The organism is Stenotrophomonas sp. 364 (genome assembly GCF_009832905.1).
GTDB classification, from domain to species: Bacteria; Pseudomonadota; Gammaproteobacteria; order Xanthomonadales; family Xanthomonadaceae; genus Stenotrophomonas; species Stenotrophomonas maltophilia_AP.
Window position 1 is genome coordinate 2995195 of record NZ_CP047135.1, and the last position, 57184, is coordinate 3052378.

General features: G+C 68.1%; 49 protein-coding genes and 1 riboswitch (2 of these 50 running past the window's edge). Of the genes, 21 read left to right on the forward strand and 28 right to left on the reverse strand.

Features of this window, described 5'->3' with window-relative positions; genetic code table 11:
• Positions 1-400 carry the beginning of an isovaleryl-CoA dehydrogenase gene (locus tag GQ674_RS13690; RefSeq protein ID WP_159497516.1) on the reverse strand. It extends 1232 nt beyond the left edge of the window, so 400 of the gene's 1632 nt are visible here — the first part of the coding sequence; its start codon is at positions 398-400; the stop codon falls past the left edge of the window.
• Between the two features lie 110 nt (positions 401-510).
• On the opposite strand from GQ674_RS13690, the gene GQ674_RS13695 reads away from it, so the two are divergent.
• From GQ674_RS13695 to pdeM, 4 genes are read left to right on the forward strand one after another with little or no spacing between them, the layout of a single operon-like run.
• Positions 511-1518, forward strand: a complete 1008-nt coding sequence (locus tag GQ674_RS13695; protein WP_159497517.1) for a ligase-associated DNA damage response exonuclease — start codon at positions 511-513, stop codon at positions 1516-1518.
• On the forward strand, positions 1515-3119 hold the full coding sequence (locus tag GQ674_RS13700; RefSeq protein ID WP_159497518.1) for an ATP-dependent DNA ligase: 1605 nt from the start codon (positions 1515-1517) through the stop codon (positions 3117-3119). The genes GQ674_RS13695 and GQ674_RS13700 overlap by 4 nt, the downstream gene beginning before the upstream one ends.
• Before the next feature lie 14 nt (positions 3120-3133).
• Positions 3134-5581, forward strand: a complete 2448-nt coding sequence (locus GQ674_RS13705) for a ligase-associated DNA damage response DEXH box helicase (RefSeq protein ID WP_159497519.1) — start codon at positions 3134-3136, stop codon at positions 5579-5581.
• On the forward strand, positions 5571-6215 hold the full coding sequence (pdeM, locus tag GQ674_RS13710; RefSeq protein WP_159497520.1) for a ligase-associated DNA damage response endonuclease PdeM: 645 nt from the start codon (positions 5571-5573) through the stop codon (positions 6213-6215). The genes GQ674_RS13705 and pdeM overlap by 11 nt, the downstream gene beginning before the upstream one ends.
• Before the next feature lie 24 nt (positions 6216-6239).
• Here the strand turns inward: pdeM and GQ674_RS13715 are convergent, their stop codons facing one another.
• The 8 genes from GQ674_RS13715 to GQ674_RS13750 form a co-directional block, all read right to left on the reverse strand.
• Entirely contained in the window at positions 6240-6506 is a 267-nt protein-coding gene (locus GQ674_RS13715) for a hypothetical protein (protein ID WP_159497521.1), read from the reverse strand.
• 110 nt (positions 6507-6616) lie between these two features.
• A complete protein-coding gene (locus tag GQ674_RS13720) occupies positions 6617-7900 on the reverse strand; it encodes an NAD(P)/FAD-dependent oxidoreductase (RefSeq protein WP_159497522.1) in 1284 nt (427 codons plus the stop codon).
• A 138-nt stretch (positions 7901-8038) separates the two neighbouring features.
• Positions 8039-8245, reverse strand: a complete 207-nt coding sequence (locus GQ674_RS13725; protein WP_128097271.1) for a cold-shock protein — start codon at positions 8243-8245, stop codon at positions 8039-8041.
• Between the two features lie 88 nt (positions 8246-8333).
• Complete coding sequence (locus GQ674_RS13730) at positions 8334-9080, reverse strand: S-methyl-5'-thioinosine phosphorylase (protein ID WP_128097272.1); 747 nt, start codon at positions 9078-9080, stop codon at positions 8334-8336.
• The gene (locus tag GQ674_RS13735; protein ID WP_159497523.1) at positions 9080-9634 is read right to left on the reverse strand and encodes a hypoxanthine-guanine phosphoribosyltransferase; all 555 of its coding nucleotides are present in this window, start codon (positions 9632-9634) and stop codon (positions 9080-9082) included. The genes GQ674_RS13730 and GQ674_RS13735 overlap by 1 nt, the downstream gene beginning before the upstream one ends.
• Entirely contained in the window at positions 9634-10641 is a 1008-nt protein-coding gene (gene nagZ, locus GQ674_RS13740; RefSeq protein WP_159497524.1) for a beta-N-acetylhexosaminidase, read from the reverse strand. Before nagZ ends, GQ674_RS13735 begins: the two co-directional genes overlap by 1 nt.
• A gap of 96 nt (positions 10642-10737) precedes the next feature.
• On the reverse strand, positions 10738-11427 hold the full coding sequence (locus GQ674_RS13745) for a DsbA family oxidoreductase (RefSeq protein ID WP_159497525.1): 690 nt from the start codon (positions 11425-11427) through the stop codon (positions 10738-10740).
• A gap of 101 nt (positions 11428-11528) precedes the next feature.
• On the reverse strand, positions 11529-12035 hold the full coding sequence (locus GQ674_RS13750) for a CYTH domain-containing protein (RefSeq protein ID WP_159497526.1): 507 nt from the start codon (positions 12033-12035) through the stop codon (positions 11529-11531).
• A gap of 60 nt (positions 12036-12095) precedes the next feature.
• Between GQ674_RS13750 and GQ674_RS13755 the strand changes: the two genes are divergently transcribed.
• Positions 12096-12734 carry a hypothetical protein gene (locus GQ674_RS13755; protein WP_159497527.1) on the forward strand — a complete coding sequence of 213 codons (639 nt, stop codon included), beginning with the start codon at positions 12096-12098 and terminating at the stop codon, positions 12732-12734.
• A 60-nt stretch (positions 12735-12794) separates the two neighbouring features.
• On the opposite strand, the gene rlmD is transcribed toward GQ674_RS13755, so the two are convergent.
• Positions 12795-14129: a 23S rRNA (uracil(1939)-C(5))-methyltransferase RlmD gene (rlmD, locus tag GQ674_RS13760; RefSeq protein ID WP_159497528.1), complete on the reverse strand. Its 1335-nt coding sequence runs from the start codon at positions 14127-14129 to the stop codon at positions 12795-12797.
• 137 nt (positions 14130-14266) lie between these two features.
• On the opposite strand from rlmD, the gene GQ674_RS13765 reads away from it, so the two are divergent.
• The gene (locus GQ674_RS13765) at positions 14267-14992 is read left to right on the forward strand and encodes a response regulator (protein ID WP_159497529.1); all 726 of its coding nucleotides are present in this window, start codon (positions 14267-14269) and stop codon (positions 14990-14992) included.
• Positions 14993-15123: 131 nt separating this feature from the next.
• Here the strand turns inward: GQ674_RS13765 and recO are convergent, their stop codons facing one another.
• From recO to rpoE, 9 genes are all read right to left on the reverse strand, one after another.
• Positions 15124-15846 carry a DNA repair protein RecO gene (gene recO, locus GQ674_RS13770; RefSeq protein ID WP_159497530.1) on the reverse strand — a complete coding sequence of 241 codons (723 nt, stop codon included), beginning with the start codon at positions 15844-15846 and terminating at the stop codon, positions 15124-15126.
• 23 nt (positions 15847-15869) lie between these two features.
• Positions 15870-16766: a GTPase Era gene (gene era / locus GQ674_RS13775; RefSeq protein ID WP_159497531.1), complete on the reverse strand. Its 897-nt coding sequence runs from the start codon at positions 16764-16766 to the stop codon at positions 15870-15872.
• Positions 16763-17443 carry a ribonuclease III gene (rnc, locus tag GQ674_RS13780; RefSeq protein WP_128098210.1) on the reverse strand — a complete coding sequence of 227 codons (681 nt, stop codon included), beginning with the start codon at positions 17441-17443 and terminating at the stop codon, positions 16763-16765. Before rnc ends, era begins: the two co-directional genes overlap by 4 nt.
• On the reverse strand, positions 17433-17816 hold the full coding sequence (locus GQ674_RS13785) for a DUF4845 domain-containing protein (protein ID WP_038686989.1): 384 nt from the start codon (positions 17814-17816) through the stop codon (positions 17433-17435). Before GQ674_RS13785 ends, rnc begins: the two co-directional genes overlap by 11 nt.
• A 32-nt stretch (positions 17817-17848) precedes the next feature.
• A complete protein-coding gene (gene lepB / locus GQ674_RS13790; protein ID WP_128098209.1) occupies positions 17849-18643 on the reverse strand; it encodes a signal peptidase I in 795 nt (264 codons plus the stop codon).
• Positions 18644-18757: 114 nt separating this feature from the next.
• Positions 18758-20548 (reverse strand): translation elongation factor 4, encoded by a 1791-nt coding sequence (gene lepA, locus GQ674_RS13795; RefSeq protein ID WP_181394095.1) that lies wholly within the window; start codon positions 20546-20548, stop codon positions 18758-18760.
• 168 nt (positions 20549-20716) lie between these two features.
• On the reverse strand, positions 20717-22243 hold the full coding sequence (locus GQ674_RS13800; RefSeq protein WP_159497532.1) for a DegQ family serine endoprotease: 1527 nt from the start codon (positions 22241-22243) through the stop codon (positions 20717-20719).
• A gap of 97 nt (positions 22244-22340) precedes the next feature.
• Entirely contained in the window at positions 22341-23234 is an 894-nt protein-coding gene (locus GQ674_RS13805) for a sigma-E factor negative regulatory protein (RefSeq protein WP_159497533.1), read from the reverse strand.
• Positions 23231-23851 carry an RNA polymerase sigma factor RpoE gene (gene rpoE, locus GQ674_RS13810; protein WP_159497534.1) on the reverse strand — a complete coding sequence of 207 codons (621 nt, stop codon included), beginning with the start codon at positions 23849-23851 and terminating at the stop codon, positions 23231-23233. Before rpoE ends, GQ674_RS13805 begins: the two co-directional genes overlap by 4 nt.
• A 238-nt stretch (positions 23852-24089) precedes the next feature.
• Between rpoE and GQ674_RS13815 the strand changes: the two genes are divergently transcribed.
• The 4 genes from GQ674_RS13815 (at position 24090) to GQ674_RS21640 (ending at position 28973) form a co-directional block, all read left to right on the forward strand.
• Positions 24090-26153, forward strand: a complete 2064-nt coding sequence (locus GQ674_RS13815; protein WP_159497535.1) for a 3-hydroxyacyl-CoA dehydrogenase NAD-binding domain-containing protein — start codon at positions 24090-24092, stop codon at positions 26151-26153.
• A 412-nt stretch (positions 26154-26565) separates the two neighbouring features.
• Positions 26566-27429 (forward strand): pirin family protein, encoded by an 864-nt coding sequence (locus tag GQ674_RS13820; RefSeq protein WP_159497536.1) that lies wholly within the window; start codon positions 26566-26568, stop codon positions 27427-27429.
• Positions 27430-27532: 103 nt separating this feature from the next.
• A complete protein-coding gene (gene aqpZ / locus GQ674_RS13825) occupies positions 27533-28255 on the forward strand; it encodes an aquaporin Z (RefSeq protein ID WP_159497537.1) in 723 nt (240 codons plus the stop codon).
• Between the two features lie 265 nt (positions 28256-28520).
• On the forward strand, positions 28521-28973 hold the full coding sequence (locus GQ674_RS21640) for a hypothetical protein (RefSeq protein ID WP_181393923.1): 453 nt from the start codon (positions 28521-28523) through the stop codon (positions 28971-28973).
• A 114-nt stretch (positions 28974-29087) separates the two neighbouring features.
• Here GQ674_RS21640 and GQ674_RS13835 read toward each other — a convergent pair whose 3' ends face one another.
• Positions 29088-29939: a pirin family protein gene (locus GQ674_RS13835; protein ID WP_159497538.1), complete on the reverse strand. Its 852-nt coding sequence runs from the start codon at positions 29937-29939 to the stop codon at positions 29088-29090.
• A gap of 262 nt (positions 29940-30201) precedes the next feature.
• Between GQ674_RS13835 and GQ674_RS13840 the strand changes: the two genes are divergently transcribed.
• Positions 30202-32283 carry a carbon starvation CstA family protein gene (locus tag GQ674_RS13840; protein WP_038686970.1) on the forward strand — a complete coding sequence of 694 codons (2082 nt, stop codon included), beginning with the start codon at positions 30202-30204 and terminating at the stop codon, positions 32281-32283.
• The gene (locus GQ674_RS13845) at positions 32283-32507 is read left to right on the forward strand and encodes a CstA-like transporter-associated (seleno)protein (RefSeq protein WP_038686969.1); all 225 of its coding nucleotides are present in this window, start codon (positions 32283-32285) and stop codon (positions 32505-32507) included. The genes GQ674_RS13840 and GQ674_RS13845 overlap by 1 nt, the downstream gene beginning before the upstream one ends.
• Positions 32508-32918: 411 nt before the next feature.
• Here the strand turns inward: GQ674_RS13845 and GQ674_RS13850 are convergent, their stop codons facing one another.
• The 4 genes from GQ674_RS13850 to GQ674_RS13865 all read right to left on the reverse strand — a co-directional run bounded on the left by GQ674_RS13850 (position 32919) and on the right by GQ674_RS13865 (position 37684).
• Positions 32919-34055, reverse strand: coding sequence for a DUF3103 family protein (locus GQ674_RS13850; protein WP_159497539.1), 1137 nt, complete (start codon positions 34053-34055; stop codon positions 32919-32921).
• 264 nt (positions 34056-34319) lie between these two features.
• Entirely contained in the window at positions 34320-35570 is a 1251-nt protein-coding gene (locus GQ674_RS13855) for a DUF819 family protein (protein ID WP_159497540.1), read from the reverse strand.
• A 115-nt stretch (positions 35571-35685) separates the two neighbouring features.
• On the reverse strand, positions 35686-36996 hold the full coding sequence (locus GQ674_RS13860) for a HAMP domain-containing sensor histidine kinase (RefSeq protein WP_159497541.1): 1311 nt from the start codon (positions 36994-36996) through the stop codon (positions 35686-35688).
• Positions 36983-37684, reverse strand: a complete 702-nt coding sequence (locus GQ674_RS13865) for a response regulator transcription factor (RefSeq protein ID WP_159497542.1) — start codon at positions 37682-37684, stop codon at positions 36983-36985. The genes GQ674_RS13860 and GQ674_RS13865 overlap by 14 nt, the downstream gene beginning before the upstream one ends.
• A 214-nt stretch (positions 37685-37898) precedes the next feature.
• On the opposite strand from GQ674_RS13865, the gene GQ674_RS13870 reads away from it, so the two are divergent.
• From GQ674_RS13870 to GQ674_RS13885, 4 genes are all read left to right on the forward strand, one after another.
• Entirely contained in the window at positions 37899-39524 is a 1626-nt protein-coding gene (locus GQ674_RS13870; protein ID WP_236546310.1) for a glycosyltransferase family 39 protein, read from the forward strand.
• 105 nt (positions 39525-39629) lie between these two features.
• Positions 39630-40409 (forward strand): phosphatase PAP2 family protein, encoded by a 780-nt coding sequence (locus GQ674_RS13875; RefSeq protein WP_236546084.1) that lies wholly within the window; start codon positions 39630-39632, stop codon positions 40407-40409.
• The gene (locus GQ674_RS13880; protein ID WP_159497545.1) at positions 40406-42058 is read left to right on the forward strand and encodes a phosphoethanolamine--lipid A transferase; all 1653 of its coding nucleotides are present in this window, start codon (positions 40406-40408) and stop codon (positions 42056-42058) included. Before GQ674_RS13875 ends, GQ674_RS13880 begins: the two co-directional genes overlap by 4 nt.
• Before the next feature lie 289 nt (positions 42059-42347).
• On the forward strand, positions 42348-44345 hold the full coding sequence (locus GQ674_RS13885) for a M2 family metallopeptidase (protein ID WP_159497546.1): 1998 nt from the start codon (positions 42348-42350) through the stop codon (positions 44343-44345).
• Between the two features lie 115 nt (positions 44346-44460).
• Here GQ674_RS13885 and GQ674_RS13890 read toward each other — a convergent pair whose 3' ends face one another.
• Both GQ674_RS13890 and GQ674_RS13895 read right to left on the reverse strand, forming a co-directional pair.
• Positions 44461-44853: a hypothetical protein gene (locus GQ674_RS13890; protein ID WP_159497547.1), complete on the reverse strand. Its 393-nt coding sequence runs from the start codon at positions 44851-44853 to the stop codon at positions 44461-44463.
• A gap of 106 nt (positions 44854-44959) precedes the next feature.
• Entirely contained in the window at positions 44960-46183 is a 1224-nt protein-coding gene (locus GQ674_RS13895; protein ID WP_159497548.1) for a multidrug effflux MFS transporter, read from the reverse strand.
• Positions 46184-46476: 293 nt separating this feature from the next.
• Positions 46477-46578: riboswitch (glycine riboswitch) on the forward strand.
• 88 nt (positions 46579-46666) lie between these two features.
• On the opposite strand from GQ674_RS13895, the gene gcvP reads away from it, so the two are divergent.
• Positions 46667-49561: an aminomethyl-transferring glycine dehydrogenase gene (gene gcvP, locus GQ674_RS13900; protein WP_201290162.1), complete on the forward strand. Its 2895-nt coding sequence runs from the start codon at positions 46667-46669 to the stop codon at positions 49559-49561.
• Between the two features lie 124 nt (positions 49562-49685).
• On the opposite strand, the gene GQ674_RS13905 is transcribed toward gcvP, so the two are convergent.
• Both GQ674_RS13905 and GQ674_RS13910 read right to left on the reverse strand, forming a co-directional pair.
• The gene (locus GQ674_RS13905) at positions 49686-51068 is read right to left on the reverse strand and encodes an amino acid permease (protein WP_159497550.1); all 1383 of its coding nucleotides are present in this window, start codon (positions 51066-51068) and stop codon (positions 49686-49688) included.
• 81 nt (positions 51069-51149) lie between these two features.
• A complete protein-coding gene (locus GQ674_RS13910; protein ID WP_038686947.1) occupies positions 51150-51857 on the reverse strand; it encodes an AraC family transcriptional regulator in 708 nt (235 codons plus the stop codon).
• Between the two features lie 176 nt (positions 51858-52033).
• Between GQ674_RS13910 and GQ674_RS13915 the strand changes: the two genes are divergently transcribed.
• The 4 genes from GQ674_RS13915 to GQ674_RS13930 all read left to right on the forward strand — a co-directional run.
• Positions 52034-54118 carry a catalase gene (locus GQ674_RS13915; protein ID WP_159497551.1) on the forward strand — a complete coding sequence of 695 codons (2085 nt, stop codon included), beginning with the start codon at positions 52034-52036 and terminating at the stop codon, positions 54116-54118.
• Between the two features lie 29 nt (positions 54119-54147).
• A complete protein-coding gene (locus GQ674_RS13920; RefSeq protein ID WP_159497552.1) occupies positions 54148-54600 on the forward strand; it encodes a HupB in 453 nt (150 codons plus the stop codon).
• 121 nt (positions 54601-54721) lie between these two features.
• Positions 54722-55555: a hypothetical protein gene (locus GQ674_RS13925; RefSeq protein WP_159497553.1), complete on the forward strand. Its 834-nt coding sequence runs from the start codon at positions 54722-54724 to the stop codon at positions 55553-55555.
• A 393-nt stretch (positions 55556-55948) separates the two neighbouring features.
• Positions 55949-57184, forward strand: the 5' end (the start) of a protein-coding gene (locus tag GQ674_RS13930; RefSeq protein WP_159497554.1) for an autotransporter domain-containing protein. It continues 3777 nt past the right edge of the window; the window shows 1236 of its 5013 coding nt (coding positions 1-1236); the start codon lies at positions 55949-55951; its stop codon lies beyond the right edge, outside the window.

Sequence of the window (57184 nt, forward strand, 5' to 3'; positions counted from 1 at the left end):
TGCCTGCATCGGCCTGGTGATGCAGGTAGCTCAGCGCCGCGCGCGCGACATGCGCACCGGCCGTGCCATCGTGCCAGGACAGCCCGGCCACGCCGTGCACCTTGGCCGCGTCCATCAACTGGTGGTAGGTCGGATGGAACTCGACCGTGTCGATGCGATGCCCCTGCGCATCATGCGTGCGCAGCCGCGGTTTATCGCGGTTGGCATCAAACCCCAACCCATACAGCGCATCGCCGGCCAGGCCACCATAGCGCGCCAGCGCGACAGCAAAGCCGTCGCCGCCTTCGCGCTGCACCGCCTCGGCCAGGGCCACATCATCGGCCCACAGGTTGCGGCCACCGAACGGCGGCGGCTGGTTGAATACCTCGTGGGTGTCGAATGCGGGCAGTGCAGAGGACATCGCGGCGGCCTCCTGGCCATGGGGTTCAGCCGATTCTGCCGCATCCGGTTGCAGCGCGCCGTTCAGGTGGATTCTCACCTCCTGCACGAGCGCGGCGGCACAGTGCAGCCATGAGCCTTGGCAGCCCGAACAACGATCTGGTGGTGCTTCGTCCGGAAGGGCTGTATTGCCCCGCCGGCGATTTCCATATCGACCCGTGGCGGCCGGTGCCGCGTGCGGTGATCACCCATGGCCACGGCGACCACGCGCGCAGTGGCATGGGCCAGTACTACTGCGCCACCGGCAGCGTGCCGATCCTGCGCTGGCGGCTCGGCGATGTGCCACTGCAGGCGTACGACTACGGCCGCCCGTTCCGGCTGGGGAATGTGGAGGTATCGCTGCATTCGGCCGGGCACGTGCTGGGCTCGGCGCAGGTGCGCATCGACGATGGCGAGCAGGTCTGGGTCGCCTCGGGCGACTACAAGCGCCAGCCGGACCCCACCTGCGCGCCGTTCGACGTAGTGCCCTGCGATGTATTCATCACCGAGGCCACCTTCGCCCTGCCCATCTACCGCTGGCAGGACACTGCCGAGGTGGCGGCCGAGATCGTGGCATGGCGGCACGAGTGCGCCGCACGCGGCGAAGCGGCCATCCTGCTCTGCTACGCGCTGGGCAAGGCGCAGCGGGTGCTGGCCGAACTGCTGCCGCTGGATGACCAGCCGGCCTGGCTGCATGGCGCCATTGCCAACGGCGTGGCGGTGTACCGGCAGGCGGGCATCGCCATGCTGGACACCCATACCGTGGCCGAACAGGGCCGCCAACCCGACGCCGCCGGGAAACTGATCCTGGCGCCGCCGTCGGCCGCCGGCACCCCGTGGCTGCGGCGCTTCGGCAAGCATCAGCTGGGCTTCGCATCGGGCTGGATGCGGTTGCGCGGCAACCGCCGCCGACGCAACTACGACCGCGGTTTCGTGGTCTCCGACCATGCCGACTGGCCGGCCCTGCTGCAGACCATCACCGAGACCGGCGCGCGGCGGGTGATCGCCACCCACGGCAACACCGATGCGCTGATTCCCTTCCTGCGCGAACGGGGCATCGCCGCCGAAGCGTTCCGCACCGATTTCGGGAGCGAGGAATGAAGGCCTTCGCCGCCCTCTACCAGCGCCTGGACCGCAGCACCGCCACGCTCGACAAGCGTGCCGCGCTGGTTGCCTATTTCCGCGATGCGCGCCCGCACGACGCCGCGTGGGCGCTGTACCTGCTCAGCGGCGGCAAGGTGGGCGGCGCGCGCCGCAAGATCGCCGCCAGCGGTGAACTGCGCGCGTGGATCAGCGATGCGTCCGGATTGCCGCCGTGGCTGGTGGAAGACAGCTACGAACAAGTGGGGGACCTCGCCGAAACCCTGACCCTGCTGCTGGATGATCCCCCCCAACGCAGCCCGGATCGGCCCTTGGCCGAATGGATCGAAACGCATCTGCTGGCGGTAGCCAACCAACCCGAACCGGTGCGCCACGCCGCGGTGCTGGACGGCTGGCGGCAGCTGCCGGCCGATGAACGCCTGGTGTTCAACAAACTGCTCACCGGCGCACTCCGTGTAGGCGTTTCGCAGCGACTGGTACAGCAGGCGTTGGCCGAACTGTCCGGCATCGACATCGCACGCATCGCGCAGCGCATGCTCGGCGAGTGGGTCCCCTCCCCCGGGCTGCTCGCCGCGCTGCTGTCGCCGCAGGAGCGCCCGGAAGACCGCCAGCAGCCGTATCCCTTCTTCCTGGCCTCGCCGCTGGAAGCCGAGGTCGAGAGCCTCGGGCCGATCACCGACTGGGTACTGGAATGGAAGTGGGATGGCATCCGCCTGCAGCTGCTGCGGCGCAAGGGCGAGGCCGCGCTGTGGTCACGCGGCGAAGAACGCCTGGACGGACGTTTCCCGGAAATCGAAGCGGCGGCCATGGCGCTACCCGATGGCTGCGTGATCGATGGCGAGCTGCTGGCCTGGCGCGACGGCGATGCGCAGCCGCTGCCGTTCACCGCGCTGCAGACGCGCATCCAGCGTCGCAAGCCCGGGCCGAAGACACTGCGCGACACGCCGGTGCGCGTGCTCGCCTATGACCTGCTCGAGATCGACGGCGAGGACCTGCGAACGCAGCCCCTGCACGCCCGACGCGCACGCCTGGCGGCCCTGCTGCAGGCACTGGACGATCCGCGCATCGTGCTCTCGCCCACGCTGGCGGCCAACGACTGGCCCGACGCCGCGGCGCAACGCGCGCAGGCACGCGAGCGCGGCGTGGAAGGGCTGATGCTCAAGCGCCACGATTCGCTGTACCAGAGCGGGCGCCGACGCGGCGACTGGTGGAAGTGGAAGATCGATCCGCTCACCATCGATGCGGTGATGATCTACGCGCAGGCCGGGCATGGCCGGCGCAGCACGCTCTACACCGACTACACCTTCGGGGTGTGGAACGGGGACACGCTGGTGCCCGTCGCCAAGGCGTACTCCGGGTTGGACGACACGGAAATCCTCGCGCTTGATCGCTGGATACGGGCCAACACCGTGGAGCGTTTCGGGCCGGTGCGCAGCGTGCGCGGTGAACAGGTGTTCGAACTGGGCTTTGAAGCGGTCAACCGCAGTACCCGGCACAAATCCGGTATCGCGGTGCGCTTTCCGCGCATCCTGCGCTGGCGTCGGGACAAGCCGGCCAGTGAGGCCGATACGCTGGCCCAGCTGCAGGCCCTGGCGCGGTGACGCGGCGCGAAGCGATGGCGCGGCTGGTTGACTGGTTTGCCAGCCGCGGCTGGGCACCGCTGCCCTTCCAGAAGAACGTGTGGCGCCAGTATCTGTCGGGCGCCTCCGGGCTGTTGCACACGCCCACCGGCAGCGGCAAGACCCTGGCCGTGTTCGGTGGCCCGTTGCTGCAGGCGTTGAGCGCCCCGCGCCCGGCGCCCGCCGGTGGACGCGCGCGCAAAGCGGTGCCGGCCCTGCAGGTGCTGTGGATCACCCCGTTGCGCGCGCTGGCCGCCGATACCGCCCGTGCCCTGCGCGAACCGCTGGGCGCGCTGGGGCTGGACTGGCAGGTGGGGCTGCGCACCGGCGATGCCAGCGCGCGGGACAAGCGGCTGGCGCGCGAGGGCCGCGTGGATGTGCTGGTCACCACGCCGGAATCGCTGGCGCTGCTGCTCAGCTACCCCGACGGCCTGGCGAAGATGCGCCAGCTGCGCTGCGTGGTGGTCGACGAATGGCACGAACTTCTGGGTAACAAGCGCGGCGTGCTGCTGCAGTTGAACCTGCGGCGGCTGCGCGATGCGCTGCCCGCGCTGCAGGTGTGGGGCCTGTCGGCGACGCTGGGCAATCTCGAGCAGGCGCGCGACGTGCTGCTGCCCGATGTTCCCGATGCCCCGCTGGTGGCAGGTGCACGGCCGCGCCCGGTGCATCTGGACACCCTGCTGCCCGCCCACGGCGAACGCTTCCCGTGGGCCGGCCACCTGGGCTTGTCGCAATTGCAGCGCGTGCTGGAAAAGCTGCTGACGGTGCGCACCAGCCTGCTGTTCACCAACACCCGCGCCCAGGCCGAGCTGTGGCACCAGGCGCTGGCGGCGGTATGGCCGGAAGATCCGTCCACGCTGGCGCTGCACCACGGTTCGTTGGACCCCGCCGTGCGCCGCCACGCCGAACAGGGCCTGCGCGAGGGCCAGCTGCGCTGCGTGGTGGCCACCTCCAGCCTGGATCTGGGCGTGGACTTCCCGGCGGTGGACCAGGTGCTGCAGATCGGCAGCCCGAAAGGCATTGCGCGGCTGCTGCAGCGCGCCGGGCGTGCGCGGCACCGGCCGGGCGAATCGGGCACGCTGGTGTGCGTGCCCTCGCATGCGCTGGAGCTGGTTGAATACGCCGCGGCACGGCATGCACTGGCGGCTGGCGTGATCGAAGCGCGCCGCCCGCCCACGCTGTCGCTGGACGTGCTGGCCCAGCATTGCGTGAGCTGCGCGCTGGGCGGTGGCTTCGAACCTGACGCCCTGTTCGCGCAGGTCCGCCGTACCCACGCATTCGCGGCACTGGACGCCACGCAGTGGCAGGGCGTGCTGGAGTTCATCGTGCAGGGCGGTCGTGCGCTGTCGCAGTATCCGGATTTCCACAAGGTGGTGCGCGACGAGGACGGCGTGTACCGCGTGCACGACCGGCGCGTAGCGCTGCGCCACCGCTTGTCGATCGGCACCATCACCAGCGATGGCAGCGTGAGCGTGCAGTTCCTGCGCGGCGGCCGGTTGGGCGCGGTGGAAGAGCAGTTTCTGGGGCGGCTGCGCCCGGGTGATCGCTTCCAGTTCGCCGGGCGCCTGCTGGAACTGGTGCGGCTGGAGAACCTTACCGCCTACGTGCGCCTGGCCAAGGGCGGCGATGGGCTGGTGCCGCGCTGGCAGGGCGGCCGGCTGCCGCTGTCTGAAGCGCTGGGGCAGGAAATGGAAGCGGTCTTCGCCGCACCGCCGGCATCACCGGAGATGCGCTGGCTGGCGCCCCTGCTCACCCTGCAGTCGCGCATCTCGATGCTGCCGGGCCCGACGTCGTTGCTGGTGGAAATGGTGCGCCGTCGCGAGGGACAGTTCGTGTTCGTGTATCCGTTCGCCGGGCGACAGGTCAACGAAGGCGTCGCCGCGCTGATGGCACTGCGCCTGGCCCGGCTGCAGCCCAACACGCTGGGCTACGCGGCCAACGACTACGGCTTCGTGCTGGCGCCGGCACGCCCGGTCGACCTGGACGTGGCCGGCCTGCGCGTTTTGCTGCAGCCTGCGGGACTGTTGGACGACCTGCGCGACAGCCTCAACCTGGCCGAGCTGGCCCGCCGTCAGTTCCGCGATATCGCGCGGGTTTCGGGCATGCTGGTGCCGGCGCTGCCCGGCCGCACTCCACGCAGCCTGCGCCAACTGCAGGCCTCCAGCGGCCTGCTCTACGACGTGCTGCGCCAGCACGATCCGGACCACATCCTGCTGGGCCTGGCCGATCGCGAAGTGCTGCACGGCCAACTCGACCTGGACAGCCTGGCGGCCACGCTGCAGCGCCTGCAGGCGCGTACGCTGTGCCTGCAGGCGCCGCGCACCCTGGGCCCGCTCTCATTTCCGCTGTGGGCCGAACGCCTGCGTGGCCAGCTCAGCAATGAAGACTGGAAAACCCGCGTCAAACGCGCTGCCGCGCAATTGGAGACCCGCCATGGCACCTGAGTTGCCCACCCCGCTCGCCGGCGAGCAGGTCCTGCTGCTGGGCGCCCGCGCGCTCTACTGGCCCGCGCGCAAGGCGCTGCTGATCGCCGACCTGCACCTGGGCAAGGCCGACGTGTTCCGGCGAGCGGGCATCGGCCTGCCCAGCGGCGGCACCGGCGACGACCTGGAACGCCTGTCGACGCTGCTGCAGCAGCACGCCGTGGATACGTTGTGGATTCTCGGCGACGTGCTGCATGGCGCAGCGCATCGGGCCGCGTGGTACCGGCAGTGGCAAGGTTGGCGCGAGCAGCACGCCACGTTGGAGATCGGCGCCTTGGCCGGCAATCACGACCGCGCGTTGCCCAAGGCTGATCTCGGCCTCACGCTGCTCGGTGAACAGCTGCAGGTCGGCCCGTTTCTACTGCGCCACGATCCGCACCCGCACCCGTCGCTGCATGTGCTGTGCGGGCATGTGCATCCGCTGGCCCGTCTGCCGGGCATGCAGCGGCGCTGGCCCGCGTTCTGGCTGCGTGAGAGGTTGACGGTGCTGCCGGCCTACTCGCGGTTTACCGCGGGCATCGCGCCGGTCCTTGCCAGCGGCGAACGGCTGGTGGCCTGTGTGGAAGACGAGGCCATTGCATTGCCGGCGCGCTGAGCCACCGGCATCAGGCAACCTGCGTTACGCGGCGGCCAGCACCTGCGGCATCAACTGGATCTCCGACCGCGGTGGATCCGGTCGAACTGGCCGCCGTTGAATGTCGGTCAGCATCGCGTGTGCGGCATCGCGGATGCGGCGGTGGTGCTCGGGTGCGGTGTGCGTGATCAGGCTGGTGACATGGAACTCGAAAATGTCGTGCATCACGTCGGGCTGATCCTCATGCAGCATCTGCAGCAGTCCGTGCAATTTGCAGATCTCAGCATCCAGGATTTCGGCCGGGAACAGCATGTCCATCTCCTTCAGGTAGCGATTGGCAGGTGCACGGGTGTGCGGGGCCAATCGGTTACTTGTGACAGGTCAGGGGTGAGTTCATCGTCCACTCCAGGTTAAGTGTGTCTTCACTCTCCTGGAAATGCCCGCCACGCATGGTTATCAGCAGATGATGCCTGGGCAGCATGTCCACTCATCGCCGCGATGAACCCGGGCGTGAGCGCCAGTTTGCCGATCCAGCCGCGCTGTGTGCCGCTGAGCACGCGCAGCATGTGGCCGTGTCCACCGGGCATGCGCCCCATCGGCTTGAACAGCACGTCGCGCGCACGCGCCAGGTTGTCGCGCTCGGATTGGAACAGCGGCGTCAACCAGCGGCTCCAGAAATGGTAGATGGCCACGTGCGCGCGACGCTGCGCCGCATACGCCTGCAATGCGGCGTCGCGGTCGGTGTGCGCACGCAGTGCATCGCGCAGCGCCAGTGCGTCCATCAGCGCCATGTTCACGCCCTGCCCCAGCTGCGGGCTCATCGCGTGTGCCGCATCGCCGGCAAGCACCAGGCGCTCGCGGCTCCAGCGCGTCATCACCGCATCGCGGTAACCCGCACGCGCCAGCTGCGCACTGTCGCGCACACCGTCCAGGCGCGCGTGCGCCTCGGGCCACAGCGCAGCGATCTCATCGAGCCAACGCTGCAGACCGTCGCGCTCCCATTGCGCGAACTGCTCGCGCGGCAGGCTCCAGAAGAAGCTCAACCGAGGCTCCGCATCGCCCGGGCGCGTGCCCACCGGCAGCAATCCGATCATCTTGCGCGCGGCCACGTAGCGCTGGCGCAGCTCATCGGGATAGGCCCAGTCGCCGCGCGGCAACAGGCACCACAGCGCGCCCCACGGATATTCACGATCCAGTTGCGTGGCCTGCACCTGGGTGCGCAAGGTCGAGGCGGCACCGTCGGCGGCGATCACCAGATCGTAGGGCCCATGCCACTGGCCGCGTGCATCACGCACGCGCCCCTGCACGGCGTCCACCTCCACGATGCAGGTATCGGCCTGCAGATTGGCGGGGTGCGCCCACGCCTGCGCAAGCAGGGTGAACAGTGCGCCGCGCTGCATGCCGATGCCGTGCAGGCGTGCATCCAGTCCCGCATAGCCCATCTCCATCACGGTGCGTCCGCAGGGCGTGTCGCCATACAACCGGCGTACCGCTGCGCCATGTGCGAGCACCTCCGGCAGCAGGTCCATCTGCCACAATACGTCCAGTCCACTGGGCTGCAGCAGAAAGCCGGCACCCACCGGGCCGGGCGCAGCGGCACGCTCAAAGACGTGCACGTCGTGATGATCGCGTGAAAGAAGAACGGCCAGTGCCTGGCCGGCGGTGCCGTAGCCGACGATGGCGATGGTGCGTCGTTGCGGGTGCATGCATGTCCTTATAGCGTGATGTGCATCACGCGGTGCGCGGAACGCCGACCTTCGATCCAGGCCACGCAGTATCGGCAAACCGGGTGACACCCAAAAAAAACCCCGCCGAAGCGGGGTTTTCAATGCGCAGCGTGAGCGTTACTCAGCCGGCACGATGTTCGAGGCTTGGGCGCCCTTCGGGCCCTGGGTCACGTCATACGTGACACGCTGGCCTTCCTGCAGACTGCGGAAGCCCTTGGAGTTGATCGCGGAGAAGTGCGCGAAGACGTCGGCGCTGCCGTCCTCCGGCGAGATAAAGCCAAATCCCTTGGCGTCGTTGAACCACTTGACGGTACCGTTCGGCATGGTGATGCGAGACCTTCTTCAATGAATGGGTGGTGTACGCTCAACCAGCGCACTGGCGGAGTATGCAAAGCTTGCTCCGCAATGACAATCACCCCCGCGCCAATTCACCGATCAGCTCGGGCAAACCGGCCGATGCAGCGTCCACGTTGGCCAGTACTTCGGCCATCGTGATTTCGTCGCCATCACCACAGCCGGCGGCCCAGTTGGCCACGATCGCCAGGCAGGCGTAGTCCAGCCCCAGCTCGCGTGCGAGGCTGGCCTCGGGCATGCCGGTCATGCCGACCAGGTCGCAGCCATCACGGCGCATCCGCGCAATTTCCGCGTTGGTTTCCAGCCGCGGGCCCTGCGTGGCACCGTAGCAGCCGCCGTCGTGCAGACGCACGCCGGTGACCTTGGCCGCGGCCAGCACCTTGCTGCGCAGCAGCGGGGTGTAGGGGTGGCCGAAGTCCACGTGCAGCACCTCGCTGCCGGGCTCTTCACTCAGGGTGGAAATACGGCCCCAGGTGTAGTCGATCAGCTGGTCCGGGCAGGCCAGCACGCGCGGGCCGCAGTGTTCGGTAATGCCGCCGACCGTATTGAGCGCCAGCACGCGCGTCGCGCCGATCTGCTGCAATGCGGCAAGGTTTGCGCGGTAGTTGATCTTGTGCGGCGGCAGCGAATGCCCTTCGCCGTGCCGTGCCAGGAAGGCCACGCGTTGGCCCAGCAGCGTGCCAACCCGGATCGGGCCGGACGGTGTGCCGTAGCGCGTGTCCACCTGGTGGCTGCTGACGTCGTCGAGCTGGGCCAGTTTGTAGACGCCGGTGCCGCCGATGACGGCCAGTGCGATGTGTTCCATCATTCCTTCATCGCGTAGATGGCCGGCACGCAGCGCAGCGTTTCATTGACGTCCATCCCGAAGCCGAACACATAGCGGTCGGGCAGCTCGATACCGGCGTAGTCGGCCTTGACGTCCGGCAGCGCGCGGTCGTGCTGCTTGACCGTCAGCGCGGCGATGCGCACGTCGGTGGCGCCCTGCTCCAGGCACCAGGTGCGCACGCCCTGGAGGGTGAAGCCTTCATCGAGGATGTCGTCGACCAGCAGCACGCGGCGGCCGAACAGCGCGGTGGCCGGCTTGTGCTTCCACACCAGCTCGCCGCCGGTGGTTTCACCGCGGTAGCGGGTGGCATGCAGGTAATCGAACTGCACGTCCTGGCCGCGTGCGCCCAGTTCCAGCGCGAGCTGGCCGGCGAACGGCAGCGCGCCGTGCATGATCGACAGGAACAACGGCACTTCGCCCTTGTAATCGCGCGCGATGGCGTCGGCGATGGCGGCGATGGCCGCGTCGATGGTGGGACGGTCGACCAGCAGGTCGGCCTGGGCCAGGGCCTGGGAAATGGTGAGGTTGGGCATCAGACGGTTCTTCCAAGGGTGTCAAGCAAACGGGATTGGGTAGTGCCATGGCGGGCATCGGCCAGCAGGCCGTCCCAGCCAAGCGCTGCTCGGCCGATCAGGCCGAGCAGCGCAGCGGTATTGAGGGTGCGCGGTTCCACCGCACGCAGCGATTCGTCGACCAGCTCGGGGTGGCAGACCAGCACCACGTCGCAGCCGGCATCCAGATGCGCATCCACGCGCGCCTTGACCCCGCCGGCCGAGAACGACGCGGCCATGCCGATGTCGTCGGAGAACACCACGCCGCCGAACCCCATCTGTTCGCGCAGGATCTGCTGGATCCAGCGCGGTGAGTAACCGGCCGGCTCGGGGGCCACCTGCGGATAGACCACGTGGGCCATCATCACCGCATCGGCACCGGCGTCGATGCCGGCGGCGAAGGGAATCAGGTCCAGCGCGCGCAGTTCGTCCAGCGAGCGCGGATCGGAGGCATCGTTGAAATGGGTGTCTTCAAGCACCGTGCCGTGGCCGGGGAAGTGCTTGAGCGTGGCGGCCATGCCGACGCTGTGCATGCCGCGCACGTAGGCGGCGGTGAACGCCGCCACCACCTGCGGGTCGGCGCTGAAGGCACGGTCGCCGATGGCCAGGTTGCCGCGGCCCAGATCCACCACCGGGGCAAAGCTCAGGTCCACGCCACTGGCGCGCACTTCGCTGGCCATCAGCCAGGCATGCTGTTCGGCCAGCGCCAGCGCTGCCTGCGGGTCCTGCCGGTACAGGGCATCGAAGCCCTGCAGCGGCGGCAGCGCGCTGTAGCCCTCGCGGAAGCGCTGGACGCGACCGCCCTCCTGGTCCACGCAGATCAGCTGCGGGCGCGGCGCGGCGGCGCGGATTGCCGCCGACAGCTCGGCCACCTGTTCGCGCGAGGCGAAGTTGCGCTTGAACAGGATGACCCCGGCCACGGCATCGTGCTGCAGCCAGTCGCGTTCCTGGGCGGTGAGTTCGGTCCCGGCAACGCCGATCACGAGCATGGTCGATCTCCAATACGGGGCGCCATGATGGCGCACCGCCGCATTGTCGCAGAAGCCGCGTGTACTGGGCCACGACCGGCGCCGTGGGCGGCCCTCTTATGGGCAGCCGTCCACGTCGCACTGGCCGCCCTGTGCCGCGGCGGGGGTGTCGGGCATGTCGGCGGCGATCTGGCGCAGGGCCTGGGCGAAGGCCTCCGGCGGTTGGGCGCCCTGGATGGCATAGCGGTCATTGACCACGAAGGTGGGCACCGACTGGATGCCCAGCGCCTGGGCCTGGGCCAGCTGGGCCTGGATCTCCTGCAGCCCCTCCTCGCCGGCCAGCAACGCGCTGACCCGCTCGGCAGGAATGCCACCGGCGGCTGCCGCGGCGATCAGGGTCCGGGTATCGGCCAGGTTGCGGCCCTCGACGAAATGGGCGCGGAACAGCGCCTCGCCCACGGCTTCCTGGACGCCTTCACGCCCGGCCAGCCACAGCAGCCGGTGCGCCGGCAGGGTGGTGACCCGTACCTGCCCCTGGTCGAAGTCCATCGGCAGGCCTTCGGCGCGCGCGGTGGTCTGGGTCTGCGACAGGATCTGCGCGGTGCGCTCGGCGCTGCCGAACTTGGCCACGTACGCCTCGCGCAGCGGCACCGGGGTGGTGCCGGCGTCGGGGTCGAGCTGGAAGGGATGCCAGTGCACTTCGATCTCGGGCGCGTCATCGCCCAGCAGGGCCACGCCCTGCTGGAAACGATGCTTGCCGATCCAGCACCAGGGGCAGACCACGTCGGACCATATATCGATTTTCATGCGCCATGCCTATGGGCCGCGGGCGGCCAAAACAAGGGGCCCTGGCGCATCTGCGTGGCAAGCCTGCGTACCCACCCACCGTATCCACCAGCGGTGGATACCTACGGGCCCCGTTCAGCGCCCGACCAGCGCGCATAGGGATGCGCGGCCAGGGCCAGGTTGTAGTACCGCACCTGATCGGTCACTTCGGAGCCGGCCCAGTCGGGCAGTTCGATGGCCTGGTCGGCGTGCTCCAGCTCCACCTCGGCCACCACCAGCCCGGCGTTGTCGCCCAGGAATTCGTCCACCTCCCAGACCAGCCCGGCATGGCGCACAAGGTGCCGGCGCTTGTCGATCAGGCCGCCCACGCACAGGGCCAGCAGCGCACGCGCGTCGTCGACCGGGATCGGGTAGTCGAACTCCTGCCGGGTGTGGCCGATCTCGCGTGATTTGAAGTTGAGGAAGGCCTGGTCGCCTTGGATGCGCACGCGCACCGAGGCTTTTTGCGCGCCGCTGTCGAGCGCGGCGGTGTCGTTGATGTAGCCCTGCGCCATCGGGATCACCGCATGTGCGGCACTGCGCCAGCCATCACCGGTAACGAGGTATTTGCGTTCGATTTCAATGCCCATGCACGCATTATGGCGCGCACGGCCTACACTGCGCGCCCTTTCCAAGGACCCGGTTCCCCCATGACCCGTCGCGCCCGTTTCCTGCTCCGATCCACCCTGCCCGCCCTGTTGCTGGCGCTGCCGGTCGCGCATGCCGCCGCATCCCCCGATCCCACCCTGGCGCAGGCCCAGGCTGCGATGGATCGCCTGTTCGACGAGGCCATCGCCGATCGCCCGGCCAGCGACAGCAGCCGCCTGGTGGCCGAAGCCTTCCGCCCGCGCCTGCAGGCCGTGTCCGGCTGCCTGCCGGTAACCGACGCGGGCCCATCCAGCATGGACTGCATCGTCACCGCGGAGGATGGCGGGGACGCGGTGCACCGCCTGTTGCGCTTCAGCCAGGTCGACGGCACGTGGGCGCTGCTGTACACGCAGCAGCAGCGTCAGCGACCGGCGCCGGTGCCGCCCACGGCGCGCGTGCAGGTACTGCTGCGCGAAGGGTTTGCTGCGCGTCTGGCGCGCGAGCAGGATGCCGGAACGCGCGCCGACCTGACCCTGGCCATGAACAGTGCCGAGGTGCTGGACGTGCGCGACTGCGCGGTCGGCGACGATGCGCCGGTGATCGAGTGCACGGTGCGCGCCGGTGCCGGCAGCGAGCGCGGCGAGCAGACCATGGCGTTTGCCTGGCGGGACGGGCAGTGGGTCAACGCCCCGCAGCCGTAAGCGGCCGCCCCGGTCGGGCGCCGATGCGAGGCATCGGCCGCCCGGGCGGTGGCGCCGGCCTCAGCGCTTCTCGAAGACCGCGATGCTTTCCACGTGCGCGGTGTGCGGGAACATGTCCATCGCACCGGCACTGACCAGGGTGAAGCCCTGTTCGTTGACCAGGTAGCCGGCATCGCGCGCCAGCGAACCGGGGTGGCAGCTCACATAGACGATGCGCTTGAACTGTTTCAGCGGCAGCTGCTGCAGCACTTCGATCGCGCCCGAGCGCGGCGGGTCCAGCAGCAGCTTGTCGAAGCCCTGGCGCATCCACGGGGCGTTGCGCTGGTCCTGGGTAAGGTCGGCGGCATGGAACTGCGCGTTGGCCAGCCCGTTGCGCTCGGCATTTTCCCGGGCCCGGGCGACCAGGCCTGCATCGCCTTCCACGCCCACCACGTCACGCACGGTACGCGCCAGCGGCAGGGTGAAGTTGCCCAGCCCGCAGAACAGGTCCAGCACGCGCTCGTCCGGACCGGCTTCCAGCAGCTCCAGCGCCAGCGCGATCATCTTCACGTTGAGCGAGGCATTGACCTGGATGAAATCCAGCGGGCGGAAGGCCAGCTCCACATCCCACGGCGCCAGCTTGAACGACAGCGGCACCTCGGCCGGCCACAACGGTTGCACCGACTCCACGCCGCCGGGCTGCAGCGAGATCGCAAAGCCATGCTCCTGCCCGAAGGCGGTCCAGGCGGCGCGGTCGGCCTCGGTCAGCGGCTGCATGTGGCGGATGGTGAGCATGATCGCCTCGTCGCCGGCGATGAACTCGATCTGCGGGATGTCGCGCTTGCCGTCGAGGGTTTCGATGAAGGTCGCCATCGCCCCGACCTTGCTGCCGATCTCCGGAATGACGGTCAGGCACTGGCTCAGGTCGGCCACGAAGCGCGGGTCCAGCTCACGGAAGCCGACCAGGGTCTTGTCCTTCTTTTCCACCCGGCGCACCGAGAAGCGGCCCTTGCGGCGGTAGCCCCAGCTGTCGCCCACCAGCGGCGGCAGCACCTTGCCGGGGGTGACGTGGCCGATCCGGGTCAGATTGTCCGTAAGGACCCGTTGCTTGGCCACGATCTGCTGCGACTCTTCCAGGTGCTGCAACACGCACCCGGCGCAGACGCCGAAATGCGGGCAGCGCGGGGTGACCCGCTGCGGCGACGGCTGCAGCACCTCCAGGGTGCGCGCCTCGTCGAAATGGCGGTTGCGCGCGGTCGGTTCGGCGCTCACCACTTCGCCGGGCAGTGCGCCGGTGATGAAGGTGACCTTGCCGCCCTCGCCTTCACGGCGGGCAACGCCACGGCCATCATGGCTGAGGTCGAGGATGTCGGTCTGGAAGGGGGTACGGTCGAGGCGGGAGCGGGATCGGGCCACGTGGCAACAGGCTGCGGGCAAAAAGGGTGCGTATTGTCGCAGATACGCGGGTCGGGCTGCCGATGAGCCCGTTGGAATCGCTTGCAGAGCGCGTTCTCATGTTTAATATGGGCATAGCTGACATGGAGGCAGCCCCAATGCAGATGACCCCTCGGGATCCAATGCCCCGATTCCTGCTCGTCGAGGACGACACCATCAGCCGCGGCTTTTTCAAGGCCGCGCTGGAGACCCTGCCGGCGCAGGTGGACACCGCCGATTCGCTGGCCACGGCGATGGACACCGGGCGCAGCGGCCAGCACGATCTGTGGCTGATCGACGTCAACCTGCCCGACGGCAATGGCACCCAGCTGCTGCATGCGCTGCGCCGTTCACGTCCGGACACGCCCGCGCTGGCGCATACCGCCGATGGCGATACCAGCATCCATGCGCGGCTGCGCGATGCCGGCTTCAGCGACACCCTGGTCAAACCGCTCACCGGCGAGCAGCTGCTCAAGGCCGTGCGGCGTGCGCTGGTCAACAGCCCGGGCACCGCCCCGCCGGCCGTTGGCGCAAGTGCGGACACCGAGCGCGAAGACTGGGACGAAATCACCGCGCTGGCCGCCCTGAACGGGCAGCGCCACCATCTCATCGCCCTGCGCGAACTGTTCCTGGCCGAGCTGCCTGGCGTACGCGACGCGGTCGCCAAGGCTCTGCTGCAGCAGGACGTGCGTGCCCTGCAGGGCCAGCTCCATCGCCTGCAGGCCAGTTGTGGCTTCGTCGGCGCGGCGCGGCTGGCACGCGCGGTGCGGCAGCTGCACCAGGCACCGGATTCCAGCGGCGCGCATACGCAGTTCCGGGCGGCAGTGGACGCGTTGCTGCATTGAAGGCGTAACCGCCCCGTGGCACCGTGCTCTGCCCGGCTGATGGGGCCGCATACCCCGTAGAGCCGGGCTCTGCCCGGCTGACGGGGAAATTGGCGTACTTGCGTACCAAAGCAGCCGGGTAGAACCCGGCTCTACCGGCGTCTGGCCAGGTCTTCGAGCATTTCCCACGACTTCAACCCGCGCCCGCCCAGGTGGTGCAGCAGCACGGCGCGCATGGCGCGGCGCAGGCTGGCCAGGTCGTCGGGGTCGGGTTGGCGGTCCTCGGCCAGTGCCAGCAGGCCGCTGCCGGTGGCGGTGCCACGGCGGGGGTCGGTGCCGCGCTCGCTGAGCAGCCGGCGCGGCCCTTCCTGCGGGTCCAGTTCGTAGCGGGCGGCCGGGTCGACCGGCTCGCCGTCGCTGCCATGGGCCAGGTCGAACCCGAACCCCAGCGCCTCCAGCAGGTCGCGCTCGAAGCGGCGCAGCGTCCAAGCCAACGGCTCGCCGTCGCGCAGGCGCTGGCGGACCAGGCCGTAGTGGTCATACAACTCGGGCAGCGGGTCCTGGCGCGGGGCCAGCCGCATCAGCAGCTCGTTGATGTAGAACCCGGCCAGCATTGCCTCGCCGCCCAGTCGCGGCGCGGCATCCAGGGCTTCGGCACCGCGCAGCTGGGCCAGTTCACCGCGCTGCATGGCACTGAAACGGATCCACTGCAGCGGCTGCAATGCCGCCCGCAGGGCCTGGCTGCGCGGGCTGCTCACGCCCCGCGCCAGCAGGCCGATACGGCCGTGCTGCTCGGTCAATACTTCCACCAGCAGGCTGGTTTCGCGCCACGACCGGGCATGCAGCACGAAGGCGGGTTCATCATCGATGCGCATGGCGCAGCCGTCAGCGACCCGGCTTACTCGTAGCCGAACGCCTTCAGCGCGGCTTCGTCATCGGACCAGCCTTCACGCACGCGCACCCAGGTCTCCAGGAAGACCTTGGCGCCGAACAGGCGCTCCATCTGCATGCGCGACTTGGCGCCGATGTCCTTCAGGCGGGTACCGCCCTTGCCGATCACGATGGCCTTCTGGCCTTCGCGCTCGACCCAGATCACCGCGCCGATGCGCAGCAGGTTGCCGTCTTCGACGAACCGCTCGATTTCCACCGTGGTGGCGTACGGCAGTTCTTCGCCCAGCTGGCGCATGAGCTGCTCACGGACCAGTTCGCCGGCCAGGAAGCGCTGGCTGCGGTCGGTGATTTCATCCTCGCCGAACATCGGCGGGGCTTCGGGCAGCAGCTTGAGCAGGTCGCGCACCAGCGCTTCCAGGCCGTTGCGCTTCTGCGCCGAAATCGGGTGAACGGCGGCGAACGCGCGGCCTTCGGTGACCTGCTGCAGGAACGGCAGCAGCGCCGCCTTGTCCTTGAGCCGGTCGACCTTGTTGACCACCAGCACCACCGGAATGCCCGAGTCGCTGAGCACGTTGAAGGCCAGGGTGTCCTCCTCGTCCCAGCGGCCGGCTTCGATCACCAGCATGCCGGCGTCCACGCCCTCCAGCGAGCCGCGCGCGGCGCGGTTCATGACGCGGTTCATGGCGCGCTTCTGCACCCGGTGCAGGCCGGGGGTGTCCACCAGCACCAGCTGCCCTTCCGGGTAACTGGCAATGCCCAGCAACCGGTGCCGCGTGGTCTGCGGGCGGTTGGACACGATGCTGACCTTGGCGCCCACCAGGGCGTTGGTCAGGGTGGATTTGCCGACGTTGGGGCGGCCGATGACGGCCACGCTGCCGCAATGATGGGGAATTGCTTCGCTCACTTGGAATCCAGTTGCTCGAGGGCGGCCGCGGCCGCCTGTTGTTCGGCCAGCCGTCGCGAGGCACCTTCGCCTTCGGTGCTGACAGCGGGATCGGCTACGCCACAGCGTACCCGGAAGGTCTTGGCATGGTCGTCACCCGACTCTGACAGCAGCTCGTACAGCGGCAGCGTCTTCTGTCGGGCCTGCAACCATTCCTGAAGGCGGGTCTTGGGGTCTTTCTCGGGCTTGCCGGTGGCCGGCAGCGCCTCCATCGAGGGGCCGAACCAGGGCAGAACCACGCCGCGGCAGGCCTCGAAGCCGGCATCCAGGTAGATGGCGGCTACCACCGCCTCCAGAGCGTCGGCCAGGATGGAGTCGCGGCGGTGGCCGCCGGTCTTCATCTCGCCCGGGCCCAGGATCAGCCGGTCGCCCAGTTCGAGGGTGCGGGCGATCACCGCCAGCGCACCTTCACGCACCAGTTCGGCACGGGCGCGGGTGAGCGCACCTTCGTCGGCCTTGGGCCAGCGCTGATACAGCGCCTGGGCCACCATCATGTTGACGATGCTGTCGCCGAGGAATTCCAGCCGCTCGTTGTTGGGCGTGCCGGCACTGCGATGCGTCAGGGCCTGCTGGAGCAGGCCCGGATCTGCGAAGGGATGACCAATGCGGTCACCACGTTGGAAAGTCTTAGTCGACACCGGCGAGGGTCAGTTCCTGATTCGAATCGAATTTGCCCACCACGTCGAGGTTGCCGATCAGTTCACGGCGCACTTCGTAGTTGACCTTCATGTTCCAGCCGCCGTCGATGCGATCGAACTTGACGTTGGCCGGCTTCACGTTTTCCGAGTAGTTGATGTACAGCCGCTTGAAGAACAGATCCTGCACGCGGGCAGGCTCCATGTTGCCCACGCCCGGCTCCTTGGCCAGGCTCTTCATCGCCGAGCGCACCGAGTAGTACTCCTGGTACATCGGGAACAGCTTCATGCCGACATACAGGCCGAACGCGACCACGATCAGTACCGCCAGGAACGAGGTCAGGGTCATGCCACGCTGCGTGTTCATCGTCTTCATTGCGTTCTCCCCAGATACGCGAGTGTGATGGATCAATTGATGCTCGAGCCGATCCGCGACGGCTCGAAGCCGTCCTTGCAGAACCAGCCCGAGCAGTTCAGCCAGATCAGGAACGCCTTGCCGCGCAGGTTCTCTTCCGGGAGCAGGCCCCAGAAGCGACCATCATCGCTGTTGTCGCGGTTGTCGCCCATCACCAGGTACTTGCCGGCCGGCACCGTCCACTGGCCTGCGCCACGCGGGTAGTCGGTTTCCAGCACGGTGTGGGTGCGGCCCGGCAGGTGCTCGACCAGCAGCGAGCTGCCCTCGCCCTGGCCGCGATGGCCGGCATACAGGCCCTTGTTGTCGTACTTGACCGGTTCGCCGTTGAGGATCAACCCGTTCCCCTCGAACACGATCTCGTCACCGGGGATGCCGATGACGCGCTTGATGAAATTCTCGCCCTTGGCCGGATCGTTGTCCGAGTGGCCCGGGAAGTGGAACACCACCACGTCGCCGCGCTTGGGTTCGCCCAGCGGGACGACCTTGGCATTGTTCAGCGGCAGGCGCAGGCCATAGGAGAACTTGTTGACCAGGATGAAGTCGCCGATCAGCAGGTTGGGCATCATCGAGCTGGACGGGATCTTGTACGGCTCGGCGATGAAGCTGCGCACCACCAGCACGATGGCCAGCACCGGGAAGAACGCCCGGGCGTAGTCCACCGCGACCGGCTCGGAGTCCAGCAGGCCGGCACGCGCGGCACGGCGCTTGGCGAAATACAGCTTGTCGGCCAGCAGGATCAAACCCGAGGCCAGCGTCAGTACGACCAGGAGGATCTCAAACAATTTCATGCGGTGTCCTTGGGCAACGGGTGCAGCGGTGCGGGTGCAGCGGCGACGGGGCCATCCCTGCGCGCCCGGCGGCACCTGGCGGGTGCCGCGCGGCTGCCGGGCGACCTGCCGGCCTTACTTGTCCATCTGCAGCACGGCCAGGAAGGCTTCCTGCGGGATTTCCACGCGGCCAACCTGCTTCATGCGCTTCTTGCCTTCCTTCTGCTTTTCCAACAGCTTCTTCTTGCGCGAAACGTCGCCACCATAGCACTTGGCCAGCACGTTCTTGCGCATCGCCTTGACCGTGGTGCGGGAGATGATCTGCGAGCCGACGGCTGCCTGGATGGCCACGTCGAACTGCTGGCGCGGGATCAGCTCCTTCATCTTTTCACAGAGCTCGCGGCCCCGGCGGTCGGCATGGCTGCGGTGCACGATCAGCGACAGGGCGTCGACCTTGTCGCCGTTGATCAGCACGTCCACGCGGACGAACGGGCCGGCGTCGAAACGCACGAAGTGGTAGTCCAGCGAGGCATAGCCACGGCTGACCGACTTGAGCTTGTCGAAGAAGTCCAGCACCACTTCGGCCATCGGCAGCTCGTAGCTGATCTGCACCTGGCTGCCCAGGTAGTTGATGCCGATCTGGCTGCCGCGCTTTTCTTCGCACAGCTTGATGATGTTGCCGATGTACTCCTCGGGGGTGAGCACGTTGGCGCGGATGATGGGCTCGCGGATCTCCTGCACATGGTTGACCGGCGGCAGCTTGGCCGGGTTGTCCATGTTGATGATCGTGCCGTCGGTCTTGAGCACCTCATAGACCACGGTCGGCGCGGTGCTGATCAGGTCCAGGTTGTATTCGCGCTCCAGCCGCTCCTGCACGATTTCCATGTGCAGCATGCCGAGGAAGCCGCAGCGGAAGCCGAAGCCCATGGCTTCGGAGCTTTCCGGCTCGAAGCGCAGCGCGGCGTCGTTCAGGCGCAGCTTGTCCAGCGCTTCGCGCAGGTCCGGGTAGTCTTCGGCGTCGACCGGGAACAGACCGGCGAACACGCGCGGCTGCATTTCCTGGAAGCCCGGCAGCGGCTTGGCGGCCGGGTCGGCAGCCAGCGTCAGGGTGTCGCCGACCGGCGCGCCGTGCACGTCCTTGATGCTGGCGGTCACCCAGCCCACTTCACCGGCCCGCAGCGCCGGCAGCACCTTGCGCTTGGGGGTGAACACGCCGACGTTGTCGACCTGGTGGGTACGGCCGGTGGACATCACCTGCAGCTTGTCGCCGGCCTTGATCTGGCCCTGCATCACCCGCACCAGCGAGACCACGCCCAGGTAGTTGTCGAACCACGAGTCGATGATCAGCGCCTGCAGCTTGTCGGTATCGCGCGGCACCGGCGGCGGGATGCGATGCACGATCGCCTCCAGCACGTCGACCACGTTCAGGCCGGTCTTGGCACTGACCGGCACCGCGTCGGTGGCGTCGATGCCGATGACGGCTTCGATCTCGGCCTTGGCGCGCTCGATGTCGGCGGTGGGCAGGTCGATCTTGTTGATCACCGGCACCACTTCCAGACCCTGCTCGACGGCCGTGTAGCAGTTGGCGACCGACTGCGCTTCCACGCCCTGGGCCGCATCGACCACCAGCAGCGCGCCTTCGCAGGCGGCCAGCGAGCGGCTGACTTCATAGGAGAAGTCGACGTGCCCGGGGGTGTCGATGAAGTTCAGGTGGTAGGTCTGGCCGTCTTTTGCCACGTAGGGCAAGGAGACCGACTGGGCCTTGATGGTGATGCCGCGCTCGCGCTCGATCGGGTTCGAGTCGAGCACCTGCGCCTCCATTTCGCGGGCCTGGAGGCCGCCGCAAAGCTGGATGATGCGATCGGCCAGCGTGGACTTGCCGTGGTCGACGTGGGCAATGATGGAGAAGTTGCGGATGAATCGCATCGAATCAGAAGACATAGGTGGCGGCGGCGCGTCGCGTCGTCAGGATGACTGCGCATTATCGCATGGCCGGCCCGGTCCCGCGTGCGACCGCCGGCGATTGGCGTAATCGACCTGCCAGAAACGACCGGGCCCGCCGAAGCGGGCCCGGAAACGTAGTGCTGGCGGGGGCTACTGCCCGGCCTTGATCGCCACGAAGGCGCTGTTGCCCGTGGCCCGGACCAGCAGCATGACCACATCGCCCTTCTTGTAGGTGGCCAGCGCCTTGTCCAGCGCGGCCACGCTGCCGACCGGGGTACGCCCGACCTGCAGGACCACCATGCCGGGCGACACACCGGCGTCGCGCGCCGACGCCCCATTGACGCGGGTCACCCGCACGCCCTCGCCCGCCCCGAGGCCCAGCTGCTTGCGCTGGGCGGCGGTCAGGTCGGCCACCTCCAGCCCCAGCAGGGCGTTGGAACCGGTCTGCGGCGCGGCGGCCTCGGCGGTGGCTCGGGCCGGGCCGCGTTCGGCGTCCTCGGCCAACTCGGTCAGGGTGGCGGTGATGTCACGTTCCTTGCCGTCGCGGACCACGCCCAGGCGGACCTTGCTGCCCGGCGGCAGTGCGCCGATCAGCGGCGGCAGGTCGCTGAAGGTGTTGATGGGGCTGCCGTTCACCGAGCGGATCACGTCGCCCGGTTCCACCCCGGCCTTCAGCGCGGCACTGCCCGGCACCACTTCATTGACCAGTGCGCCGCGGCTGTCGGACAGGCCCAGGCCCTGCGCCTTGAGCCCGTCGATCGGCCCCACGGCGGCGCCCAGCTGGCCGCGGCTGACCCGGCCGGTCTTCTTGATCTGCTCGACCGCGCCCATGGCCAGGTCGATCGGGATGGCGAAGCTGATGCCCATGTAGCCGCCGGAGGCGGAGAAGATCTGCGAGTTGATGCCGACCACTTCACCGCGGGTATTGAGCAGCGGGCCGCCCGAATTGCCCTGGTTGATGGCCACGTCGGTCTGGATGAACGGCACGTAGCGCTGGTCGGCGCCGCCGGTGCTGCGCCCGACCGCGCTGACCACGCCGGCGGTGACCGAGTGGTCCAGGCCGAACGGCGAGCCGATCGCGACCACCCACTGACCCGGCTTGAGCGTGTTGGAATCGCCCACGCGCACGGTGGGCAGGTTCTTGCCGTCGATCTTGAGCAGGGCCACGTCGTACTGCTGGTCGCTGCCGATCACCTTGGCGGTGAATTCGCGGCGGTCGCCCAGCTTGACCTTCACTTCGCTGGCGTCGGCGACCACGTGGTAGTTGGTCAGCACGTAGCCGTCGGCGGAAATGATGAAGCCCGAGCCCATGCCGCGGCCCTGGATGCGCGGGCTGTCGTCCTGGCCGCCGGGGCCCTGCCCCGGCATCTGGAAGTCCGGGCCGAAGAAGCGCCGGAAGAATTCGGGCATCTCATCGCCGCCACCCGGACCCATGCCGCGGGCCTGGCGGTTGCTGCGCACGATGGTGGTTTCCACGTTGACCACGCCAGGACCCACCTGTTCGACCAGGTGGGTGAAGTCCGGCAGGCCGCTGACCAGCTGCGGCGCGGGCGCGCGCGGGGCAGCGGCGGGGGCGGCGGCCACGGGAGCGGCGGGTGCCGGCGCCTGGGCGCAGGCCATCAATGGCAGGGTCAGGGCCAGCAGGGTCATGGCCTGGCTACGCATGCGGGGAGTCATCGGACGTCAGCCTCCGGATCGGGACGTGGGGAAAAGCGGGGGCGTTCCGGCCACGGGGCCGGACGCAACGTGTGCATGAGCGGGTGCGAGGACAGGGTCAGTCGCGATGCCGGCGCGGGGCGGGAGCGGCCGGATCGACCTCCTGCAGGCGCGGCTCGAACGGGTAGAACGCGGCCTGCGGCTCCTGCGTGGAGAAGCTGGCGTTGAGCGCCCCGCCGGCCGCCGGGGCCAGGGTCGAGCGCGGCCACGGCTTGGCCTGCAGCGCGGCGACGTCGCCGAACGGCAGGGCACGGGCAGTGGCGGCGGGCAACACCGGCACCGGCACGGCCTGGCTGGCCACGGCACGCTGCGGCTCGGCGCTGCGTTCGCCGGCGCTGCGCGCGGCCTGCTGGGTACGGGTGGCACTGGCGCGGCGCACGGCGGCCACGTCCTGGCGACGGCTGGCGGCCGCCACTGCCGCCGCCGGGACGGCGGCCACGGCGACGGCCGCGTCCACCGCCGCCGGCACGGCGGCCGGGGCGCTCGGCGGCAACTCGGCCTGGCTGGCGATGATGGTGGTGGCGGGCGCGTCCAGCGGCGTCTCGCTGGGCAGCTGTTCGCGGGTCATGAACATCGCCACCGCCGCAACCGAGGCGGCCAGCGCGGCGCCACCGCCCCACCGACGCCAGCCCCCGCGACGTTCGCGGTTGCGTTCGACCGGCGCCACCGGTGCCAGTGGCGCTGGTTCGGCGGCGACCGCACCGCGCACGCGCGCGGCGAAATCCATCGGGGCCGGTGCGCAGGCCTGGCCGCGCAGCACGTCGCCCAGCAACTGCCAGCGCTCGTGGCAACCGGCCAGCGCCTCATCGTGCTCCAGGCGGCGCAGCATGAAGCGCGCCTCGTCGGGCGACAGCGCGCCATCAATCAGCGCCGACAGCTGCTGGCGGTTGTGCGTGTCGATCTTGTCCGGCGCGGTGCCGGTGGTTCCAGGGATTGGCATGTGTTCGCTCATACGCGGCTCTTCTCGCGGGTGGCGCTGCCGATATCCAGCAGCGGCCGAAGTTCAGTGTCGATCGCCTCGCGGGCGCGGAAGATCCGCGACCGCACGGTGCCGATCGGGCACCCCATCTTCTGCGCGATATCTTCGTAACTCAGCCCGTCCACCTCGCGCAGGGTGATGGCTGATCGCAGCTCTTCCGGCAACGCCGCCACCGCCTTCATCACCGTCTGCTCCAGCTCCTGGCGCATCAACTCGCGCTCGGGAGTGTCGGTGTCGCGCAGGCGGGTGCCGCTGTCGAACCGCTCGGCGTCACCGATGTCGATGTCATCGGTGGGCGGGCGGCGGTTGTGGGCGGCAAGGTGGTTCTTGGCAGTGTTCACGGCTATCCGGTGCAACCAGGTATAGAACTGGGCGTCGCCCCGGAAACTGCCGATCGCGCGGTACGCGCGGACGAACGTGTCCTGTGCGACGTCCTGACATTCACTCCAGTCGGCGATGTAGCGCCCGATCAGTGCCACGATCCGATGCTGGTACTTGCGCACCAGGACATCGAACGCCGCACTCTCGCCGCGCTGCACGCGCCGGACCAGCTCCAGGTCCAGCTCCTGTGGTGTTTCAACCTCGGCCATGTGGGGCCGCACTCCTGTCAGCCCGACCAACGTCGAGCAATGAGACTGCCAATCCCGGGAAAAGTTCAGCGACCGATCACACGACGCCGCACCAGCTTTTAACCACCGTTCCGTTAAGGTTCCCGCTCACGGCACTGAACCGGGCCCGCCCATCCCCCAGCTATTGGGATTTGACGGGGAGGAAACAACCTCTGGATCATAGCCCCCTTCTCCATACACAACCGGATGGAACGTTCCCATGCTCTCAGGCTTCGATGGGCTCCGCTTCGCACATTGGCACCCGCAGATCCGTGATGATGGTGTGGTGGTGCTCAGCCTCGACCGCCACGACAGCAGCGTCAACGCGATGTCCCAGGACGTGCTGCTGGAACTGGGCGACCTGATCGAACGCATCGCCATGGACCCGCCGAAGGCGGTGGTGATCCAGTCGATCAAGGCGGCCGGCTTCATCGCCGGTGCCGACCTGAAGGAATTCCAGGAATTCGATCGCCGCGGCACCGTCAATGACGCGATCCGCCGCGGCCAGAGCACCTACCAGAAGCTGGCCGAGCTGCCCTGCCCGACCGTCGCGGCGATCCACGGCCATTGCCTGGGCGGCGGCACCGAGCTGGCGCTGGCCTGCCGCTACCGCGTGGCCTCCAACGATCCGTCCACCCGGATCGGCCTGCCGGAAACCCAGCTGGGCATCTTCCCCGGCTGGGGCGGCAGTTCGCGCCTGCCGCAGCTGGTGGGCGCGCCGGCGGCGATGGACATGATGCTGACCGGTCGCAACCTGTCGGCATCGGCCGCGCGCAGCATCGGCCTGGTCGACAAGGTCGTGGCGCCCGCGGTGCTGCTGGATACCGCTGTGGCACTGGGCCTGTCGGGCACCACCCGCCCGTTCAAGCAGCGCGCGACCGCATGGGCCACCAACACCTGGCTGGCGCGCAGGCTGCTGGCCCCGCAGATGGCCAAGCAGGTGGCGCGCAAGGCGAAGAAGGACCATTACCCGGCGCCGTACGCGCTGATCAACACCTGGGCGCGCACCGGCGGCAGCCCGATCCAGACCCGCCTGGACGCCGAACGCCGTGCGGTGGTGAAGCTGGCCGGCACCCCGACCGCGCGCAACCTGATCCGAATCTTCTTCCTGACCGAACGCCTGAAGGCGCTGGGTGGCAAGGACCATGGCATCAGCCATGTGCACGTGGTGGGCGCCGGGGTGATGGGCGGCGATATCGCGGCGTGGTCGGCCTACAAGGGCTTCAACGTGACGCTGCAGGACCGTGAGCAGCGCTTCATCGACCCGGCACTGGAACGCGCGCAGGCGCTGTTCGCCAAGAAGGTGAAGGACGAGAGCAAGCGTCCGGCGGTGGCCGCGCGCCTGAAGGCCGACCTGGCCGGTGAAGGCGTGGCGCTGGCCGACCTGGTGATCGAGGCGATCATCGAAGATGCCGACGCCAAGCGTTCGCTGTACCAGACGCTGGAGCCGAAGATGAAGGCCGGTGCGCTGCTGACCACCAACACGTCATCGATTCCGCTGCTTGAGCTGCGCGACCACATCGAGCACCCGGCGCAGTTCGCCGGCCTGCACTATTTCAACCCGGTGGCGCAGATGCCGCTGGTGGAGATCATCCACCACGACGGCATGGCGCCGGAGACCGAGCGCCGGCTGGCGGCGTTCTGCAAGGCGCTGGGCAAGTTCCCGGTGCCGGTGGCGGGCACGCCGGGGTTCCTGGTGAACCGCGTGCTGTTCCCGTACATGCTGGAAGCGGCCACGGCGTATGCCGAAGGCATTCCCGGCCCGGTGATCGACAAGGCGGCGGTGAAGTTCGGCATGCCGATGGGCCCGATCGAACTGCTGGATACGGTGGGGCTGGACGTGGCCGCAGGCGTCGGCAAGGAGCTGGCGCCGTTCCTGGGCCTGCAGATTCCGGCGGCGTTGCAGACGGTGGAACCGGGCAAGCGCGGCAAGAAGGATGGCCAGGGCATCTATACGTGGGAAAACGGGCGGGCGCAGAAGCCGGACGTGCCGGCCAACGTGGAGGTGCCTGCGGATCTGGAAGACCGTCTGATTCTGCCGCTGCTCAACGAGGCGGTGGCGTGCCTGCACGATGGGGTGGTGGCCGATGCGGACCTGCTGGATGCGGGGGTGATCTTCGGTACCGGGTTCGCGCCGTTCCGCGGCGGTCCGATCCAGTACATCCGGGCGACCGGTGCCGATGCGCTGGTGGAGCGTTTGAAGGCGCTGCAGCAGCGGCACGGTGATCGCTTCGCGCCGCGCCCGGGTTGGGATGCGGCGGTGTTGCGTGAGCCGGTGATGTAAGCCGGGCTGCCGCCCGGCACCTGCCGATGCAACGGCTACTGCAAGTGCAACTGCAAGGGCCAGAGCGCAAGCGGAGAGCGTCAAGCGGCTCTGGACTGGATCGGGGATGGCGGGGTGGGTCAGGTGGCGGGGGACGCCGTGAACCCATTCCTGGGGGCTTGGTCGCGCCATCCATGGCGCTCACACCCCCGCCACCTGACCCACCCCGCCTTCGATAGTTGGCCGGTGACGGCATAAACGCCTACGCGTATCGCCGGGCTCTGCCCGGCTGCCTTCGCAATGAAATGCTGTCGGGCACCGTCCGGCGCTACGTGGGGCTGTTGGCGCAACACCCTGTTGCCCGAATGGGGCATGCAGGGGGTGTGTCTGCGTGCGATCCTGCTGGCCTGTCCACGCCAGCGAGAAAGCCCGCATGACGACGATCATTGCGCCCCGTGTCCACGATATCGGCGGCCTGCAGGTGCGCCGCGCCGTGCCTACGCTGCAGGCGCGCAGCGTCGGTCCGTTCGTGTTCGTGGACCAGATGGGTCCGGCGGTGCTTGCGCCGGGGACCGGCATCGATGTGCGTCCGCATCCGCACATTGGTTTGGCGACCGTGACATTCCTGTGGTCCGGTGCGATCGGTCACCGCGACACGCTGGGGTCGGACCAGGTGATCCGCCCCGGTGACGTCAACTGGATGACCGCCGGGCGCGGCATCGCGCATTCCGAACGTACCCCGCCGCCCGAGCGTGAGCACGACCACCCCATCCACGGCATGCAGACCTGGGTGGCGCTGCCGAAGAGCTTCGAGGAAACCGATCCCGGGTTCTTCCACCACGCGGCGGCCACCCTGCCCCAGCAGCGCCGCGACGGTGCCTGGCTGCGGGTGATCGCCGGGCGTGCGTATGGCGAAGAATCGCCGGTGAAGGTGTTCGCGGACACGTTGAATGTGGCGATCGATCTGGATCCGGGTGCGGAAATCGACCTGGATACCGGCCATGTCGAGCGCGCCCTGTACATCCTCGAAGGCGACGCGCAGCTGGATGGCGTGGATCTGCCCGCGCAGCATCTGGTGATTCCGGAACTCAATGCGCGCGGTCGGCTGCGCGCCAAGACGCCGGTCAAGGCGATGCTGCTGGGGGGCGAACCGCTGGATGGGCCGCGCCACCTGTGGTGGAACTTCGTGTCCAGCTCCACCGAGCGCATCGAGCAGGCCAAGCACGACTGGGACGCCGGGCGCTTCGGCACGATTCCCGGCGACGACAAGGAATTCATTCCGCTGCCTACGCCGTGAGTCGGCACCGTTCGTCGGCGTCTTGACGCCACATTCACCCCGATGAACCGCGATTCAGCTACGTTCTGCCTGCCCGTCCCGGGCATCAGGTGGAGAACGAACGATGAGCATGGGCAAACGTCTGGCCGCGGAGTTTCTCGGCACGTTCTGGTTGGTTCTGGGGGGCTGCGGCAGCGCGGTGCTGGCGGCCAAGTTCGGCGGTGATGGCAACCCGCTTGGCATCGGTTTCGTGGGCGTGGCGCTGGCCTTCGGGCTGACCGTGCTCACCGGTGCGTATGCCTTCGGCCACGTTTCCGGTGCGCACTTCAATCCCGCCGTCAGCCTGGGGCTGTGGGCCGGCGGTCGTTTCCCCGCGCGCGACCTGCTGCCCTATATCGTGGCCCAGGTGCTGGGCGGCATCCTGGCCGGTTTCATCCTGCTGCAGATCGCCTCGGGTGCCCCGGGCTTCGCCATCGACGGCAGCCAGGCCGGTGCATTCGCCAGCAATGGCTACGGCACCCTGTCCCCGGGTGGCTACAGCGTGGCCGCAGCGTTCCTGTGCGAAGTGGTCCTCACCGCGTTCTTCCTGGTGGTCATCATGGGTTCGACCCACGGCAACGCCCCGGCCGGGTTCGCGCCGATCGCCATCGGGCTGGCGCTCACCCTGATCCACCTGATCAGCATTCCGGTGACCAATACCTCGGTGAACCCGGCGCGCTCCACGGCGGTGGCAGTGTTTGCCGGCAGCGGCGCACTCAGCCAGCTGTGGCTGTTCTGGCTGGCCCCGCTCCTGGGCGGCCTGATTGGCGGCATTGCCTACAAGTGGATCGGCACCGAGCCGCGCTGAGCCTCGGCGGCCGGGACCGCTCGGCTCCCGGCCGTCCGATTCAAGGCGTGGTGGCCCACGGAGGGGACCATCTGAAACAGTTATTTGTAGATCCAGTCACATTCCGTTAAGGTCCGAATCACCACGCCGTCACCTGGCAGGCGAGGTACTCCGGGACGCGCATGGGGAAATGCGCACGGACGGCCTGGGTTGTCTACGGCCCCCGGAACCCCTCTGCCAGCACGACGCGCGGCCACTTCGACCGTTGGGGGAAGCCATGAACGTCCTGCGCGCTGCCGTGTGCCTGAGCCTGTTGTTGTCCGCTGCGGCCGTTTCGGCCCAGTCCTCGAATGTGTGTCCGTCCCTGCCCGCCGACAGCGGCCTGCAATGGCAGGAGCAGGCGCAGGCCGACTTCGTGCTGTGCAAGGCCAGCACCGGCGATGGCCGCGAAGTGCTCAGCCTGATGCTGACCGCACGCGACCCGAACCTGCCGCTGAGCCGTCCGCTGCGCCAGGAAAAGGGCCTGTTCGCCGGTGAATCGCTGTACTGGTACCAGCCCGACCTGGGCGGCCAGCAGCCGCCGGGCTACGAAACGCGCCGCATCACCGTGGTGAAGTTCGACAAGAACCGCTACGCGCAGATCGCGCTGTATGCCGGTGATGCCAAGGAGCTGGGTGCGCTGCAGTCACTGACCCAAGGTATGAACCTTACGCCTGCCGCGGTCGCCGCAGGGCGCTGAGATGGCCGGGGCTACCCGTGCTTCTGTCGCGCCATGGGGTTGCCGGCCAGCGGCCGGCACTACCCGGGGTGTTGCGGCGTGATGGGCTCGCCGGCCAACGGCCGGCAGGGCCGGTCAGAAGCGGCCTTCCTGGAAATCCACGAAGGCCTGCATCAGCTCCTGGCGGGTATTCATCACGAACGGCCCGTGGCGCATCACCGGCTCGCGCAGCGGTCGTCCCGCCACCAGGATCAGGCGCGCGCCCTCGGCGCCGGCCTGCAGTTGCAGCAGTTGGCCGCCGCCCAGCACCGCCAGTTCCTGGCGCGCCACCGGACGGGCATCCTCGCCCTGCCCCACCGTCAAGCCGCCTTCGAACACGTAGGCGAACGCGTTGTGCCCTTCCGGCAAGGTGTATTCCCAGCGCGCGTTCGCGGCCAGGGTGATGTCCAGGTACACCGGGTCGGTGGCCGGCTGCACGATCGGACCGCTCACCTCGCCCACCTGGCCGGCAATCACCTTCACCTGCACGCCGTCGCCGGGCGCGGTGACGGGAATGCGCTCGGGCGCGAATTCCTGGTACTTCGGGTCGGTCATCTTGTCGCGCGCCGGCAGGTTCACCCACAGCTGGAAGCCGCGCATCTGGCCCGATTCCTGCTCCGGCATCTCCGAATGCACCAGTCCACGGCCGGCGGTCATCCACTGCACGCTGCCCGGGGTGAGCAGGCCTTCGTTGCCGTGGTTGTCCTTGTGCCGCATGCGCCCGTCGAGCATGTAGGTGACGGTTTCGAAGCCGCGGTGCGGATGGCTGGGGAAGCCGGCGATGTAGTCCTCGGCACGGTCGGTGCCGAATTCATCCAGCAGCAGGAACGGGTCCAGGTCGGGCAGCGAGGGGCCGCCGATCACCCGGGTCAGGCGCACGCCGGCGCCATCGGAGGTGGCCATGCCACGGATCGTGCGCTGTACGCGCACCGGGGTGGGGCTGCTCATCTCGACTCCAGCAAAAGGAAACCAGCCAACAAGATGGGCGCTTGGGTGGCAGCCGCCAATCGCCACGCCCGCAACCGATTGTTCCAACGGTGGCGTTCGCGTGCCTTGCAGGCGCGCGCGTGTGCCGGGCCGCTGTCCGCATCCCAACGCGCGCCACGTTGCGCCCTACGACCAAAGTACTAGCGGCAAGCACCTGCGTTTGCATTGACCCCATCGGTGCCAAGGCAGACTCTTACGACGATCTCCAGGGAGACGCAATCTCATGAAAGGTTTTTCCAAGCTGGGCTGGGCCGCGCTAGCGCTGCTCGGCGCGTTCTGTCTGGGCGTGGTCGCACTGCGCCGGGGCGAACACATCAACGCGTTGTGGATCGTGGTCGCCGCGGTGTCGATCTACCTGATCGCCTACCGCTTCTACAGCCTGTTCATCGCCGACAAGGTGATGCAGCTCGACCCGACCCGGGCCACCCCGGCGGTGCTCAACAACGACGGCCTGGACTACGTGCCCACCAACAAGCACGTGCTGTTCGGCCACCACTTCGCCGCCATCGCCGGCGCGGGGCCGCTGGTGGGCCCGGTGCTGGCCGCGCAGATGGGCTACCTGCCCGGCCTGCTGTGGCTGGTGGTCGGCGTGGTCCTGGCCGGTGCGGTGCAGGACTTCATGGTGCTGTTCATCTCCAGCCGCCGCAACGGTCGCTCGCTGGGTGACCTGGTGCGCGAGGAGATGGGCCAGGTGCCCGGCACCATCGCGCTGTTCGGCGCGTTCCTGATCATGATCATCATCCTGGCGGTGCTGGCGATGGTGGTGGTCAAGGCGCTGGCCGAAAGCCCGTGGGGCATGTTCACGGTGATCGCGACGATGCCCATCGCGATCCTGATGGGCGTGTACATGCGCTACATCCGCCCCGGCAAGATCGGGGAGATTTCGGTGGTCGGCCTGTTCCTGCTGCTGGCGGCCATCTGGTACGGCGGCAAGGTGGCCGCCGATCCCGTCTGGGGCCCGGCCTTCACCTTCACCGGCATCGAAATCACCTGGATGCTGATCGGCTACGGTTTCGTCGCCTCGGTGCTGCCGGTGTGGCTGCTGTTGGCACCGCGCGACTACCTGTCCACGTTCCTCAAGATCGGCACCATCGTGGCGCTGGCGATCGGCATCCTGATCGTCATGCCGGAACTGAAGATGCCGGCGCTGACCCAGTTCGCGGCCAGCGGTGACGGCCCGGTCTGGAAGGGCGGCATGTTCCCGTTCCTGTTCATCACCATTGCCTGCGGCGCGGTGTCCGGTTTCCATGCGCTGATCGCCTCGGGCACCACGCCCAAGCTGTTGGCCAATGAGCGCCACATGCGCTACATCGGCTACGGCGGCATGCTGATGGAATCGTTCGTGGCGGTGATGGCCCTGGTGGCGGCGTCGATCATCGACCCGGGCGTGTACTTCGCGATGAACAGCCCGGCGGCGGTGATCGGTGCCGATGCCGCCTCGGCCGCGCACTTCATCAGTACCACCTGGGGCTTTGCGATTACCCCCGAACAGCTGGAAGCCACCGCGCTGGCCATCGGCGAGCCGACCATCCTGCACCGTGCCGGTGGCGCGCCCACGCTGGCGGTGGGCATCGCGCAGATCCTGCACCAGGCCATTCCCAGTGGCAGCAACGCGATGATGGCGTTCTGGTACCACTTCGCGATCCTGTTCGAAGCGCTGTTCATCCTGACTGCGGTGGATGCCGGTACCCGTGCCGGTCGCTTCATGCTGCAGGACCTGTTGGGCAACTTCATCCCGGCACTGAAGAAGACCGAATCGTGGACGGCCAACATCATCGCCACGGCCGGTTGCGTGGCGCTGTGGGGCTACCTGCTGTACACCGGCGTGAAGGATCCCTTCGGCGGCATCCAGACCCTGTGGCCGCTGTTCGGCATCTCCAACCAGATGCTGGCCGGCATTGCGCTGATGCTGGGCACGGTGGTGCTGTTCAAGATGAAGCGCGAGCGCTTTGCCTGGGTGACCGGCGTGCCGGCGGTGTGGCTGCTGATCTGCACCACGTATGCGGGCCTGATCAAGATCTTCGACAAGAACCCGGCCCAGGGCTTCCTGGCGCAGGCGCACAAGTTCCAGGACGCGATCGCCACCGGCACCATCACCGCGCCGGCCAAGAGTCTGGACCAGATGCACCAGATCGTGGTCAACGCCTACGTCAACACCAGCCTGACCGTGTTGTTCCTGTTCGTGGTGTTCTCGATCCTGTTCTATGCGATCAAGACCATCGTGCAGGCGCGCCGCAATCCGCAGCGCACGGACAAGGAAACCCCGTACGTGGCGCTGCAGCCGCACCAGATGGCGGACCTGTGATGAGTACGGAACTGGTTCCGGTTGGGCAGTACCAGGCGCACCGCCGGTTGTGGCGGCGCCTGGTGCAGACCGCACGCCTGTGCTGCGGCATTCCCGACTACGACAACTACGTACGCCACGTGCTCGACAACCATCCCGACCGCGTGCCGATGGACTACAAGACCTTCTTCCGCGAGCGCCAGGAGGCGCGCTACGGCGGCAGGAACGGGGGCCGCTGCTGCTGAGCGGCGACATCGGTGGAGTACCGGAACGGCGGCGCGAAAGCGCCGCCGTTTTTTCATGGCGGAAGCCGGTTGTCGGCGGGTTACCGTGAAGCTCACCTGGTTCGGCTGGTTCCCGTCAACCGCACCTGGTTCGGCCGGCGTCCGTGAACCGCACCCGGTAGTGCCGGCCGCTGGCCGGCTCCTCATGAACCCACGGTTTCGCCTGGAGCCGGCCAGCGGCCGGCACTACCTTTGCGTCGATGTTGCGAGAAGCCGGCCAGCGGCCGGCACTACCTTTGCGTCGATGTTGCGAGGAACCGGCCAGCGGCCGGCGCTACCTTTGCGTCGATGTTGCGAGGAGCCGGCCAGCGGCCGGCACTACCGGGTGCGTGGGGATTGCGAGCCGGTCAGCGACCGGAATTACCCGACGCGTTATTCGGTCAGGGTTACCGGAGTCAGCGTGACCTTGGCGTTGTTGGCCGCGCCCATGCGGTCGGTGTAGGCCTGCCCGCGCTGCAGCTGGTAGAAGCTGTCCAGGTAGTCGGTGTCGTTGGCGAACCAGGTGGTGGGCATCGCCTTGAGAATGGCGCCGGCGATGTCGGCGATCACCGCGTACTCCGGTGCGAACGCACCCAGTGCCGCCTTGACGCCATCGGTCAATGCCACCAGCAGGTCCTGGTAGTTGGTGTCGCCGTCATCTTCGAACAGCTGTACGTTGGTCGCGTCGAAGCGGTAGTTGCCCCAGATCACCAGCGGTTGACCAGGCGTGTAGTCGGTGTTGTCGTGGTCAAGGTACGGCAGGGTCAGCGTGGCCATCTCGGGTTCGGCCGCGCCGATCTGCAGGCCCGACACCACCGCGAACACTTCCGCACCGCCCAACGCCCACGGCTCCTGGTCGTCGGCCAGGCGGATGCGGTCCAGGCGGGTCAGGTCGAGCGAGGCGCTGCCGTTGGCGGCCAGCCGGATGCGCTCCGGCGATTGCAGGCCACGCGCCTGAAGCCCCGCGTTGACCAGTGCCATGCCCTCTTCCACCGCCGTGCGCGTATCCACGTCGACGATCAACACCGGGAAGGCCGGCGCGGTGCGCGCGTCCAGCGTGTGGCGACGCCCCTGCAGGTCGTAGGCCGTCAGCGTGGTCCAGTGGCGGTCATCGCCGCGGGGCAACACCGCCACCCACAGCTGCGCGGCGGGCACATCGGTCAGCCGGGCACCGGCGGGCACGTAGGCGCGAAGCTGCAGCAGCTCCGCGCCGGCAGCGGGCAGCCCTTTGCGCTGACGCAGCTGGCGATCCTGCGCGGCCAGCGTGCGTGTGGCCTGGGTGCGCGCCTGCGGGTCGAAGCGGGCCATCACCCGGGCCAGCGGCACACCATCGGGACGCGCGGCGAGTGCGCCGGTCACCGCCGTGGCGAAGCCCGGCTGGGCGATCAGCGCGGCCACGTCACGGGCGCTGGCATCGGTAATGGCCTGCACATCGGCGCGCTCGATGCGCGCGGTCTGGGCAACGGCGGTGGCGCTGGCCAACAACAGCAGCGCGGTGACACAGCATCGGAACAATCCCTGCGGTTTCATGCAACGTCCTGACTGGACGCCGATTGCCATCGGCGGAGATTCCCACCCGTGATGCCCCCTGCCACGGGGTGGCGCATGAGGCCGCACGTTACGGGGCAATCGCCGCTGCGTCTGATACCCGCTCCACACTCTGGACGTCGAAGGGTAGTGCCGGCCGCTGGCCGGCGCCAGGCATTCCAAATTCCCCGGTAGTGCCGGCCGCTGGCCGGCACCAGGTGACACCATGGATTCATGAGGAGCCGGCCAGCGGCCGGCACTACCGGGTCAGGCCCCGGCCATCCATTTCAGGATCAGGCCGGTGACGTAGGCCAGGCCGGTGCCGGTGGCGTAGCCCACCGTGCCCAGCAGCACGCCCACCGGGGCCAGCGAGGGATGAAACGCGGCAGCCACCACCGGTGCCGACGCGGCGGCGCCGATATTGCCCTGCGAGCCGATCGCAAAGAAGAACAGCGGCGCGCGCAGCAGCTTGGCCGCAATCCACAGCACCAGGATGTGGGTGAGCATCCAGATCGCGCCCAGCGCGAACAGCCACGGGCGGTCCAGCAGCGACAACAGGTCCATCTGCATGCCGATGCAGGCGATCAGGAAGTACAGGAACAGCGTGCCCAGCCGCGATGCACCGGCCGATTCCAGCCGCCGCGCGCGGGTGAAGCTCAGGCCCAGGCCCAGGGCGGTGGACAAAAGCACCACCCACACGAACGCGCTGTCCAGGCTGAACTGGCTGGCCCAGCTGACGTTGGCCTTGAACCACCCGCTCAACGGTGCGGCGATGGCATGTGCCAGGCCCACTCCGCCCAGCGCCACACCCACGATCACCATCAGGTCGGTGAGGCTGGGAATGCGGGCGTTCTGCGCCTCATAGGCGGAAATGCGCGCCTTCATTTCATCGATGGCCCGGGTGTCGGCACCGTTGTGCGTGTCGATCTGCTGGGCGCGGTTGGCCAGGAACAGCAGCACCGCCATCCACAGGCTGGCACAGGCCACGTCGACCACGGCGAACTGGCCAAAGGTGGTGGCATCGGTGCCGAACACTTCGCGCATCGCCACCATGTTGGCGCCGCCGCCGATCCAGCTGCCGGCCAGTGCGGCCATGCCCTTCCAGGTATCGCCCGCGACGGTTGCCGGGTGGATCCAGGACATGGCCTGGAACGACACGATCGCGCCCAGGATGATGCCCAGCGTGCCGGCGCAGAACATCACCAGCAGCTTCGGGCCCAGCTTGAGAATGCCCTTGAGGTCGATCGACAGGGTCAGCAGCACCAGCGCGGCCGGCAGCAGCACGTCACGCGCCACCGGGTTGTAGAGCGAGGTGTTGTGGCCGTCGATGAGGCCGACGGTGTTGTAGATGGCCGGGATGAAGTAGCACAGCAGCAACGCCGGCACCCAGGCGAAGATCTTTTTCAGCTGCGGGGTCGGGCCACTGGCTGCCCAGAAAATCACGGCGAGCGTGGCGGCAATCAGGCCAAGCCCGACGATATCGTTGGTGATCAGCGCAGTACTGGTTTCGGTCGGCATCTTGCCATCCTCTGTCGATCGAAGAAAAAAAAGCGCCACATAAAGCGGCGCCCTTCCAGAGGTTAACATCATCTTCACGCTGCGCCACCCTGCAGTGCAGCGTTCGCCAGATCGATTACGTCAGCGCCTCGCCTGCTGCCTGCGGCAGCGACGCCCCCAGATCCAGAATCACCCGGGTGCCGCGTGGCGCACAGGGCTCCAGCTGCAGCGCCCAACCCAGGTGGTCGCAGAGTTTGGCGATCAGCTCCAGCCCGATCCCACTCTGCTCGTTGCGATCGCCACGCGCCAGGCGTGCATGCACCGCGGCGATTTCCTCGGGGCTCATGCCATGGCCGGGATCCTGCAGCGTCACCACAGCCCGGTCGGACACGTGCACATGGATGGTGCCGCGCCCGCTGTTTTCGATGGCGTTGCGCAGCAGGTTGCCGATGGCCGCCTGCACCACCGCCGGTGGCGCGATGATGTCGATGCGGGCCAGGCCATCCACGGCGATGCGCAGGTCCTTGTCGCCCATCAGGTGGCGGTGGTCTTCGATGATGGCCGGTACCAGCTGGTCCAATGCAATGCGCTCGCCGAGCGCGACCAGCCGCGCCGGTTCGCGGGCCAGCACCAGCAGCAGCTGGATCAACTGTTCCACGCCCTGTGCGGTGCGATGCACGCGCTGCATCTGCTGGCGCGCGCGTTCGGGCAGGCCCGGTTGCTCCAGCGCCAGTTCGGCCGCACCAGTGATCACCGCGATCGGCGTGCGCAGCTCGTGGCTGGCGGTGCTGACAAACACGCGCTCGCGCTCGACGAACTGTTCATTGCGGGCCAGGTAGTCGTTGACCGCGTCGGCAATGACGTACAGCTCCGAACTGCCGCGCGGGTCCACCTGCACGCGCTGTCCCGGCACGCCGGGCTTGAGCCCGTCGATGCGCTGGGCGAGCGACCGCAGCGGGCGTACCAACCGGCCCACGCCGAAGGAGGCCATCAGCACGGTCACGATGATCATCACCACGCCTGCCAGCATCACCCAGCGCGTCGCGAACTCTTCCAGCTCGTGGAAGTCGTTGATGTCCAGCACCAGCGCCAGCCGCCCCAGCGTGGCGGTATCACGGACCATCACCGCGCTGGACCGACCATTGATCACCACCCCGTCGTGCAGGCCCGGGTGCAGCGTGCGCAGTATCGGGGGCACGCGCTCGCTGCCATCCACGGTGAACAGTCGCAGTGTGTCCGAGTCCTGCCAGCGGTAGTGCGGCTCGTGTTCGATGTGGTTGACGATGCTGTCCAGCTCGGAATTGAGCAGCGCGCGCCAGGCCGAATGCTCGGCATGTTCGTGCACGTAGTTGCCCACGCTGAACACCGCCAGCGAGATCAGACCCAGGTAGCCCAGCAGCCACCACACCAGGCGCCGATGCAGCGGAGCGGGTTTACGAGGTTTCATCGGCACTGTCCGCGGCGCTCACACCCAGCCGGTATCCCACCCGCGGCAGGGTGTGGATCAGCTTCTGCTGGAACGGGCCGTCCACGCTGCGGCGCAGTTCGTACACGTGCGACCGCAACAGGTCGCCGTCCGGTGGTTCATCGCCCCACAGCGCGAATTCCAGCTGCTGGCGGGTTACCGCGCCGGGGCTGGCGCGCATCAGCACTTCCAGCAGCTTGCGGCAGGCCGGGTACAAGTGCAGCGCCTTGCCATCGCGATGCGCCTCCAGCGTGGCCAGGTCCAGCTTGAGATCAGCCACCTCCAGCAGTTTGCGCGGGTTGCGCCCGTGCGCACGCACCATCAGCGCCTCCAGCCGTACTTCCAGCTCGGGCAGCGCGAAGGGCTTGGTCAGATAGTCGTCGGCACCGGCGCGGAAACCGGCGATCTTGTCGGGCAGCTCGTCACGCGCGGTAAGCATGATCACCGGCACCTCCGAGCCGTGGTCGGCGCGCAGCCGGCGCAGCACCTCCGGGCCTTCCATGCGCGGCAGCATCCAGTCCAGGATCAAGGCGTCGTAGGCATGGCTGGCGGCCAGGTGCAGGCCGGTGACGCCGTCGGGGGCCACGTCCAGAACGTGACCGCGCGACTCGAAATAGTCGAACAGGTTGGCGACCAGCTGGCGGTTGTCTTCAATGACCAGGAGCCGCATGGCAGACTCTCGTGAACGGATCGGCGCATGGTAGCCGCATCCATGTCGGAATCCGGTCGCAATGGCCCGGTTTCGACGCTTTTCCTACGCTGTCGGGGAGACAGTACTGGTTTTGCCCAAGGATCCGGACGTGCCTGAAGCCCGCTTGTCCCGCCAGCATTGGCATCTGCTCGCCTGCGTGGCCATCGTGCTGGCGCTGCTGGCCGGGATCGGCATGCGCCAGCCCTCGCCGCCGGATGAGCCGCGCTTCGTACTGGCCGCCCGCGCCATGGTGGACAGTGGCCAGTGGCTGCTGCCGCACCGCGGCGGCGACCTGTACGCCGAAAAACCCCCGGTGTTCATGTGGATGCAGGCCGCCAGCCACCAGCTGCTGGGCAACTGGAACCTGGCGTTCCTGCTGCCGTCGCTGCTGGCGGCGCTGCTGACACTGTGGCTGTGCTGGGACCTGGGGCGTCGCCTGTGGAACCGGCGGGTTGCCTGGTGGGCCATGCTGGCGCTGGCCAGCTGCCTGCAGTTCGGGTTGATGGCCAAGCGCGCGCAGATCGACATGGTGCTGGTGGGGCTGACCACGCTGGCCATGTGGGGCCTGCTGCGGCACCTGCTGGAGGCGCCCAACCGGCGCGCGGTGCTGGTGGCCGGGTTCGCCGCCGGCCTGGGAACGGTGACCAAGGGGGTAGGCTTCCTGCCCCTGCTGGTGCTGGTGCCCTGGGCGCTGTGGCGGTGGCGGGTGCGGGGCGACGACGGCCACGCGGGCCGGGGGCGCGCCTTGTGGCTGCTGGTGCCCGGGTTCCTGCTCGGCACGGCGGTGTGGCTGGTGCCGCTGGGCCTTGCCCTCCTGCACTCTGCCGACCCCAGCCTGCACGCCTACGCGCGCGAACTGCTGTTCAAACAGACCGGCACGCGCTACGCCAATGCATGGCACCACGTGAAGCCGGCCTGGTATTACCTGCAGGTGATGGCCACGCTGTGGCTGCCCGGCAGCCTGCTGCTGCCGGCGCTGCTACCGGCGTGGTGGCGGCGGCTGAAGCGCCTGGATGGCCGCTACTGGCTGCTGCTGGGGTGGGCGTTGCTGGTGCTGGTGTTCTTCAGCGCCAGCCCGGGCAAGCGCGAGGTCTACATTTTCCCGATGCTGCCGCTGCTGTGCGTGGCCGCTGCGCCGGTGTTGCCCGGGCTGCTGCGCCGCACCGGCCCGCGCTGGCTGCTGCTGGCCTATGTGGGCGTGCTCGCCGCTGCCGCGCTGTACGTCAGCGTGCAATTGCTCGGCGGAAGCCCGTGGGCGCATGCCCAGCTGGGCCGGCGTGGCATGCCCGACAGCCTGCTGCCACTGCTGGGGGGCTGGGTGCTCGGGTTCGGCGTGCTGCTGGCGGCCGCAGTGGTGTGGCTGCGCCAGCGACGCGTCGGCGCGCTGGTGGTGGTGTGCGCCTGCTTGCTCTGGAACCTGTACGGCTGGGGCCTGATGCCGGCGCTGGACCCCTACAGTTCGGCCTCGGCACTGATGCAGCGGGTTGGCCAGCGGATCGGGCCGGACGCGCAGCTGGGCCTGGTGGCGTGGCGCGAGCAGAACCTGCTGCAGGCCGATCGCACGGTGACCGAGTTCGGCTTCAAGCGCCCGTGGGACGAACAGTGGCAGCAGGCCGGTCCATGGCTGCAGCAGGCGCCGGAGACACGCTGGCTGCTGGTGCTGGACCAGGCCATGAGCCCCTGCGTGGACGCTGCACAGGTGGTGGACATCGGCAGCAGCAACCGCAATCGCTGGCAGCTGGTACCGGGCCGCGCATGGCGTGCCGGGTGCGACGCCCACCTGGCGCGCGATGCGGCATCGGACGACGAGCAGGACTGAACCGGCGGCATCGGGGGATGGGGCTTAACCTGCGGCCAACACCGCTCCGACCGCTCTCCGACACACCGCTGACGACCATGGCCGCGGATCACCCCGCCCGGCGCCTTGCCCATGTCCTCAGTTCCTGCCGTACCGCTTGGCCCGCTTCCGTTGGCCGCGTCCGCCCGCCCGGGTTTCCTGCGCAGTCACCTGTGGTTGCCTCTGCTGCTCACCCTTGCCGCCAGCGGGGTGCTGATGGGCATGGGCGGCGACCAGTGGCTGGCCGACCAGTTCTATCGGCTTGAAGGCCAGCACTGGGCCTTGCAGAACGCCTGGGCCACCAGCCAGCTGGTGCACAAGGGCGGCAAGTGGGCCAGCACGCTGGGGGCACTGGTTGCGATCCTGCTGTGCACGCACGCCTGGCGCAGCGACCGCGCTGCGGCATGGCGTTGGCCGTTGCTGTACCTGGTGCTGGCGGTCGCCTTGGGTACCGGCGCGGTGTCGCTGCTGAAGTCGCTGACCAACATGGACTGCCCATGGGACCTGGCCCGCTATGGCGGGCACCGCGAGTACGTGGGTCTGTTCGCCAGCCGTGCGCCGGGCATGCCGCACGGGGTGTGCTTCCCGGCCGGGCATTCCAGCGCCGGCTTCGCCTGGGTCAGCCTGTACTTCTTCGCGCTGCTGGTGCGCCCGGCGTGGCGCTGGCGCGGGTTGGCGGTAGGGCTGGTGGCCGGCGGCGTGTTCGGCCTGTCCCAGCAACTGCGGGGCGCGCACTTCCTGTCGCATGACCTGTGGACCGTGGCCACCTGCTGGACCCTCTCGCTGGGCCTGTACCTGCTGGCACAGCGCATCGTCGCGCGCACGCAGACCGTGCCTGCCCCCCTTGCACAGGGAGAAGCCGCATGAGCGCCACCCTGCCACGCAGTGCGCGCCTGCCCGCGCTGACCACCCTGGTGTCATGGCGGCCGCAGCTCTCGACCGAAGCGCTGATCGTACTGACCAGCGTGTTCTTCGCGCTGGCCTGCAATGGCCTGTTCTGGCACAGCGCCATGGCCACCCACCCGGGCAGCCTGCGCTTTGCCACCTCGCTGCTGCTGTTCCTGGTGGGCGCGCACTGCTTGTTGATGGGCCTGCTGGTATGGCGGTGGAACGCCAAGGTAGTGATCGGGGTGTTGCTGCTGTGTACCGCGATGGCCGCGCACTACATGGGCAGTTACCACATCTACCTGGATGCGGACATGCTGCGCAATGTGCTGGCCACCGACCACAAGGAAAGCGGCGAACTGATGACCCCGGCGCTGATTGCGCCGCTGGTGCTGCTGGCGCTGCTGCCGATGCTGGTGCTGTGGCGGGTGCAACTGGTCAAGCGCAGCTGGGGCAAGGCGCTGTTGTGGCGTGCCGGCTTCCTGCTGCTCTCGCTGCTGGTGGCACTGGGCGGGGCCATGCTCTCGTTCCAGGAAATGTCGGCGCTGATGCGAAACCAGCGCGAGGTGCGCTACCTGGCTACCCCCGGCAATGTCCTGCTGGGCCTGCCGAAAGCGCTGCGCGGCGACAATCCGATCCAGCGCGCCCCCAAGCTGCCGATCGGCACCGACGCCACCGCCACGCCGCGCGCCGCAGGCAGCCGGCCGCGGCTGCTGGTGATCGTGATGGGCGAAACCGCGCGCGCGCAGAACTGGGGTCTGAACGGGTACGCCAAACAAACCACACCGGAACTGGCGCAGGCCGGGGTGATCAACTTCCCGGACATGCATTCGTGCGGCACCAGCACCGAAGTGTCCCTTCCCTGCCTGTTCTCGCCCTACGGTCGGCACGACTACGACGAGAAGAAGATCCGCGCGCACCAGTCGTTGCTGCACGTGCTGGACCGCGCCGGCATCAGCACGCTGTGGCGTGACAACCAGTCCGGCTGCAAGGGGGTCTGCGAGGGCCTGCCGATGCAGGCGCTGGACGATGCCAGGCACCCGCAGCTGTGCGCCAACGGACGCTGCATGGACGAGATCCTGATCGACGACCTGGCCGCACAGGTACGCGCCAGACCCGGCGACCGGGTGGTGGTGCTGCACCAGCTGGGCAACCACGGGCCGAGCTATTTCGAGCGCTACCCGGCCCGCTTCCGCCACTTCACGCCCACCTGCGACACCGCCGACCTGGGCAAGTGCAGCCGCGAGCAGATCACCAACAGTTACGACAACGCACTGCTCTACACCGACCACCTGCTGTCGCGCACGATCGGCACGCTGAAAGGCATGGACGACTACGACACGGCGATGATCTACCTGTCCGACCACGGTGAATCACTGGGCGAAAAGGGCCTGTTCCTGCACGGCGTGCCGTATGCGATTGCACCACAGGAACAGACGCGGGTACCGATGACGATGTGGTTCTCCCCGTCCTTCGCCGCCAACCGCGGCCTCAACCTGGCCTGCGTGCGCCAGCGCGCGACGCAGTACACCGACCACGACAACCTGTTCCCCTCGGTGCTGGGGCTGATGCAGGTGAAGACGTCGGTGTATGAGCGCGACCGCGATCTGTTTGCGGCGTGCGAAGGGTAAGTTTCAACGGGCTGTTCGATTCAGCGCGCGGCGAGTCAGGCCAGAGCGTGGCGGGACACGCCGCAAGTACGTCCGTGTAGGCTCGTGAGCGCCATCCATGGCGCCCACGAGCCCCCAGGGATGGGTTTACGGCGTGTCCCGCCAACCCACCCACACCGACCCGCTTCCGGAGTGTCGCCGCCAACGGCTTTTACAGGGCGTGCGCAGTGGACGTTGCTGCCCTGCCCCTTGCGGTGTGACGGGCGCTTCACTAGCCTTCGCCGGTCTGTCACCACCCAAGGATGTCCCCGTGAACCACCGCCCGCTCCTGCTGGCCCTGGCTGTCAGTGCTGCCGCACTGACGCTGGCGGCCTGCCAGAAGGAAACGACCCCGGCCGATGCCCCCGCCGCGGCTGCTGCCACCCCGACCGAAACCGCGGACCAGTTCATCGCCCGCGTCAACGCCGAGTACAAGGCCATGTACCCGGAAATGACCTCGGCACAGTGGCTCTCCTCGACCTACATCAACGAGGATTCCGAGCGCGTGGCGGCCAAGGCCAACGAACGCTGGCTCACCGTCCTCAACGGCTGGATCACCCAGGCCGGCACGTATGACGGCAAGCCCATGAGCGAGGATACCAAGCGCCAGATCCACCTCCTCAAACTCATGACCTCCATGCCCGCCCCGCGCGACCCGGCCAAGCTCTCCGAGCTCACCCGCATCGCCAGCCGCATGGAAGGCGCCTACGGCGCGGGCAGGTACTGCACCGATGATGCCAACCCCGCCACCTGCCGCCAGCTTGGCGACCTCGAACAGGTCCTCGCCCGCAGCCGCGACTATGACAAACAGCTTGACGCCTGGCAGGGCTGGCACGCCACCACCAAACCCATGCGCGCCGACTACCAGCGCTTCGTCGGCCTCGTCAACGAAGGTGCCAAGGAAATGGGCTTCGCCGACGCCGGCCAGATGTGGCGCAGCGGCTACGACATGCCCCCCGAGCAGATCGGCCCGGAAACCGACCGCCTGTGGGAACAGGTCAAGCCCATGTACGAACAGCTGCACTGCTACGCCCGTACCAAGCTTGACACCACCTACGGCAAGGACAAGGCCGAAACCGAGGGTGGCCTGATCGCCGCCCACCTGCTCGGCAACATGTGGCAGCAGGACTGGTCCAACCTCTGGGACCAGCTGGAGCCGTATCCCGGCGCCGGCAGCCTGGACATCACCGCCGCACTGGAAAAGCAGTACCAGACCAACCTCAGCGGCGCGCTGGCCAAGGCCGGTGGCAATAGCGCCACCGTCGAAGCGCAGTTCAAGGCGCAGCGCGAGGCCGAACTGCGTACCGCCAAGCAGATGACCGAACGTGCGCAGGACTTCTACGTCTCCCTCGGCATGCCCGCGCTGCCCAAGTCGTACTGGGACAAGACCCAGTTCATCAAGCCGCTGGACCGCGACGTGGTCTGCCATGCCAGCGCCTGGGACATGAACATGGATGGCGACGTGCGCACCAAGATGTGCATCAAGCCTACCGAAGAGAACTTCACCACCATCTACCACGAGCTGGGCCACATCTATTACGACCTGGCCTACAACCCGCTGCCGCCGCTGTTCCAGGGCGGTGCCAACGATGGCTTCCACGAAGCGATCGGCGACACCATCGTGCTGGCGATGACCCCGCAGTACCTCAACTCCATCGGCCTGGTCGACAAGCCGCAGGAAAGCCGCGAGGCCACCATCAACGCGCAGATGCGCATGGCCCTCAGCGGCGTGTCGTTCCTGCCGTTCGGCCTGATGATCGACCGCTGGCGCTGGGGCGTGTTCGACGGCTCCATCACCCCGGACCACTACAACCAGGCATGGTGGGACCTGAAGGCCAAGTACCAGGGCGTGGCCCCGGTGGGCGCGCGCGGTGAGGAGTTCTTCGATCCGGGTGCCAAGTACCACGTGCCGGGCAACACCCCGTACACCCGCTACTTCCTGGCGCGCATCCTGCAGTTCCAGTTCTACAAGGGCCTGTGCGATGCCTCCGGCTACAAGGGCCCGCTGCACCAGTGCAGCTTCTACGGCAACAAGGAAGCCGGGCAGAAGTTCTGGGCGATGCTGAGCAAGGGTGCCAGCCAGCCGTGGCAGGCCACGCTGCGTGAGATCACCGGTGGCGACAAGCTCGATGCGGGTCCGATGATCGAGTACTTCACCCCGGTCAACGACTGGTTGAAGCAGCAGAACCAGGGCCAGATGTGCGGCTGGAAGGCACCGGCGGCCACCGCCGCGGCCGCCCCGGCCGCGACCGCACCGGCGGCACGCTGACCGGGCGCTGGGGCCGGCCGTTGGTCGGCTCCATCGCTGCATGAAAAAAAACCGGCCGAAAGGCCGGTTTTTTCTTGAATGCAGCCACGCATGGCGTGGCTCTACCCGCCCGGCCTCAGGATTTCGTCGGGGTCTTCAGGCTGGCCGCAAGTTCGGTCTTGAACTGCTCGAAGTCCTTGCCATCGGCCTTGGCCTCGGCATGCGCGGCGTCCTTCAGTGCATCCGAATACACCAGGCGCACCGGCGTGCCCTGGCGTTCGTGCAGTTCGGCGGCCTGCATGATCAGCGCCAGCACGCGGGCGGCACTGGGGGTCTGGCCGGCGATACGGCCGTCCATGCCCAGCACCCATTCGCCGTCGCGGCGCACCACGCCGGCCAGCAGCGTGCGCTGCTGGTCGCGCAGTTCGGCATGCGGTTCGACCGGCGAGGCGGCGGCCTGCTCACGGTTGGCGGCCAGGGTTTCGCGGCGCCGGCGAATGTCGCGGCGCAGTTTGGAGGTGGTCGACATCAGGAACGTCCGGACTGCATCAAAGTGGGAAGGATACCGCACGCGCCTCTCCACGCCCGTCCATACCGGTGCAGCAAGCCCTGCAGACGTGGCCGGGCGTGGCGGCTCATTCGATCGGGGTCAGCACCGCACGGCGTTGTTCGCAGTGGCGTTCCCAGTACCAGAAACTGGCCCCCACGGCGAAGAAGCCGGCATAGCCCAGCGCAAGATGCAGCGGCTTGGCACTGAGCAGCGGCGAGACCACACCGGCCACCACGGTGTTGATCATCAGCTGGATGAACATCTGCATCGACGAGGCCAGCCCGCGCTGGTGCGGGTACATGTCCAGCACCGCCAGCGCCAGGATCGGGAAGATCAGCGCCATGCCCACGCCACCGAGGAAGATCGGCAGCACCGCCCACGGCAGCATGATCTGCGGCACCGCGAGCACATAGCCGAGGTTGAGGGCCGCCGAGACCGCGCACAGGCCGAAGCCGATGCCGATCTGGCGCTGCGCGGTCAGGCGCCCGGCCATGCGCCCGGACAGGAACGAGCCCATCGTCATTCCGCCGATGGTGGGGATGAACAGCCACGCAAAGCCGCCCTCGCCCAGCTTGAGGTGCTGCATGACGAACACCGGCGCCGAGGCGATGTACAGGAATATGCCGGAGAAGTTGAACGCACCGGCCGCCGCCAGCCGCAACAGGCGCGGGTTGGAGCCCATGCGCAGGTAGCTGCGCAGCAGTGCGCGCATCGACAACGGCGTGCGTGCCTCCACCGGGTGGGTTTCGGGCAGCCACTTGCCCGTGGCCAGCAGCAGGATTACCCCGAACAGCACCAGGAACCAGAAAATCAGCGGCCAGTCGCCCCCGCCAAGCAGGATCCAGCCGCCGATGATCGGCGCGATCGCCGGGGCCACGCCGAAGATCATCGACACCTGGCTCATCAGCCGCTGTGCGTCGGCCCCGTGGTACAGGTCACGGATCACCGCACGGCCGACGATCACCCCGACCCCGGCGGTGACGCCCTGCAGCGCGCGGAACACCAGCAGCGTGGTCATGTCGCGCGACAGCGCGCAGCCGATCGAGGCGCCGATGAACAGCACCAGCCCGCCGATGATTACCCGCTTGCGCCCGAACGCATCGGACAGCGGGCCGTGCGCCAGGCTCATCAGGCCGTAGAACAGCAGGTACACGCTGATGGTCTGCTGCACCGCCACCTGGTCCACCTGCATGCGCTCGCCCAGCAGCAGGAAGGCCGGGAAAATGGTGTCGATCGAGAACGGACCGAACATCGCCAGGCCTGCAAGCAGCAGGGCCAGGCGGCGGGTCGAGGGCGAGGCGGGCGTCATGCGGTCTTCCGTCTGGGCCATGCGCAAATGCACGGCGGGCGCCAGCCCGGAACGGGCGGCGCCAGATGAATACGAGGATCCGGCCATGATAGGCCTTTGCCGGCCCCCGCACCATGCCACCGGTCCCATTCCGGGGCGTCTGGCGGCCCCCATTCATCCCGCGTAGGGCCGCAGCCGGCAAAGCCGCTGGGCTATAATCGCCGGGCTACATGGTGGGAGAAGCGGCGCTTTGTTTTGAAGCACCCGCTGCCGAAGGCGCAACGCCCGTAATCGCTCAGGCCCGATACCACTCGCATCAAAACTCTGGAGAGACCGGCCACTGCCGGCGCCGAAGGGGCACGAAGCACGCAGATGCGCGCTTTTAAACTCTCAGGCAAAAGGACAGAGGGGCACCCAGGAAGACCGCAGGGTCCGGTGGTTCGCGCGCGCGTGCGATGCACCCCGGCCAGGCAGACTTCCAAACGTGCGTGCCCACTCTTCGAGATGCCAGCCATGTCCCAGAATACTTCCGTCCCGCGTGCCCCTTCCCTGCGCGAGCTTGAACACAGCCACGCGTTCGTCGAACGCCACATCGGCCCCAACGACGCCGAAATCGCGCAGATGCTCGACGTGGTTGGCCACGCCTCGCTGGACGCACTGACCGATGCGATCGTGCCCGCCGGGATCAAGTCGCCGGCGGCGCTGGCATTGCCCGAGTCGCTGACCGAAGTGCAGGCACTGGCGAAGATCCGCGCCATCGCCGACAAGAACCAGGTGTTCCGCACCTTCATCGGCCAGGGCTACTACGGCACGCTCACCCCGAACGTGATCCTGCGCAACGTGCTGGAAAACCCGGCGTGGTACACCGCCTACACCCCGTACCAGGCCGAGATTTCGCAGGGCCGCATGGAAGCGCTGATCAACTTCCAGACCCTGTGCGCCGACCTGACCGGCATGGAAATTGCCAACGCCTCGCTGCTGGACGAAGCCACCGCGGCAGCGGAAGCGATGACCCTGGCCAAGCGTTCGGCCAAGAGCAAGTCCGACACCTTCTTCGTGCACGACGCGGTGCACCCGCAGACGCTGGAACTGCTGCGCACGCGCGCCGAGCCGATGGGCATCGTGCTGCGCGTGGGCACCCCGGCCGAGGCCATGGAAGCAGAAGCCTACGGCGTGCTGCTGCAGTACCCGGACACCTTCGGCCATGTGGGTGACTACAAGGCGCTGGCCGATGCCGTGCACGCGCGCGGTGGCCTGGTTGCCGTGGCCACCGACCTGCTGGCACTGACCCTGATCGCCGCCCCCGGCGAATGGGGCGCGGACATCGTGGTGGGCAACTCGCAGCGGTTCGGCGTCCCGTTCGGTTTCGGTGGCCCGCATGCCGCGTTCATGGCCTGCCGCGACGCCTACAAGCGCTCGATGCCGGGCCGCCTGATCGGCGTGTCGGTCGACGCCCAGGGCAACGCGGCCTACCGCCTCACCCTGCAGACCCGCGAGCAGCACATCCGCCGCGAGAAGGCCACCTCCAACATCTGCACCGCGCAGGTGCTGCTGGCAGTGATGGCCTCGATGTACGCGGTGTACCACGGTCCGGAGGGCCTGACCCGGATCGCCCGCCGCACCCACCGCCTGGCCGCGATCCTGGCCAGTGCGCTGCGCGCTGCCGGCGTCAACGTGGGCGAGCACTTCTTCGACACCCTGCACGTCAAGGACATCGATGCCAAGGCGATCCACGCCAAGGCCGCCGCCGCGCGCATCAACCTGCGCGCGATCGACAGCGAAGCGGTTGGCATCAGCCTGGATGAAACCACCACCCGCGAGGACATCGTGGCCCTGGGCCAGCTGTTCGGTGCCACGGTGGACGTGGATGCCCTGGACGCCCGCACCGCCGACGCGCTGCCGGCCGGCCTGGTGCGCACCAGCGCATTCCTGACCCACCCGGTGTTCAACACCCACCACAGCGAACACGAACTGCTGCGCTACCTGCGTTCGCTGGCGGACAAGGACCTGGCCATGGATCGCACCATGATCCCGCTGGGCAGCTGCACCATGAAGCTCAACGCCACCGCCGAGATGATTCCGGTGACCTGGCCGGAGTTCGCCGACATCCACCCGCTGGCCCCGGCCGACCAGGCCACCGGCTACAAGGAACTGATCGAGAGCCTGGAGGCGATGCTGGTGGAATGCACCGGCTACGACGCGGTGAGCCTGCAGCCCAACTCGGGCGCGCAGGGCGAGTACGCCGGCCTGCTGGCGATCCGCGCCTACCACCGCTCGCGCGGTGACGACCACCGTGACGTGTGCCTGATCCCGGATTCGGCGCACGGCACCAACCCGGCGTCCGCGCAGATGTGCGGCATGAAGGTGGTGGTGACCAAGACCGACGCCAACGGCAACGTCGATGTGGAAGACATCCGCGTCAACGCCGAGAAGTACAGCGACCGCCTGGCCGCGATCATGATGACCTACCCGTCCACGCACGGCGTGTTCGAGGAAGAGGTGGTGGAGATCTGCGAGATCATCCACAAGCACGGCGGCCAGGTGTACACCGACGGCGCCAACATGAACGCGCTGGTCGGCGTGGCCAAGCCCGGCAAGTGGGGCTCGGACGTGTCGCACCTGAACCTGCACAAGACCTTCTGCATTCCGCACGGCGGCGGCGGCCCGGGCGTGGGCCCGTGTGCGGTCAAGTCGCACCTGGCGCCGTTCCTGCCGGGCAAGCTGGGCGACAACGGCCCGGTGGGCATGGTCAGCGCGGCCAGCTTCGGCAGCGCCTCGATCCTGCCGATCAGCTGGATGTACATCACCCTGATGGGCACCGCCGGTCTGCGCAAGGCCACCCAGGTGGCGCTGCTCAACGCCAACTACATCGCCACCCGCCTGGCCCCGCACTTCAAGACCCTGTACACCGGCCGCAACGGGCTGGTGGCACACGAGTGCATCCTGGACGTACGCCCGCTGGAGAAGACCTCCGGCATTGCCGCCGAGGACGTGGCCAAGCGTCTGATCGACTTCGGCTTCCACGCCCCGACCCTGAGCTTCCCGGTGGCCGGCACGCTGATGGTGGAACCGACCGAAAGCGAATCGCTGCACGAGCTGGACCGCTTCATCAACGCGATGATTCAGATCCGCGAGGAGATCGCCGCGATCGAAGACGGCCGCCTGGACCGCGAGGACAACCCGCTCAAGCACGCCCCGCATACCGCCACCGCGGTGTCGGCCAGCGAGTGGGCGCATGCCTACCCGCGTGAGCTGGCGGCCTTCCCGCTGGCCAGCCTGCGCCAGCAGAAGTACTGGCCGCCGGTAGCGCGCGTGGACAACGTGTACGGCGACAAGAACGTGATGTGTGCGTGCATCCCCGTGGATGCGTACAAGGAAGACGAGGGCGTGGAGGTCTAAGCCTCCCTGCCCTGTCGCAACAGGAAACGGCCCGCGCAAGCGGGCCGTTTCTGTTTGCCGGATGCCCCGTCGCACACGATGCCGATCGGTGAGGTGATGAGCCGGCCAGCGGCCGGCAGTACCGTCAATCCGCCCTGCGGCTGGCGCGTACGCGGCGGGCGACTTCGCTGCTGATGGCGATCACCGCGGTCAGCGCGGCCATCGACAGGAACTGCAGGCGGGTGTGCGACTCGGACAGCAGCAGGCCGAAGATCAGCGCCAGCACGCCCAGGCCGATCACGGTGAGGTAGGGGTAGCCGGCCATGCGGAACGGCAGGCGGGTGCCGTCACGGTTGGCGCGGTGGCGCAGGATCAGCTGCGACAGCAGCGAGATGGTCCACACCAGCAGGCAGGTCGAGCCGACGATGTTGAGCAGCACCGGCAGCACCTTGTCCGGGAACAGCAGCTCCATCACCGTGGCCGCGAAACCGAACAGCACGCTGGCCAGCACCGCGATGATCGGCACCTGGCGCGGGTCGGTCCAGCCCAGCACGCCCGGAGCCTCCTGGCGCTGGGCCAGCGAGTACATCATGCGCGAGGCGCCGTAGAGGTTGGCATTGAGCGCCGACAGCAGCGCGATCACCGCGATCAGGGTGATCGCCGTGGCCGCACCGGGGATGTTGGCCACCTGCAGCACCGCCGCGAAGGGCGACTTCAGCGCTTCGCTGGTCCACGGCACCACGGCGATGATCACGCTGAGCGAACCGATGTAGAACACCAGGATGCGCCAGGCCACGGTGCGGATGGCGCGCGCGATGCTGCGCTCGGGGTCTTCGGTCTCGGCCGCGGCCACCGCCACGATCTCGGTGCCGCCGAAGGCGAACACCACCACCAGCAGCGCCGCGCCCACACCGGCCAGGCCCTTGGGCGCGAACCCGCCATGCGCGGTGAAATTGGACAGGCCCGGCGAGGCCACGTCCGGCAGCCAGCCCATCAGCAGCGCCACGCCGATCAGGATGAAGCCGATGATCGCCACCACCTTGAGGATCGCGAACCAGAATTCGAACTCGCCGAAGTTCTTCACCCCAAGCAGGTTGATTGCAGTGAAGAACAGCATGAAGGCCAGTGCGGCCATCGGCACCGGTACCGCCGGCCAGACCGTGGCCAGCAACCCGGCCGCGCCCACCGCTTCGGCGGCGATCACGATCACCAGCTGCACCCACCACAACCAGCCCACGGTGGCACCGGCGGTGGCGCCCATGGCGTCGGCCGCGTACACCGAGAACGCACCACTGGTCGGCTTGGCCGCGGCCATCTCGCCCAGGGCGTTCATCACGATGATCACCAGCGCGCCGGCGACCAGGTAGGACAGCAGCACCGCCGGTCCAGCCGCCTGCACGCCCACGCCCGAGCCCAGGAACAGGCCCGCGCCGATCGCGCTGCCCAGCCCCATCATGATCAGCTGGCGGGGCTTGAGCGCGTGGCCCAGGCGGGGAGCGGCTGGCGTCGGAGTCGGGGATGCGGGCATCGGAATCGCTTGGCGGGCAACAGGTGCCACACGATACCTGTTCGGCCGGGCTGCGGCATAGGCCACAGGGCCCAGCCGGGCCTAGCGGTCGCGCTCGCCGATCTGCGCGCGGTAGCCGCGCGGGGACACCCCCACTTCGGCCTTGAACTTGCGGGTGAACGCGCTCTGGTCGGTGAAGCCGCAGGCCTGGCCGATGCTGGCGATGCTGTCGCCGCCGTGCAGCAGGTGCACCGCCATCTGGATGCGCAGGCGGGTGAGCACCTGCTGCGGGGTCATCTGAAACACCTTGCGGAAGGTGCGCTCCAGCTTGGACAGCGAAAACCCGGTGATGTCCAACAGGGTCTGCATGCGCACGTTCTCGGCGTAATGCGCGTTCAGGTGCGCCAGCGCCAGCCGCAGCTGCTCGTACTGGGTGCCCAGGCTGTCCTTCTGGCCGAGGTCGCGCGAAATGCCGATCAGCCCCTTGACCTGCCCGTCCACCAGCAGCGGCCGCTTGCAGGTCAGGCACCAGCCCGGCTCGCGGTTGGCGAACAGGTGCAGCTCCATCAGGTTCTCGATCACCCGCCCGGCCAGCACCTGTTCGTCCTGGCTGGCGTAATCGGCCCCCAACCCGGTGGGATAGATCTCCGCCGCGGTGCGCCCGATCACCTCCTTGCGCGACTTCAGGCCGAGCCGGCGCAACATGGTCTGGTTGATGTGCGTATAGCGCCCGTCGCGGTCCTTCATGAAGAACAGCACGTCGGGGATCGCGTCAAACAGGGCTTCGATGTCGGCAGGTTCTACGCGCATGCGGCAGACAGGTGGCGGGAGATTCGGGCCAAGGATACCCGTCCGGGTGCGCGCTACCCAGCGCCCGGGCGCCGGATGTGAAGCGCGGGTGGATGCGCGCCGGTCTTTTCGCACCCGCGATTAACGCCGTGCACGCCAGTGTGGGGGTTGCCTTCCCGCCAGCCCGGAGCCGCCACATGGCCGCCAGCAAGCCCCGCACCAAACCCGCATCTCCCGCCGACAGCCGTGGCCAAGGGGACGAACTGCATCAGCACGCCGGTGGCACCCACCCGCCGCTGACCACCAACCAGGGCATTGCGGTTGCCGACAACCAGAACTCGCTGCGCGATACCCCGCGCGGGCCGACGTTGCTGGAAGACTTCATCCTGCGCGAGAAGATCACCCACTTCGACCATGAGCGCATCCCCGAGCGCATCGTGCATGCCCGCGGCAGCGCGGCGCACGGCTATTTCGAGCTGACCAGGTCGCTGGAAGAGTTCACCCGCGCGCGCGTGCTGACCGAGGTGGGCGTTCGTACGCCGGTGTTCACCCGCTTCTCGACCGTGGCCGGCGGCGCCGGTTCGGTTGACACCCCGCGCGACGTGCGCGGTTTCGCGGTGAAGTTCTACACCCGCGAAGGCAACTGGGACCTGGTCGGCAACAACATCCCGGTGTTCTTCATCCAGGACGCGATCAAGTTCCCCGACCTGATCCACGCGGTGAAGATGGAACCGGACCGCGCCTTCCCGCAGGCGGCCAGCGCGCACGACACCTTCTGGGACTTCGTGTCGCTGATGCCCGAATCGATGCACATGATCATGTGGGCGATGAGCGACCGCACCATCCCGCGCTCGCTGCGCACCATCGAAGGCTTCGGCATCCACAGTTTCCGCCTGCTCAACGAGGCCGGTGAATCCACCTTCGTCAAATTCCACTGGCGCCCCAAGCTGGGCATCCAGTCCACGGTGTGGGACGAGGCGGTGAAACTGCAGAGCGCCGACAACGACTTCCACCGCCGCGACCTGTTCGAGGCGATCACCGGCGGCGACTTCCCCGAGTGGGAACTGGCCGTGCAGCTGTTCACCGAGAAAGATGCCGAGGCGTTCCCGTTCGATCATTTGGACTCGACCAAGATCATTCCCGAATCGCTGGTGCCGCTGACGGTGATCGGGCGCATGGTACTGGACCGCTGGCCGGACAATTTCTTCGCCGAAACCGAACAGGTGGCCTACTGCCCGGCCAACGTGCCGCCGGGCATCGACTTCAGCAACGACCCGCTGCTGCAGGGCCGGCTGTTCTCCTACCTGGACACCCAGCTCAGCCGCCTGGGCGGGCCGAACTTCCACCAGATTCCGGTCAATGCGCCCAAGTGCCCGTTCGCCAACCACCAGCGCGACGGCCACATGCAGATGCAGGTGCCCAAGGGCCGCGTGGCCTACGACCCCAGCTCGCTGCAGGACGACACCCCGCGCGAAACTCCCGAGGGCTTCCCCAGCCATGCCACGGCCCCCGACGACGGGGTCAAGGGTCGCGTGCGCGCAGCCAGCTTCGCCGACCATTACAGCCAGGCGCGGATGTTCTTCCGCAGCCTGGAGGCGCCCGAACAGGCGCATCTGGCGTCGGCGCTGGTGTTCGAGTTGTCGAAGGTGGAAACCGTCAAAGTGCGCGAGCGCACGGTAAGCCACCTGCGCAACATCGATGACGCGTTGGCCAAACGCGTGGCAGCGGGTCTGGCGATGCCTGCCCTGCCCGATCCCGCGCCGACCGCCACCCCTGCGCAGGATGTCCCGAAGGCGCCGGAAGTGCGCGTGATCGGCCGTACCAAAGACCTGCTCAAAGGCCGCTGCATCGGCATCCTGTTCGACGAAGGCTCCGACGCGGGGTTGATCGGCAACCTGCGCAAGGCGGCCGAAAAGGCCGGTGCGAAGGTCAAGCTGGTCGCGCCGAAGATCGGCGGCGGCAAGCTCAGCGATGGCAAGACCCTGGCGGCCGATGGCCAGCTGGCGGGTACCCCGTCGGTAGTGTTCGACGCGGTTGCGGTGGTGCTCAGCAACGAAGCGGCCAAGCGGCTGCTGAAGGAATCGGCGGCCATCGATTTCATCGCCGACGCCTGGGCGCACCTGAAGGCGATCGCCGCCGACGAGGGTGCACAGGCGCTGCTCAAGGCGGCCCGCGTGGGCAATGACCCGGGCGTGGTGGAAGCCGAAGATGCCAAGGGTTTCCTCACTGCTGCGGCAACCCGCCAGTGGGCGCGTGAACCCAAGGTCCGCATGCTGGCCTGATGCATCGCAGACCCGATAGGAGACATCCCATGCCCCGTGGTGACAAATCCAGCTACACCGACAAGCAGAAGCGTCAAGCCGAACATATCGAAGAAAGCGAGAAGGATGAGGGCCGCAGCGAAGCTGCGGCCGAAAGGATCGCCTGGGCCACCGTCAACAAGCAGGATGGCGGTGGCAAGAAGGGAGGGGGAACCAGGAAGGCAACGAAGAAGACCGCGAAAAAGGCAACGACCAAGAAGGCCGTGAAGAAGCCTGCAACGAAGAAGGCGGCGAAGAAGACAGCGACCGGGAAGGCCACGAAGAAGGCCGCAACGAAGAAGGCTGCGAAAAAGGCAACGACCAAGAAGGCCGTGAGAAAGTCTGCAGCGAAGAAGGTTGCGAAGAAGACAACGACCGGGAAGGCCACGAAGAAGGCCGCAACGAAGAAGGCGGCGAAGAAGACAACGGCCAGGATGGCCGCGAAGAAGACACCAGCCCGGTAGGCCGCAATACGCGTGCTGCGCCCGCTGCCCCCTCATGGGGCAGCGCGTTGGCGTTGCGGACGGGTGATCGGCGATACTCCGCCATTGCCGCAGGAAGCGGCCATCTAGGGGGTACGTCATGATGAAACCTGCACGCGCATGGGCCACGCTGGTCGTGCTGATGCCGTTGATGGCGCTTGCACAGGACGTCCCCGTGACGCCCCCGACGCCGACACCGTTGAGCGCCGCCGATACCGCGGCCGCGCTGTCGCGTGCCGAACGGCTGGGCAAGGCGATCTTCCTGCAGGATCTTGCCGCCGAGCGCGCGACAGATGCGATACGGGCCAAGTACCGCGCCTTCGGCAAGGACACGCGGGTACGCGGCTGGATTACCGAGGAACATGACGGGCAGTACCGGGTCAGCTACATCGACGCGACCCCCGCCGTGCTGTACCGCATCGAGATGGCCGCCGACGGCACGCCCGCAGGCGAGGTCCAGGTACTGTCCGAGCCGGCGCCGCTGAGCGCCTATGAAACCGCCGCCGCAACGGCGCGCAGCCTGGCGATGACCGCACAGGTGGCGCCATGCGCCAAGACCTACAACAGCGTCGCCCTCCCCGAAGACGATGGACGCTGGGCGGTCTATCTGCTGCCGGCAACCACCTTGCCGAACGTGGTGCCACTGGGCGGCAGCCAGCGGCTGGACATCGCCGACGGGCGGATCACGGCGAGCCGTGGCTTCACCCGCACCTGCATCCAGCTGGGCCGGACGCCGTCAAAGCGGGGCGTCACGGTGGTGGGCATGATGGTGACACATCTGCTGGACCCGACCCCCACCGAGGTCCATGTGTATTGGAGCCTGTGGGCACGCACGCCGATGTACGTCGCTACGACCGACGGCCAGCTCTGGGAGATCCGCGACGGCCGCATCCACAAGCGCGATGACCTGGCTCAGGCGCCCGAATCCGGGAGCTGAGCTGCCGCCTCATGAGGGGCGGAGGCACGCCTTGTGCGGCGACCGCCCCTGGCTGGCTCATCGCGCTGTCTGCGCCGGTGGTGGTATCGACGCGGCGGCAGGCCGGGCGGGCAGCACCGAACAGTCGGAGGATGCCGTGCTGCCTACGGCAGGCACCGCGTAGGTGGTGCGGTGTGCGTTCGCCGAAGACCCGCGCCGCCCGACAGTGCGGTGGCACATGGTTTGCATGGCCTCCCAGGCCACCCAGGCCACGCCCTGTTACCAAGGCGTGCGGACCGGGCATCAGATTCGGCGCTGCCGGCCGATATCCGCTGGGTGGTGAAAAGGGGAAGCCGGGGGCGCGCCCATGCGCGTGCTGGCCGGCGTTGATCGTGGATTGATCCAGGGGATTGCATGTCCGTTTCCAATTTGGCCCATCCGCTGCTGCGGGTGCTGGCATGGCTTGTCCTGTTGGCCGGCGCGGCGGGAGCGGCGCAGGCCGCACCGGTGGAGGTGGTGTTCAGCAGCAACACCGGCGTCGGCACCACCTACGCACAGGATGGCCAGGGCGGCTCGGCCGATGTGCCCGGCCTGACCCTGCAGGTGTTCAACAGCAGCGATGCGGCAGGCACGCCTGTCGCCGGCATGACCTGGAAAGACAACGCCTGGTTGTCCAGCGATGACAGCAGCTGGTCGGGCCTGACCCACACCGAGCAGGACGGTCGTATCGGGATGGTGATCCGCTCGGCCAACGGCAGCAACTTCTCGATCACCTCGTTCCGCTATTACAACTGGGGCGAGAACACCAGCGTCAATTACACGGTCGAGGGCTACCGCGACGGCGCCCTGGTGGGGACGCGCGGCTTCTCGATCCCGGCGCCGCTGCGCGTTCCGCTCACGGTGACCCTGTTCCCGGCGGCCTTCCGCAACGTGGACGAGATCCGCATCCGTCTCATCAGCGGCGGTGCCGATCCGGGCCTGCGCACCTGGCATTCGATCAACAACATCATTGTGGAAGCGATCAACACCGCGCCCACCGATCTTGCCCTGACGGCCAACGCGCTCAACCAGAGCGCCGGTGCGAACGCCGTGGTGGGCACGCTGAGCACGACCGATGCCGATGTGGGCGATGCATTCACCTACAGCCTGGTCAGCGGCGCCGGCGACACCGCCAACGCACAGTTCGCCATCGTCGGCGACACGCTGCGCGCCACCAACGCGGCCAGCCTCGCCGCCGGTACCTACAGCGTGCGCGTGCGCAGCACCGACAGCGGCGGTGCCAGCACCGAGAAGGCCTTCCCCATCACCGTGATCGATGACCTGGCACCGAGCGTGAGCAGCATGGTCGTGCTGGGCACGCCTGCGGCCACCGCCCCCAGCGTGACCTGGCAGGTGAACTTCAGCGAGCCGGTGTTCAACGTGGCGGTCAGTGATTTCAGCCTGACCGCCGCCGGTTCGGCCGCCGCGGTCGTCCGTTCGGTCAGCGGCACGGGCAGCGACACCCTCAACGTGGTGGTCGACAGCATCAACGGCAATGGCACGCTGCGCCTGGACCTGAGCGCGGCCTCCGGCATCCGCGACGGCGCGGGCAACACCGGCGTTGCCGGCTACACCGCAGGCGCGTCGCACGCCGTGGCCATTCCCACCGCA

What these genes read in the sequence shown, in the direction of transcription:
- GQ674_RS13695 (WP_159497517.1), top strand. Translation starts at nt 511, where the DNA reads ATGAGCCTTGGCAGCCCGAACAACGATCTGGTGGTGCTTCGTCCGGAA.
- GQ674_RS13700 (WP_159497518.1), top strand. Translation starts at nt 1,515, where the DNA reads ATGAAGGCCTTCGCCGCCCTCTACCAGCGCCTGGACCGCAGCACCGCC.
- GQ674_RS13705 (WP_159497519.1), top strand. Translation starts at nt 3,134, where the DNA reads ATGGCGCGGCTGGTTGACTGGTTTGCCAGCCGCGGCTGGGCACCGCTG.
- pdeM (WP_159497520.1), top strand. Translation starts at nt 5,571, where the DNA reads ATGGCACCTGAGTTGCCCACCCCGCTCGCCGGCGAGCAGGTCCTGCTG.
- GQ674_RS13715 (WP_159497521.1), bottom strand. Translation starts at nt 6,506, where the DNA reads ATGCTGTTCCCGGCCGAAATCCTGGATGCTGAGATCTGCAAATTGCAC.
- GQ674_RS13720 (WP_159497522.1), bottom strand. Translation starts at nt 7,900, where the DNA reads ATGCACCCGCAACGACGCACCATCGCCATCGTCGGCTACGGCACCGCC.
- GQ674_RS13725 (WP_128097271.1), bottom strand. Translation starts at nt 8,245, where the DNA reads ATGCCGAACGGTACCGTCAAGTGGTTCAACGACGCCAAGGGATTTGGC.
- GQ674_RS13730 (WP_128097272.1), bottom strand. Translation starts at nt 9,080, where the DNA reads ATGGAACACATCGCACTGGCCGTCATCGGCGGCACCGGCGTCTACAAA.
- GQ674_RS13735 (WP_159497523.1), bottom strand. Translation starts at nt 9,634, where the DNA reads ATGCCCAACCTCACCATTTCCCAGGCCCTGGCCCAGGCCGACCTGCTG.
- nagZ (WP_159497524.1), bottom strand. Translation starts at nt 10,641, where the DNA reads ATGCTCGTGATCGGCGTTGCCGGGACCGAACTCACCGCCCAGGAACGC.
- GQ674_RS13745 (WP_159497525.1), bottom strand. Translation starts at nt 11,427, where the DNA reads ATGAAAATCGATATATGGTCCGACGTGGTCTGCCCCTGGTGCTGGATC.
- GQ674_RS13750 (WP_159497526.1), bottom strand. Translation starts at nt 12,035, where the DNA reads ATGGGCATTGAAATCGAACGCAAATACCTCGTTACCGGTGATGGCTGG.
- GQ674_RS13755 (WP_159497527.1), top strand. Translation starts at nt 12,096, where the DNA reads ATGACCCGTCGCGCCCGTTTCCTGCTCCGATCCACCCTGCCCGCCCTG.
- GQ674_RS13765 (WP_159497529.1), top strand. Translation starts at nt 14,267, where the DNA reads ATGCAGATGACCCCTCGGGATCCAATGCCCCGATTCCTGCTCGTCGAG.
- recO (WP_159497530.1), bottom strand. Translation starts at nt 15,846, where the DNA reads ATGCGCATCGATGATGAACCCGCCTTCGTGCTGCATGCCCGGTCGTGG.
- GQ674_RS13785 (WP_038686989.1), bottom strand. Translation starts at nt 17,816, where the DNA reads ATGAAGACGATGAACACGCAGCGTGGCATGACCCTGACCTCGTTCCTG.
- lepB (WP_128098209.1), bottom strand. Translation starts at nt 18,643, where the DNA reads ATGAAATTGTTTGAGATCCTCCTGGTCGTACTGACGCTGGCCTCGGGT.
- lepA (WP_181394095.1), bottom strand. Translation starts at nt 20,548, where the DNA reads ATGCGATTCATCCGCAACTTCTCCATCATTGCCCACGTCGACCACGGC.
- GQ674_RS13800 (WP_159497532.1), bottom strand. Translation starts at nt 22,243, where the DNA reads ATGACTCCCCGCATGCGTAGCCAGGCCATGACCCTGCTGGCCCTGACC.
- GQ674_RS13805 (WP_159497533.1), bottom strand. Translation starts at nt 23,234, where the DNA reads ATGAGCGAACACATGCCAATCCCTGGAACCACCGGCACCGCGCCGGAC.
- rpoE (WP_159497534.1), bottom strand. Translation starts at nt 23,851, where the DNA reads ATGGCCGAGGTTGAAACACCACAGGAGCTGGACCTGGAGCTGGTCCGG.
- GQ674_RS13815 (WP_159497535.1), top strand. Translation starts at nt 24,090, where the DNA reads ATGCTCTCAGGCTTCGATGGGCTCCGCTTCGCACATTGGCACCCGCAG.
- GQ674_RS13820 (WP_159497536.1), top strand. Translation starts at nt 26,566, where the DNA reads ATGACGACGATCATTGCGCCCCGTGTCCACGATATCGGCGGCCTGCAG.
- aqpZ (WP_159497537.1), top strand. Translation starts at nt 27,533, where the DNA reads ATGAGCATGGGCAAACGTCTGGCCGCGGAGTTTCTCGGCACGTTCTGG.
- GQ674_RS13835 (WP_159497538.1), bottom strand. Translation starts at nt 29,939, where the DNA reads ATGAGCAGCCCCACCCCGGTGCGCGTACAGCGCACGATCCGTGGCATG.
- GQ674_RS13840 (WP_038686970.1), top strand. Translation starts at nt 30,202, where the DNA reads ATGAAAGGTTTTTCCAAGCTGGGCTGGGCCGCGCTAGCGCTGCTCGGC.
- GQ674_RS13845 (WP_038686969.1), top strand. Translation starts at nt 32,283, where the DNA reads ATGAGTACGGAACTGGTTCCGGTTGGGCAGTACCAGGCGCACCGCCGG.
- GQ674_RS13850 (WP_159497539.1), bottom strand. Translation starts at nt 34,055, where the DNA reads ATGAAACCGCAGGGATTGTTCCGATGCTGTGTCACCGCGCTGCTGTTG.
- GQ674_RS13855 (WP_159497540.1), bottom strand. Translation starts at nt 35,570, where the DNA reads ATGCCGACCGAAACCAGTACTGCGCTGATCACCAACGATATCGTCGGG.
- GQ674_RS13860 (WP_159497541.1), bottom strand. Translation starts at nt 36,996, where the DNA reads ATGAAACCTCGTAAACCCGCTCCGCTGCATCGGCGCCTGGTGTGGTGG.
- GQ674_RS13865 (WP_159497542.1), bottom strand. Translation starts at nt 37,684, where the DNA reads ATGCGGCTCCTGGTCATTGAAGACAACCGCCAGCTGGTCGCCAACCTG.
- GQ674_RS13870 (WP_236546310.1), top strand. Translation starts at nt 37,899, where the DNA reads ATGCGCCAGCCCTCGCCGCCGGATGAGCCGCGCTTCGTACTGGCCGCC.
- GQ674_RS13880 (WP_159497545.1), top strand. Translation starts at nt 40,406, where the DNA reads ATGAGCGCCACCCTGCCACGCAGTGCGCGCCTGCCCGCGCTGACCACC.
- GQ674_RS13890 (WP_159497547.1), bottom strand. Translation starts at nt 44,853, where the DNA reads ATGTCGACCACCTCCAAACTGCGCCGCGACATTCGCCGGCGCCGCGAA.
- GQ674_RS13895 (WP_159497548.1), bottom strand. Translation starts at nt 46,183, where the DNA reads ATGACGCCCGCCTCGCCCTCGACCCGCCGCCTGGCCCTGCTGCTTGCA.
- gcvP (WP_201290162.1), top strand. Translation starts at nt 46,667, where the DNA reads ATGCCAGCCATGTCCCAGAATACTTCCGTCCCGCGTGCCCCTTCCCTG.
- GQ674_RS13905 (WP_159497550.1), bottom strand. Translation starts at nt 51,068, where the DNA reads ATGCCCGCATCCCCGACTCCGACGCCAGCCGCTCCCCGCCTGGGCCAC.
- GQ674_RS13910 (WP_038686947.1), bottom strand. Translation starts at nt 51,857, where the DNA reads ATGCGCGTAGAACCTGCCGACATCGAAGCCCTGTTTGACGCGATCCCC.
- GQ674_RS13915 (WP_159497551.1), top strand. Translation starts at nt 52,034, where the DNA reads ATGGCCGCCAGCAAGCCCCGCACCAAACCCGCATCTCCCGCCGACAGC.
- GQ674_RS13920 (WP_159497552.1), top strand. Translation starts at nt 54,148, where the DNA reads ATGCCCCGTGGTGACAAATCCAGCTACACCGACAAGCAGAAGCGTCAA.
- GQ674_RS13925 (WP_159497553.1), top strand. Translation starts at nt 54,722, where the DNA reads ATGAAACCTGCACGCGCATGGGCCACGCTGGTCGTGCTGATGCCGTTG.